The organism is uncultured Chitinophaga sp., assembly GCF_937898475.1.
GTDB lineage: Bacteria > Bacteroidota > Bacteroidia > Chitinophagales > Chitinophagaceae > Chitinophaga.
In genome coordinates this window covers 173,014-230,684 of sequence record NZ_CALEJS010000015.1, presented here as the reverse complement: position 1 = coordinate 230,684, position 57,671 = coordinate 173,014, and the positions used below count along the sequence as shown (strand labels likewise).

General features: G+C 50.9%; 15 protein-coding genes (2 of these 15 only partly in view). All 15 read right to left on the bottom strand.

All coding sequences use genetic code 11. From position 1 onward, the window contains the following. Tightly spaced (at most 38 nt apart), the 15 genes in view from Q0577_RS07865 to Q0577_RS07795 form a layout consistent with a single transcriptional unit that may run on beyond the window. Window positions 1-2,429 carry the 5' portion of a penicillin acylase family protein gene (locus Q0577_RS07865; protein ID WP_298734523.1) on the bottom strand. It extends 4 nt beyond the left edge of the window, so only the first 2,429 of its 2,433 coding nucleotides appear in the window; it begins with the start codon at window positions 2,427-2,429; its stop codon lies off the left edge, out of view. Between the two features lie 14 nt (window positions 2,430-2,443). Further along, a complete protein-coding gene (locus tag Q0577_RS07860) occupies window positions 2,444-3,163 on the bottom strand; it encodes an alpha/beta fold hydrolase (RefSeq protein ID WP_298734521.1) in 720 nt (239 codons plus the stop codon). Window positions 3,164-3,181: 18 nt separating this feature from the next. Continuing rightward, window positions 3,182-4,834 carry a cyclic peptide export ABC transporter gene (locus Q0577_RS07855; protein ID WP_298734519.1) on the bottom strand — a complete coding sequence of 551 codons (1,653 nt, stop codon included), beginning with the start codon at window positions 4,832-4,834 and terminating at the stop codon, window positions 3,182-3,184. A gap of 11 nt (window positions 4,835-4,845) precedes the next feature. Next, the gene (locus tag Q0577_RS07850) at window positions 4,846-6,033 is read right to left on the bottom strand and encodes a hypothetical protein (RefSeq protein ID WP_298734517.1); all 1,188 of its coding nucleotides are present in this window, start codon (window positions 6,031-6,033) and stop codon (window positions 4,846-4,848) included. Window positions 6,034-6,067: 34 nt separating this feature from the next. Further along, window positions 6,068-8,461, bottom strand: a complete 2,394-nt coding sequence (locus Q0577_RS07845) for a TonB-dependent receptor (protein ID WP_298734515.1) — start codon at window positions 8,459-8,461, stop codon at window positions 6,068-6,070. Window positions 8,462-8,499: 38 nt separating this feature from the next. Continuing rightward, a complete protein-coding gene (locus Q0577_RS07840; RefSeq protein ID WP_298734513.1) occupies window positions 8,500-12,153 on the bottom strand; it encodes a beta-ketoacyl synthase N-terminal-like domain-containing protein in 3,654 nt (1,217 codons plus the stop codon). A gap of 11 nt (window positions 12,154-12,164) precedes the next feature. Then, complete coding sequence (locus Q0577_RS07835) at window positions 12,165-16,388, bottom strand: MupA/Atu3671 family FMN-dependent luciferase-like monooxygenase (protein WP_298734511.1); 4,224 nt, start codon at window positions 16,386-16,388, stop codon at window positions 12,165-12,167. Between the two features lie 34 nt (window positions 16,389-16,422). Beyond that, window positions 16,423-27,519: a non-ribosomal peptide synthetase gene (locus tag Q0577_RS07830; RefSeq protein ID WP_298734509.1), complete on the bottom strand. Its 11,097-nt coding sequence runs from the start codon at window positions 27,517-27,519 to the stop codon at window positions 16,423-16,425. 6 nt (window positions 27,520-27,525) lie between these two features. Further along, window positions 27,526-31,764, bottom strand: a complete 4,239-nt coding sequence (locus tag Q0577_RS07825; RefSeq protein WP_298734507.1) for a type I polyketide synthase — start codon at window positions 31,762-31,764, stop codon at window positions 27,526-27,528. Between the two features lie 12 nt (window positions 31,765-31,776). Next, on the bottom strand, window positions 31,777-35,154 hold the full coding sequence (locus Q0577_RS07820) for an amino acid adenylation domain-containing protein (protein ID WP_298734505.1): 3,378 nt from the start codon (window positions 35,152-35,154) through the stop codon (window positions 31,777-31,779). Then, window positions 35,151-38,384: a type I polyketide synthase gene (locus Q0577_RS07815; RefSeq protein ID WP_298734503.1), complete on the bottom strand. Its 3,234-nt coding sequence runs from the start codon at window positions 38,382-38,384 to the stop codon at window positions 35,151-35,153. Before Q0577_RS07815 ends, Q0577_RS07820 begins: the two co-directional genes overlap by 4 nt. 16 nt (window positions 38,385-38,400) lie before the next feature. Next, on the bottom strand, window positions 38,401-43,866 hold the full coding sequence (locus Q0577_RS07810) for a MupA/Atu3671 family FMN-dependent luciferase-like monooxygenase (RefSeq protein WP_298734501.1): 5,466 nt from the start codon (window positions 43,864-43,866) through the stop codon (window positions 38,401-38,403). Continuing rightward, on the bottom strand, window positions 43,854-47,261 hold the full coding sequence (locus Q0577_RS07805) for an amino acid adenylation domain-containing protein (RefSeq protein ID WP_298734486.1): 3,408 nt from the start codon (window positions 47,259-47,261) through the stop codon (window positions 43,854-43,856). Before Q0577_RS07805 ends, Q0577_RS07810 begins: the two co-directional genes overlap by 13 nt. 3 nt (window positions 47,262-47,264) lie before the next feature. After that, entirely contained in the window at window positions 47,265-50,576 is a 3,312-nt protein-coding gene (locus Q0577_RS07800) for an amino acid adenylation domain-containing protein (RefSeq protein ID WP_298734484.1), read from the bottom strand. Beyond that, on the bottom strand, window positions 50,573-57,671 hold the 3' portion of the coding sequence (locus Q0577_RS07795) for a non-ribosomal peptide synthetase (protein WP_298734483.1). It continues 5,576 nt past the right edge of the window; the window shows 7,099 of its 12,675 coding nt (coding positions 5,577-12,675); the start codon falls outside the window, past its right edge; its stop codon occupies window positions 50,573-50,575. Before Q0577_RS07795 ends, Q0577_RS07800 begins: the two co-directional genes overlap by 4 nt.

Here is a 57,671-nt window from a genome sequence, read left to right as displayed (position 1 = left end):
CTGTTGTTTAGTTTCCATGCGCCGGATGCCTGTTGCTTTGCTTCCTTTAGCGACATAAAAAAGTTCAGTGTATAATATTTGCCTTTATTCCAGTCGTCCACAAAACTATCATAATAGCGGCTTCCCGGATTACCGGATTGCCCGCCGGGATAGATACCATACGCCCGCGGACGATCACCCAGCTCCACGATCATCCTCCAGGAAGGGCCCCAGTTAGCGGATATGGCATTCAGCGCCTCCTGCTGCCCCGCTACCGGAAGGCCCATTTTACTGAATGCACGCAGGTTGGTAAGATGCAACAGGTTCACCTTGTGGAAATCGCTCCATCGCTCCCTGCCCTCTTTGCGCGACTGTTCATTCTCTGCAAAAGCGGTAATAAAGGCATTTGTAATGATCTCGGCAGCATCTTCCCGTTGCGGGGTATGCTGCCGGTCAAAATAAGCGTTATGGGTATCCTGTTGTATCAGGTTCAGCAGCACCTCGTCTTCCGGCGATTTAATGAAGAAGCGATAGTTCCTGAGCTCATCCCAGGTATCATTCTTCACATTGCGCCACCACAGGTTATAGAGCCGCGCAATCTTGTTATCATAGTCGTAACTGCCGTTCCACTGTTTGAAAGCGGCCAGGGTTTGTTGCTGGGCCTTGCTAAGCGCGGCAGGTTTTACATTGGCCAGCAGCACCGGTAATGCCATAACGGTAAATGCATTGACATTATCCAGCTGCATGGCCTTCATCGCATCAACATCCACCTGTTGCTTTGCCGACAGCAATTGTTCTATACGGCTGGCCCGCGTTTCATTATAGTAACCATTGTAGTAGTAAGCATAGTTGCTATAGGTGGGACGCTGGTTGGCAGACTGCACATAATTGCATGCAGGGTTCAGCAATTGAGGCAAACTATCAGCCGGTACGTATTGTGTATACAGGTGTGCACTGGTAGTGCCATCCAGGATAAACTTTCCCTGGCCCGGCCATTTCAGCGGCATACTACCCTGGTGATGAATGGCGATGTTATTGTCTTTACCTGCAAAGGTGAAATTCTGCAGGGGACAATGATAATGCCAGATGGCGGCTTTATACTCCCGGTAATTCCGCGCCTTGTTCAATTGAATAAAAGTGAGGAATTCATTGGAGGGGCGATGCAGCTCCCACCGCAGCGCCATATCTGCCATATCCGGGTCTTTACCGGGAAAACTTTTGTTAAATACAATGGGACCATGCAGCGTGCTGTAAACCGTATCGTAAAAAACAGGCTGGCCTTTGCGTTGAATGGTTTCTCTTCTTACTTCAAGGGGCAACCATTTGCCATCCAGCTCATATTGCCGGTAGTCCGGGCTGATCTTCAGCTTATACCAGTCCTTTACATCATCGGCGCCATTGGTAATGCCCCAGGCAATATTTTCATTGAACCCGATGATGATGGCCGGTGTACCGGGTATGGTTACACCGTATACATTTACCCCGGGAGCGTTGAGCTGCATTTCCATCCATACATTCGGTAAGGATAAATTCAGGTGCGGATCATTTGCCAGTATGGGAAACCCGGAGGCAGTCATTTTACCTGAAACGGCCCAGCTGTTGCTTCCCAACCTGGGGTTCCAGGCACTTTCTGCAATAACGGAGTTGGCAGAGAGGAAAGCATAGTTCAGGTAGCCGGGTATTTTAGCATACTGTGCGGCCGCCGTTGCAGCCGGCCTGTCAGTATTCATCACCGGGTGAGCGTCCGGGTAATATTCCGGGAACAGCTGGTTAAAACGTTCTTCGCCCAGCGCAAGGATCATTTTAGACATAAAGAGATCTTCCTCATAGCCTGTCATCCTGCTGGCCATACTTTTCAGGATCAGCGTACTTTTCAGGTTGGTCCAGAGTTCGGGCTGATAGCCCAGCAATTTGTATTCCAGCGGCATGTTGCGGTAATCCAGCTGCTGTATGTAGGCATTCACGCCCCTGGTATAGGCATTCAATGCTGCACTGGTTTCTCGGTCTGCCATGATCAGTTTCAGCGAACGTTGTGCGGCGTCCATAATGCCCAGGCGGCGCTGGTTACGGTCGTAGTCCAGGAATTCTTTCTTTGCAAAGATCTCCGACAGCCGCCCGGCCGCTGCATAGCTGCCAAAATCCATCTGCCATAAACGGAAAAAAGCAGTGACATAGCCCTGCGCAAAATAAAGATCGGTGGTATGCTGCGCATAGATGTGCGGCACTTTCCGCTCATCGAAAAAAACCTGTACAGGGGCTTCCAGCTCCCGCGCGGGAATTGTCAGCTCCTTTGCCTGCAGCGGGCGGTCGTCTTCATTTTGTATCGCGCCTATAAACGGGTCCAGCAGTTTGCCCAGGGGCGGCAATATAAACAGCTGTTGTGATAATGCGCATACCAGGATGGCAAGCGCTGCGAGGGGAAACAAAAAACCAATATTGATCCGCTTCATAAGAATGTTGCTGATTATTGTTGGAGCAGGGCCTGTTCCTGCTCCTGCCTGTAAAATGTGCTGATGATCTCTGCCATGCGATCGGGGTGTTTAAGAATAAAAAAGTGATCGCCTGCCAGTACCTGTTTTCTGAAACGACGCCGTGTGAACCTTGACCAGTTATCGATCTGTGCCACATGATCTTCCTGGTCTCCCATCATTGCATAGAGCGGCGCCTGTACCGCCGGTTCCTTTGCCAGGTTGTTCCGCTCCGCGATCTCAAAATCGGCTCTCAGAATGGGCTCAAAAATGCTGAACAGTTCTTCATGATCAATCACTTCCTGTGTTAAGCCACCCAGCCGCTGCAGCTCAGCTATGAATGCGTCACGGGGCAGCAGGTAACGTATCTTTTTCTCCCGATCAACTATACCCGGACCCGCGTTGCCGCTTACAATAATACCGGTAGGGTACCTGCCTGACCGTTCCAGTAAATTGGTTACCCGCAGGGTAAGGTAGGCGCCCATGCTATGCCCGCAGATCAAAAAACGCGGGCCGCTGAGGCGCTCTATTACCTGCTGGTACAGGTCTTGCGCAGCGGCATCAAAATCCTTTAACAGCGGCTCCTTCATCCTGGATCCCCTGCCGGGCAATTCCAGGGGGATTGTCTCAAAACCAGGTAAGCGCTGCTCCAGGAAGCTGAAGGAGTAACGGTTTCCTCCGGCAAAGTGAATAAAAAATATCTGTGGCTGCTTCATAAACTATACTTGCTGTGCTTATTGAAAAACCTGTACACGCTCCGGGATCAGTTTACCATATTCCATCCTGAACAGCTTATCGGCACAATGATAATAGCGGTCATCATGGGTAATGGCGATGATGGTAATACCTGTTTGCCGGATCAACGGGATGATCTCTGTATAAAATTTTTTCCTGAAATGCGGGTCCTGGTCGGCTGCCCATTCATCTATCACCAGCAGCGGCTTCTCTTCCAGCAGGGCGGCAATCAGCGCCAGGCGCTTACGCTGCCCGGTAGACAGCGCGGTGGTAGAGAACACTCCTTTGTCATCTATGCTCACTTTATCTTCCAGCTCAAACAGCTGCAGGTAATAGCGCCACTTTTCCAGGTCAGGCTTGTCTATTCCCAGCAGTTCACTGAACAGGTAAAAATCACTGAACACTACCGCATAAAAGGCTTTGTATTGCGGATATAGATCCTGGCTGACCGGTATATCATTGACCCTGATCTCTCCGCCGGTAGGTATGCGCAGACCCAGCAGGGTATGTATGAAAGTGGTTTTACCACTGCCATTGCCTCCGTAGATAAAAATCACATCCCCTTTACGGATCTCCAGGTCAATGGGGCCTATACCAAAGGCCTGCGATGTTGCACCATATTCATACACCAGCTGGCTGATGGTGATCTGTTCCAGCGCATTTTTAAAAATCACCGGCGGGCCGGGTATGATCGCGCCAACCGGGCTGTCTTCCCTTTCCAGCTTGTCTTTCAGCTCCAGCAGGCGGCCTGCAGACACTCTTGCCCGCACCAATACGGGCAGCAACACCATGATAGTGTTGATAGCGCCCAGCAGGTACAACAAGGTGAATACAAAAGTGACGGTATACTTTACCTCTATTTTTAAAGCCGTGTTCAGGTAGATCAGGATAGCGGCGATCAATGTGTAGAAAAGTGTATACCCGGTTATCTGGTTATTGAGAAAGCCGATGTACGCTTTGGTATTGTTGTCAAATGCCTGCGTTGAAACGGGACGTACCTGGTGATCAAAGATATCCTTCCCTTTCCGGGGATCCATGAACAGTTCCTTGAACCCATCGAGGATAGCATTAAAGCTGGACTGGAAACTGGTTTCCAGCGCACGGGACCGCTGAAAGTTCTTTACATTCATACTGGCCCTCAAACGGTAGATGCCGATACCTGTAAGCGCTACTACCAGCGTGATGCCAAACAGCAGCAGCGATAAGGTAGCCAGGTAAGCAAAACATACCACCATGAGCACCGTAGCTGTAAAGAAATCAATGATGCTCTGCGATGCCTGTGTGAGCATGTTCACATCGCTTACAATAGCGGAATGCACTTCTGTTTTCCTGGCCGAAAGCTGCTGGTAACCGGACCTCAGTACCAGCGATACGATCTGCTTGCGGAGGTCCCAGAAAAGTGTCTGTGACAGCCGTATGATCGCTACAGACAATACTCTTCTGATCCAGATAAACAGCAGGATGATGGCCACAAATATCAGAAGGTACTCGTGGGTATTGGTAAAGTTGCCCGCAATGATCTGTCCCAGCACACTGGTTACCGTATTAATAAAAAGGAAACTGCATAATCCGGAAAGGATACCCAGGCCTATGTACTTCAGCAACCCCGCTTTGCCAGTCATCGGCAGGATTAATTTCAATATACGCTTCATGGAAATGCGGTTTATACAGCCTGCTCCTGGATTTTCATTGCGGCTTTCTCTCCCAGCTTCCGGTTTACAAACGCGGTCAGCATATCAGCCGTGTATTCACTGCAGGGCAGTCCGTCATTCGTTATCTTCTGTTCGTCATTCAGGTCATCCATCAGGAGCAATGTCTTCTTGCCATCCCTGTTCCTTAAGACCAGCACATTTACAAGCGGCGTATTTTCCCACCACAGGTAAACATGTTTTTCATCGGGCAGGTATTTACCCGTGTAGGTGATCAATACAGGTACGTCTTCCCTGCCTAATCCCTGGGCCACATAATGATTATAAATGCCGGAAGCGCAATGCATCAGGCCTGTACAGGGGCCAAACACCATCCGTGTGCAGGTGGAGGCCAGCAAACAAATATCTTCTCTCAGGGTGAGACTTTCAGAAAATATCAGCTTATCCATATACTCCTCTCCCAAAAACGCTTCGTAAAACTCCTGTTTGCCCATACTGGTTTCATCGTATATGAGCACTTTCACATTGTCCTGCTCCAGCAGCGCTGTGAGGAACTCCGCATACACCTCCATGTTCAGCAGCTTATCCCTGCGGGTGGTGCTGTCCAGTATGATATACAGCTGTTCATGCTCTTTCAGCCCTTTTTTCCTGAGCCATTCATCCGCCCATTGCTGTTCTTCCCTGGTAACAAAGAGGGCTGCGGGCGTACGGGACGCTTCAAAATGCCGGATCAGCTCCTGGCTCATGGGAAACACCGGAGTGGTTCCGCTATCAAATTTCAACATGAGGCGCGACATGGAGTACACACATACCTTGTACCGGGCATCCTGTATGGCGGCGCCATACCTGTCATGCAGATAAGCCAGCACCGCTTCTTCATGCAGTGATATTGCAATAATGAAATCATAAGCTTCAAATTCAATGTCCTGCCATTTCATGACCGTTACCGCATGCAGATGGGGATTATGCTTCAGCAGGGCAGCTGTCAGCTTAGCGGTACCTGCCGCGGTGAAATTGATCGTAATAGTGGCATTTGCCAGGAGCGTATGCACGTACTTCAATTTATCAAAGCGGATACACCAGTCACCTATATTGGTCAATGGCTCCTCATGGAGGATCAGTACACGCTTTACGCCGGCGATATCCAGGCCTGCATTATTTTCCAGTATCTTGTCTAAAGTTGGCTGATGATCCAGATTCATGCCTCAACAGTGTTTTAGGGTTATGAGCACTTTATTATTTAGCCCGGTTGTTTTCTGACTGGCCGGTCTGCCTGATCTTGTAATTGGTTTTCTTCAGGTTGCCAAAATTGTAAGTGGCAATGAACCTGAAGTAATTGGTATTGTAGGTACGGTCATAAAATACCGTTGTCTGCCCTACATCGTAAATACCGGAGGTGTTGGTCTTGTGAAAGATATCGTTGGCGGTAAAGCTCAGTTTCAACGCATTCTTAAAGAAGTCTTTCTCAATACCCAGTGTAACGGTAGACCTGTGCTTCTCATAACGTACGCCGTAATATTTGTCGCCCAGGTACCAGGCCAGCAGCTGCAGCTTAAACAGGTTGTCCACATTAAAAGTATTGCTGCTGTACAGGTATACGTATGGCTTGGAGTCTACCATGGCGTAGTTATACTTGTTATCGGTAGACTTACTGTAGCTTACCGATACGGTATTGAGGGAAGTCCACCACTTAATGCTGATCTGTCTTGACAGGGACGCAAAGAAGGTATTGTCCTTGTCCAGGTTGATCGCTTTCAGCACATAGGTATTGGCGCTGTCTCCCCTTAAAGCAGCTGCTGTAAATGGATTCAGTGTGTAGTTATATCCCACGCGGAAATCGTATTTTTTATAGTTCAGGCCAACCTCGAATGCATGTGTTTTCTCCGGCACCAGGAAAGGGTTGCCTTCAATGGTGGTAAAGGGATCCTGGTAGAATACAATCGGGTTCAGCGACTGGTATCTTGGCCGGGAGATCCTGGCTGCATATGAAAATCGCATTTTGACCTGCTGCATGGAAGTGTTCAGCAACAGGTTGGGAAATATATTGAAGTAGCTGTCTGAAATGGTCTGCCCTCCGCCTACACTGGTGTTCAGGTCATAGTTGGTCCACTCGCCCCTTGCACCCAGGCTATAGTTTACTTTTCCCAGCTTACCGTTATAGTTCACATAAGCGGCCGGTATTTTTTCAATGTATTCAAAGTTATTAGACAGGTCTTTATTGTAAATAAAATCCTCTCCTTTCTCCGAGATCAGGAAAGTGGTGGAGGCCCTGGTATTTACATAACCGAATTTAACGCCCAGATCCAGCTTGCTGCTGGCGGAAAACACTTTTGTATAATCTGCCTGCGAAGCGGAAATGTATATTTTGAGGCCGGCCAGGTTTTTCAGCAACCGGCCGTCGGCGGTACCGTCCTTTATACTTTTTTCATCTATAAAATCATCGTTGTCTCCATTGAAATAAGACAACTGGGTGCCCAGGAATAAGCCGGAGCCCAGGCTGTCAAGCGTGTTGTTATAGTTCAGGGTGCCGGTATGGTTCCAGCGCTCCTGGTTCACGGCAATATTGCTTGTATAATGACTGGTGCCGTCGTTGGTGGTAATGGCATTCCTGCTGTCCTGGCTGCCGCCCTGCTTCTCCACGTACCCGCTGTAGGCCAGTGAAATGTTACTGCGTTCATTAATATTGTACTGGGCGCCTAACCCAAAATTGGAGTAGTTGTTGAACTTACGTTTCCAGTCTGTTATCAGGTCAGAATTCATGTAGTCGGGGCCCTCGGGGCGTGTCCTGGTAGTATACAGGTATTCACGGCTCTTTCCTACCAGCAGGCCATAGTTACCTACCAGGGAGAACTTGCCTTTCATATAGCTCAGGTCCAGGAAGGTATTGGCATTGGTGCCTGCAAAATCAGAGGTGGTTACGTGCTGGCTTACGGTGCCGATAATGCCCTCCTGCATATTCACCTTTGTGATGATGTTGATCACTGCTTTGCCTTCCGCATCATATTTGGCAGAAGGATTGGAGATGATCTCGATCCGGGCGATCTGCGAGGTGGGGATGGCAGACATCTGCTCACGGGTGATCCGTTTGCCGTTCAGGTAGAAAATAGCTTCACCTTTTCCGAATACGGCTATCTGTCCGCCGTCGTCAATTACAACATTGGGCGACCTGCTCAGTATTTCATTTACGGAGTTGCTGCTGGCAAGTATTGTTTTGGCTACGTTCACTTCTATGTTACCGTTGGCGCTGTATCGTACCATCGGCACCTGGCTGGTGACCTGCACTTCGTTGAGCTGATACTTACCGCTTCCTACCAGGATGGTGCCGAGGTGGATGTTGGCCTGGCCATTATAAGTGACTTTTATAATGGTATCACGGAACTGCAGGGAGGTAAATTTAAGCAATACCTCCTTCCTGTTGATATTCGTAATTTCAAATGCTGTATTCAGGAAGCTGGTCCCTTTAATAAAACCGGAATCAGCAGCAGAGAGCACAATGACATTCCCGGTAAGCGGCTCATTCGCGGCGTTGGCTACCCGGCCGGAAATGGAGCTGATTTGCTGGGCATTCAACCTGGCTGCTGTAATACAAAACAGAAAAAGCATGGTGGTTGTAACGAGGGATCCTTTCATAGTTGTTTTGATTAGATAATAGTATGCTTATGCTACACTTAATGGTTTACCAAACTGTTGTTCGCATTTAAAAAGCCCGCTTTAACGCAGTAATGCACTACATTATTGAGGTACGCAAGGCGGTCATACGTAATGTCTGTCTTGATTTTTTCTAAGGTTAACCTGGTTGCCTCTGTCAGTATCTTATAGTTATTTTCACGGGTCCTTTTATCATAGGTGCCATACTTCATCAGGCTAACAGTATATTCCTCAGCACTTTCCTGCCATTTTTCAATGTATTCCAGGAAGTTGTCATGGTCTAATTTAGATAAATTAATTTGATTTTTTTCAAATACCTGTATTATTTCCTGCACTGTAAAGCTTCTCTCAGCGCTGAGATGGAAGGTGTTCAGCAGCTCATGCCGGTAGAAGGAAAGATCGCCGATGGTATTGGCCAGCAGGTCAACCGGTGTGATCTTCAGGTTCAGGTTATACTCCAGGAATTCATCAGAATAATACCCTGCTTTATACAGGCGATGCAGTTTCATGTACATGAGGTTCTTATTCATGTTGAAAGGCGCAAAGCCGTCATGGTAGCGTCCGCCGATATTGGAAATGCGGTAAGTATTTACGGCTATACTGCCGGAACGGTGCTTATTGATATACTCCTCTGCGAGCAGCTTGGTGCCTGAATGCACAAAATTGGCGGTCTGCTGCCCGAGGTTGAGATCTGTTTCATAGAACGCCTCAATGTGAGCGGGCATGGCCTGCCCGGTGATCCCGATCGTTGAAATATAGTTGAAATACTGTATGCCTGACTTGAGGGCCCAGTCAAACAGGTGCCGGGTACCTTTGTAATTAATATGTTCTTCCAGGTTGGGGCTACCTACAAAAGCGGGCGACCCCGCCGCATGATAAACGGTATTCACTTTTTCCAATGCGCTCAGCAGCTGCGGATCTTTAAACAGATCTTCATTATTAAGATCCCCCTTCACTACTTTGATCCGCTCCTGTTCTCCAAGGCCGAAGTTCCTGCTGTATATTTCCTGGAAACGGCGGAGCGCGTCATCATTGTCCTTCCCTCTTACCAGGCAAACGATATTTGCGCCGGTATCATTCAGGAGCTTTTTTACCAGGAATGAGCCCAGCAAACCGGTGGCGCCGGTAACCAGGATATCGCGGTGAGCTACCCGGCCGGGCACAGGACTGGCCTTAATGGCGTTCAGCAACTGTTGATAGCGTTCTTTTCTGGCGGCTGTATCCTCAACGGTTACCAGTACCGGTTTTTCTTTCACTTCCTCCTGTTGGGGGTTCAGTCTCTCATGCAGTACTGCACAGAGTTTTTCCAGCGTGGAAAAAGAATACATTTCTTCATAGGTGACCAGCTTGCCATTGAATTCCTTGTCCAGCATCGATAGCATATCCAGACCGGATATGGAATCGCCGCCCAGCAGGAAGAAATCATCAGCAGGGGCGATATCCGCGTCCATTTCCAATAGCTGCTTCCATATGGGCACTACCCGCTCCCTGATCGCTTCCAGGCTGATCACAGCCTGCGGCTGTGCTTTCCCGGCTTCCTTCTTCTCTGCCACCGTTTCAGTGACAGCGGTATTGGTCAGATGCTCCGGCCAGAACCGTTTTAGCTGGTACACCGGCAGTTGAATACCCGGCAGGGGAACCGGTACATTTGGCGCTTTTAAAGGTTCCCGGCCGGCTGCCAGTAAAGTTTTATAAAGCTGGTAACGCTCTTTTGCATTGAATGCACCGGCGACGGTGAGGATATGGGCGGCGTCAAAACGCATGTCATTACTGGTGGAGAAATCGATCAGTACTACTTTCTGCCGGGCAAACTGCCTGAAAAGATATTGTTCAAAATTGTGCCGGTTAAACGGGTGCTCATTCAAGCGGATAAGGCCTGGATCATTGATGATATCCACGGGGCGCAGCTTATTATTCAACAATGCCTGCAATACGCTTTCTCCCTGCCTGGCAATTACCTGCAGCTTATTGCCCAGCAGCGACAAGAGATATTTGTACAGTACATACTGAAATAAAACGCTCCTCACTTTATTGTCCTTTATCTGCCCGGGATGGTACGTCTCCCCGATCACATCATCCCAGCTCTTCCTAATGAGGCTGTTCTCCCGCAGCACCTGCTCCACCAGTGCTGGCGGGTAGCTAAGCAGATCAAGGTCCAGTAGCAGGAACGCTGTTTCTTCCCGGGGCTTTTCTGCTGTTTTACGCAGCTCCTCTAACAGTTCCTCCCTCGTGTTAAAAATGATCCCTTCGCTCAGCTTACCGGCATTATACAAACGGTTGATCTTCTGGCTGAACAGCCGGAGGCTGGCGGATGGATTTTCTTCCAGGAAGCGGATCAGCGTTTGTTTTTGCTGTTCCTGCCGCTCTGTGGTTGTTTCGCTGATCTGCAGGAAATATGGCTGCGCCGGTTCTGCGGGTTGCACATTTTTCTCCCGATGCGCAATGACCAGGTGTACATTGGTGCCTGTTAAGCCAAAACTGCTTACGCCTCCTACCCTCAGTCCTTTATTGTCTTCCCAGTATTCCGGTTCCCGCTGCACCCTGACAGCACTCCCCGCTTCGTCTATATGTTCATTGATGACATCAAAGTTTGCCTGCGGGGGGATAACGTGGTTATTTAAAGCAGCAACCACGCGTAACAGGCCCGCCATACCGCACATGGTATCCAGGTGCCCTACCTGCGCCTTCACGGAACTGATCTTACAGGTGGGTGCAGCAATACCTTTCTCTGCAAAGGCCTCATTGATCCCGGAGAACTCAATAGGATCTCCGAGGATGGTGCCCGTGCCATGCGCTTCAATAAACTTCACGTCTGCGGGTGCGATACGGGCATTGTCCCATGCTTTGAGGATCACCTCTTTCTGTGCTTCAATGCTGGGTGCAGTGAGGCTGGTGATCCTGGCGCCGCCATGGTTAACACCACGCCCCTCTATAGTTGCGTAGATGGGATCTCCATCCCTTTCCGCATCTTCCAGGCGTTTCAGTACCATGCACACCGCGCCTTCCCCGTTCATCATCCCGTCTGCATCCTTATCAAAGGGCCTGCACTCGCCTTTCCTGGAGATCACCACAAAAGTGGCGGCATTCTCTTTGGTGATGGTACCCAGTTTAACACCTCCGGTCAGCGCCATGTTGCACTCCCCGTGCTCCAGGCTGAGGCAGGCATTGTGTATGGCCATCAGCGAAGATGAGCAGGTGGTATTTACTGACATGATCGGGCCGCGGATGTCCAGGAACCGGGCAAGGCGGGTAGCTTCAATACCGGTGAGGGTATCGAAGAAATCGTACTGCCCGCTGATGTAGGCAGGATATTGCGAACGCGCCGGAGACAAAAATATCCCGGTCAGCGATGCCTGTATATCTTTTGCCGTATAGCCTGCATCATAGAAAGCCCTCATGGCATGCAGCAGGAAAAGCCGCTGCTCGGGAAATGTTTTCATCGCCTCCCGTTCCGTCTGATCAAAAAATTCGTTGTCATACAGGTCAATGCGATCCAGGAAGCCCGCCGCTGCAATGTCCACAGGGCCGTATCGCGCCTGTACATCCCGCAGTCTTCCCGGCGGCAGTGCGCCCACGTTGATATCTTTCCTGTTGAGGGACTGAGACAATGCCGCCCAGTCCCCGATGCCCGGCAGTTCAAATGAAATGCCTATGATAGCAATTGATTTATACATCTTTCACAGTTTTAGAACTTTAAAACCTCAACATTTTCTTCCACGCTTTCCGCCGCATCCCTTTCTTTGTTGATCACCCTGGCAATGCTCTCTATGGTAGTGTATTTAAACAGGTCAACTATGCTGATGGATACGCCCATGTCTTTCTTCAGGATACGCCTGAGCCGCACCACATTCAGTGAGTTGCCGCCTATATCAAAGAAGCTGTCTTTTACGCCCACCTGTTTCCTGTTCAGGATGGTTTTCCAGATCTCTGCCAGCTCTTCTTCCGTACGGTTCCTGGGCGCTACATAGTCCAGGTCGGGTTGTTCCTGGTCGTGCTCCAGTGCAGCGAGGGCTTTCCGGTTCACTTTACCGTTTGCGGTCAGCGGCATTTCATCTACCTGGATAAAGTAAGCGGGCACCATAATGGCGGGCAGTTTGGCAGACAAATAGGCGCGTAAGTCTGCCGGTTTCAGTTTTTCAGCCGCAACGATATACGCTGCCAGTTCTTTTTGTCCGAGGCCTGTTTCGCGGTCAATCACTACAGCGGCATCTATGCCCGGTATCTGCGCCAGCTGGTGTTCTATTTCGCCCAGTTCAATACGGTGGCCCCTGATCTTCACCTGGCTGTCTGTCCTTCCGAAGAATTCGATCGTGCCATCCGGCAGCCATCTTGCGAGGTCGCCGGTATTATAGATCTTTACCGCTTTATTGAAGGGCGCCTCAATAAATTTTGCAGCGGTTGCGGCTGCCTGCTGATGATATCCCATGGAAAGGCCTTTACCGCCAATGAATAACTGGCCTTTAACGCCGATGGGGCATAGCTGAAGATCTTTATTCAGTATGTAGATCTGTGTATTGGCGATAGGTTTTCCTATCACATTGCCTTTTTCTGTTTCCACCCTGGTGGAAGCAGACCATATGGTAGTCTCCGTAGGGCCGTACATGTTATACACCCGGGCCGTGGTGGTATCCAGTATCTTCTTTTTGAGTTTTTCCGGGAAATACTCCCCGCCAACGATCAGGTGCTTTAAGGATTGCAGGAACCTGGCTGAGTCATTGTCCTCCGTCAGGGCCCCCAGGTAAGAGGGGGTGATCTGCATGGCAGTGATGTGCTGATCCTGGTTAATGCCGCCTCCTTTGAATTCATCTTTCAGCTCATTCAGCATCGCCAGTCCTGCCATTACTTTATCATTTTCAATACCGAAGTCTATCAGGCAGCCTATTTCAGTAACGCCTGCCTGGTAGAGTCTGCGCAACATCCTGCCACAGCTCTCTTTGGTACCGAAGAGCGCAGACGTGTTCCAGTAACGTTCAAACACCATTTCCAGCAGGTCTTCCAGTTCGTTCTCTTCAATATTGCTGGCTTTACCGATACCTGCCAGGAGGTTTTTCAGCAGACCAATGCTGGAACGGAGATAGTTTTTGAAAGGCTCTTTCACTGTTCGCTTCACGGTCTCCATATCATCGCCGATATAAACATGCAGCATCAGGGTAACGCTGGCCTGCTGCACGTCATAACCGTTCAGCGTCAATTCTTCCTTATAGGCTTTGATGTTCTCTTCCAGTACGTTGATGTCCTGTCCCAGCATATGGGTAAGCAGGTTGGCCCCTATCCTGCCGGCGCTCCTGAAAGTATCTGCACTGCCTGCAGATGTGATCCAGATGGGAAGATCCTGCTGGATGGGCTTGGGAAAGATATTCAATTCAACTTCCTTCCCTGCGCCGTTGATGCGTTTTACGGGCTTGCCTTTCCAGAGCTGCTTCAGCTCCTGGATCTGCTGATACATCACTTCGCGGCGATTCTTGAAATGGTCTGGCTTGAACACGAAATCGTCTGCATGCCAGCCGGAAGCGATGGCGAGGGCCACGCGTCCTTTTGAAAGATTATCCACTACAGACCATTCTTCTGCCACCCTGATGGTATCATGCAGCGGAAGCACCACACTGCCTGCGTGGATGCGGATATTCTTTGTAGTAGCGGCTATGGCTGAAGCCAGCAGTGAGGGGTTGGGGAAGATGCCGCCAAACTCATGGAAGTGTCTTTCGGGCAACCAGAGTGCGCTGAAACCGTTCTCATCTCCGTACTTTGCTGAGTCCAGCAGCAGTTTGTATTTATCTTCCTCATTGAAGTTCTGGCTGGCAAAATAGAACAGGCTGAAATCCATTTTAGGATTGCCCTGCAGCCAGCGGTCAAAGCCATATAGTTCTGTATTATCTTTCTCGATGGTGATCTTAATGCCATTGCATAAGGTCCAGAACAGTTCCAGTATGGAGATATCAAATGAGATGGTGGTCAGCGCCAGCAGATGGTCTGAAGTACCCAGCTGCAGCGCATCATTCATGGCGTGTATGAAATTGGACAGGGCCGTGTGACCGATCTTTACGCCTTTAGGCTGGCCGGTGGAGCCCGAGGTATAGATCATGTAAGCCAGGCTGTCCGGAGCGGTGGATGACGGCTGGTAAGTAGCAGCGTACTGATCCTGCGTCTGGGTAAACTGCGCGATCATATCTGCGTTAACAATGATCCTGGCGTTACTGTCCCGCTCCATATAAGCGGTACGATGCTCCGGGTAGTTAGGATCAATGGGCACATAGGCGCCGCCTGATTTCCAGATGGCCAGGATGGCGATCACCACCCATTCACTGCGGGGTATCTTAAGACCTACCAGCTCATTCCTGTTTATCTTACCCTGCGTTTCCAGGTAATTGGCAAAACGGTTGGAAAGCGCATCCAGCTCACGGTAGGTATACACTTTACCCTTAACTGCCAATGCTTCCTTTTCCGGATGCTGCGCTGCCTGTTGCCGAAACAGGTCTATTGCCGACAGGGAGAGGTCAAAAGCTTTTTCCGTATCATTAAAGCCGTGCAGGAGCCTCTCTCTCTCAGCAGCAGGAATAACCTGGCTGGTGTTAACCTTCTGGTGGGGGTTTTCCAGGTAACAATCCAGCACGTTCATAAAATATTCCTGGAACTGTTCAAGGGTAATATCAGCTTTGAATGCACGGGTAGCCAGGTATTCCATGAGCATCTCCCCATTGCGTACATCGATGAAGTTCACATCCAGGTAAGTGTTGCTCATCTCATGGTTCCGGGTCTTTATCCCCTTCTTCTGCTGGAACTGGCTCTTGGCGCCTGTAAGTTCCCGGTAAACATTCTGAAAATCGATGTGGTTGAAGATGATATCAAAGAAGGGATTTTCGGCGCCGGCCCTTTGCCCGGTTATTTTGGTGATCTCCAGCAGTGTGGAGCGGTCTCTTACTTTCAGCTCCAGCATCTGCGCTTCTATATGCTGGAAATATTCTATCCAGCTAAGCTCTTTTACTTTGTCAAACTGCAGCCTTAAAGGCAGGGTGTTGAGGAAGCAGCCCAGCACCTTATCGCCGTCTTCAATAGCGGGGCGGTTATTGGATACAACCCCCATTACAAAATCATCCTCCAGCGCCAGCATGTTGAACACATAGGCAAAAGCGCCAAAGATCACGTTCTTATATGCCAGCCCGTCTTTTGCGGCCTGTTCTTTCATACGCAGGGATTTTTCCATCCCCAGACTTGCCCTGAGATGCCGGGAGTCTACCCGGTCTGTGTGAAACACATCCAGACGGTTAAAGTCCTTCAGCTTTTCTTTCCAGTAACTGATCGACACTTCGTTGTTCTTCTCCGCCAGCTCTTCTATCACCAGGTCTTTAAAGAAAGCTTTCAGGGGCGCCGGTTTGTAATTTTTATTATCCTTCAGCTGCGCGTAGGTGTTGAACAATTCGGTGTTCAGGGAGGCCAGGCTCCAGCCGTCCAGAATGGCATGGTGGAACTGGATGAGGTAGGCGCTGTTCTCTTCATTCAGGGCAAAGATGTTGATCCTCCACAAAGGGGGCGTTTTAAAGTCATAAACCTTAAAACGCTCCTTTACCATATAGTCATGAATGTATTGTTCCTGTTCGGCGATGGTATTCTTTGTGAGATCGGTAAACTGCACCCAGGGCTCCACTTCCTTATATACGATCTGCACCTCTTCGCTGAAATTATCCAGCTCAAAGCCGGTTCTCAGCACCGGGTGTTTTTCCATCATCAGTTTAACAGCATGTATAAAATCATCCTGCCGGTCTATAGGGGGCACAAAATATACAAATTGGTCGTGATACATGGCTGCCTCGGGGTTCATGATAGACAAGAGCACCATCCCTTTCTGAATATCATTCATGGGGAATACGTCGGCAATGTTACTTTTGTCAATCGTAGCAATTGTTTTTTCCATTTTTAATCTTTTTACTATTTGTGATTAACATTTTTTAGTTTCCCAATACCTCATCCATCAGCTTATCAAATGACATCCTGATATCTTCCCTGATCTCCTTTTTTTCTTCGAGTAAAACAGTGCTTTGCTGTACCTGTCCGCTCAATGCGGCAATGGTATTAAACTGGTATAACTGGCCAATGGTTAAGGCGGCATTGAACTGCCGGTTGATCCTGCTGATCAGCCGTATGGAGATGATGGAATCTCCGCCTATGCGGAAGAAATTATCATGGATACCTACCTTTTCAAGGCCCAGTACTTCCTGCCAGATAATGGCCAGGGAAGATTCCATTTCATTGCGGGGCGCTTCGTAGGCTTCAGCAGCCAAGCCCTCGCCCTGCGGCTCCGGTAAGGCACGGCGGTTCAGTTTCCCGCTGCTGGTCAGCGGAAAGCTTTCCAGCTCCATGATAATGCCGGGGATCATGTACTCCGGCAGCCGGGCGCTTAGGTAATTGTACAATGCCTCCCGGCTGTAACCCTCACGCGGCAGCACATAGGCCACCAGGTATTTGCGAAGGCCCTCTCCTTTTACCACCACGGCTGCCTGCTCTACCAGCCCATAGCTCAACAAACGGGTTTCTATCTCTCCCGGTTCTATGCGGTTGCCACGGATCTTTACCTGGTCGTCCATCCGCCCCATATAAGCTATCTCGCCATTGGGCAGCCATTTGGCCAGGTCGCCGGTACGATAGGCACGGCCACCGGTGGTAAACGGACTGGCAATAAATTTCTCCGCACTGAGTGCCGCCTGGTTCAGATAACCCCGTGCTACCTGTACACCTTCTATCAGCAGCTCGCCGGGCACACCGACCGGCTGCAGCTGCAGGTTACGATCTACTATATAGATGCGCGTATTGGCTACCGGTTTGCCGATGCTTACCCCTGAAACGTTCGTGTCTACCTCCGTAAGGTCTATGGCGGTAACATCTATGGCCGCCTCCGTAGGTCCGTACAGGTTATGCAGCCGCACCCAGGGCAGTTTCTCTTTAAAGGCGGCTACCAGTACGGGCGATAATGCTTCCCCGCTGCACACTACATGCTGCAGGCTGCGGCAGCTGGCGGCATCCAGCTCTTCCAGGAAAATGCCCAGCATAGACGGCACAAAATGCACAATGCTGACCTGCTCCCTGCTGATCAGTGATTGCAGGTAGGCAGGATCCTTATGCCCTTCCGGCGCGGCAAATACCAGCTTGCTGCCCGTGATGCCCGGCATCAGCAGCTCCCATACAGACACATCGAAGGTATAGGGTGTTTTCTGCAGGATCACTGCTTCCGGACCGATGTGCAGGTTATCCCGCATCCATAGCAGGCGGTTGTATAATCCTGCATGATCATTCAATACACCTTTGGGTTGACCGGTAGAGCCGGAGGTATAAATTGCATAGGCGCAGGCAGACAAGGGTACCTTGGCGTCTTCCAACACAGGTCCGGCTTCCTCTTGAAAAGCATCCAGGAAGGCGGCATCTATGCACACCTTATACTGGCTGTTCTCTCTTATATACTGCCACCGTTCTTCCGGGCAGGCGGTATCAATGGGCACATATGCCCCGCCTGCTTTGAGGATACCCAGTATGACCACCAGCATGGATATACTCCGTTCCAGCTGTATGCCTACCAGGTCGTTCAGTCCTACGTGGTAGCGGGTGCGTAAATAGTAAGCCAGCTGGCCGCTGCGCTCATCCAGTTCCCGGTAGCTCAGTTGCGCATCCTGGTAGCGTACGGCTACCTGGTCTGGCTGTTCGGCCACTCTTTCCCGAAAGAGATCCAGCACGGTGGTATCCGGGGCATAGGCAACAGTTGTGGCATTGAACACATCCAGGATCTGCGTACGTTCCGCTGCAGGCAGAAAGCTGATCTCCCCGGTTTTCCGGTCTGGAGCATCCAGGTAAGCTGACAACACATGATCAAGGCATTCCTGCATCTTTTCCAGGGTAATACCAGGGATGAGCGTTCGCCTGAGGTTATAGATCAGTTGCAGCCCCTTGCCGGAGAGGTTCACGTTCAGGTCAAGCGCAGTGTTCCTGGAAACATGATCGTTCACATTCAGACGGTCATCGCTGCCGCTTGTATTACCGTTATTACCTGCAGTGCTTATTTCATCATAGATGTGGAAGTCCACATAATTGTACATGATATCAAAGAAGGGAGACCCTCCTGTTGCGTTCTCATTTGTTACTTTCGATATTTCGTATAGTGTCAGGCGTTCTTTGCTTTTTAAGCGGGTCAGTTGTGCTTCCAGGTTTTTAAAGAAGGCGTCCCATGTCAGCTGGTGAACGTCTTCCAGCCGGTTCCGGGCAGGTATGGTATTTAAGAAACAGCCCAGCAGCTTGTCGCCGTCTTCCATCAGAGGCCTGTTGTTGGTGACCATGCCGATAATGAAATCATCCTCGTAGCCCAGCAGCTTAAGTACGTATACAAAAGCGCCATATATCACCGTCTTAACAGACAGGCCTGCGGTACGGCATTTTTCTTCCAGCTGGTATTTAAACCTGAAGTCGTAGTTTTTTGTAAGACTTTGCTCACATGGGTTGTTCTCAAAGAGTTGCAGGCGTTTGTAGTCTGCCAGCTCTTCCTGCCAGAACCGGATGGCGGCTGCATCCTGTTTTTCACAAAGCGCCGCTATTATGGCGTCCCTGTTGGTAAGCTGCAGTTTTTCCAGCGTAAGGGCGGCGGGATCTTTCTCCAGCTGCCGGTATATTTTAAACAGCTCTGTATTCAGGGAAGCAACACTCCATCCATCCAGTATGGCATGATGGAAACGGAACAAAAAGGCATCTTTATCCGGCGACAAGCTGAAGATATCTGCCCGCCACAATGGGCCCGTCATCACATTGAATGCCTGCTGACGGCAGGCAAGCATAAAATTGCTGATATGCTGTTCCTGCGCAGCTTTATCCAAATTGCTGATGTCCTGGTAACCGATTGTCACAGGTATTTCTTTGTCAACGATCTGAACTTCCTGGTCATAACTGGTAAGATCAAATCTTGTACGTAAGGTGGGATGCTTCCACGTTAATCGGGTGAAAGCCTCCCTGAATATATCAGGATTTACTTTCGGTATAGTGAATGTGAACTGATCGTGATAAACAGCCGCCTCCGGATTTAATGCAGACAGGATAACCATACCCTTCTGTATATCACTCATCGGGTAAATGTCTTCTATGGCGGCTGCATTGGGGATCATCCCGAGTACCTGCTCACGCAGGCGGTCTACGCTGCCGGTGATCTCCTGCTTTACGCTTTGCCAGATGGCAGCAGCGTCAAGATCATCCTTTAACAGTCCGCTCAATGCGGCAATGGTATTAAACTGGTATAACTGGCCAATGGTTAAGGCGGCATTGAACTGCCGGTTGATCCTGCTGATCAGCCGTATGGAGATGATGGAATCTCCGCCTATGCGGAAGAAATTATCATGGATACCTACCTTTTCAAGGCCCAGTACTTCCTGCCAGATAATGGCCAGGGAAGATTCCATTTCATTGCGGGGCGCTTCGTAGGCTTCAGCAGCCAAGCCCTCGCCCTGCGGCTCCGGTAAGGCACGGCGGTTCAGTTTCCCGCTGCTGGTCAGCGGAAAGCTTTCCAGCTCCATGATAATGCCGGGGATCATGTACTCCGGCAGCCGGGCGCTTAGGTAATTGTACAATGCCTCCCGGCTGTAACCCTCACGCGGCAGCACATAGGCCACCAGGTATTTGCGAAGGCCCTCTCCTTTTACCACCACGGCTGCCTGCTCTACCAGCCCATAGCTCAACAAACGGGTTTCTATCTCTCCCGGTTCTATGCGGTTGCCACGGATCTTTACCTGGTCGTCCATCCGCCCCATATAAGCTATCTCGCCATTGGGCAGCCATTTGGCCAGGTCGCCGGTACGATAGGCACGGCCACCGGTGGTAAACGGACTGGCAATAAATTTCTCCGCACTGAGTGCCGCCTGGTTCAGATAACCCCGTGCTACCTGTACACCTTCTATCAGCAGCTCGCCGGGCACACCGACCGGCTGCAGCTGCAGGTTACGATCTACTATATAGATGCGCGTATTGGCTACCGGTTTGCCGATGCTTACCCCTGAAACGTTCGTGTCTACCTCCGTAAGGTCTATGGCGGTAACATCTATGGCCGCCTCCGTAGGTCCGTACAGGTTATGCAGCCGCACCCAGGGCAGTTTCTCTTTAAAGGCGGCTACCAGTACGGGCGATAATGCTTCCCCGCTGCACACTACATGCTGCAGGCTGCGGCAGCTGGCGGCATCCAGCTCTTCCAGGAAAATGCCCAGCATAGACGGCACAAAATGCACAATGCTGACCTGCTCCCTGCTGATCAGTGATTGCAGGTAGGCAGGATCCTTATGCCCTTCCGGCGCGGCAAATACCAGCTTGCTGCCCGTGATGCCCGGCATCAGCAGCTCCCATACAGACACATCGAAGGTATAGGGTGTTTTCTGCAGGATCACTGCTTCCGGACCGATGTGCAGGTTATCCCGCATCCATAGCAGGCGGTTGTATAATCCTGCATGATCATTCAATACACCTTTGGGTTGACCGGTAGAGCCGGAGGTATAAATTGCATAGGCGCAGGCAGACAAGGGTACCTTGGCGTCTTCCAACACAGGTCCGGCTTCCTCTTGAAAAGCATCCAGGAAGGCGGCATCTATGCACACCTTATACTGGCTGTTCTCTCTTATATACTGCCACCGTTCTTCCGGGCAGGCGGTATCAATGGGCACATATGCCCCGCCTGCTTTGAGGATACCCAGTATGACCACCAGCATGGATATACTCCGTTCCAGCTGTATGCCTACCAGGTCGTTCAGTCCTACGTGGTAGCGGGTGCGTAAATAGTAAGCCAGCTGGCCGCTGCGCTCATCCAGTTCCCGGTAGCTCAGTTGCGCATCCTGGTAGCGTACGGCTACCTGGTCTGGCTGTTCGGCCACTCTTTCCCGGAACAGATCCAGCACGGTGGTATCCGGTGCATAGGCAACAGTTGTGGCATTGAACACATCCAGGATCTGCGTACGTTCTGCTGCAGGCAGAAAGCTGACCTGGTTCAGGGGTTTATTGCCTGATGTGGCAAATTGTTCAATTACATGATAGAAATGAATGGCCAGCGCTGCCATGGCATCTTCCTCATACCTGCCGGCGTTGAAGCGGATGTTTACCTGTAAAGCCCCGGAGGAGGGCAATACCAGGATGTCCAGGTCATAATTTGTTTGCTCAAACACCTCTACCTGCTGAATGCTCAGAGACGGTCCCTTGCCGTTTACTGTATCGGCATTTTCCTTTATCGCGTCTTTAACAGGGAAGTTCTCAAACACCATGATGTGATTGATGAGCGCTGCTCCCAGCTCACTCTGCGCCTGTACCTTTGCCAGGTTCAGGTAATGATGTGCATTGCTGTTGATGCCCGCATCCTGCACCTCCTTCAACAGGCTGAAGAGCGTATCATCCTGTTCATACCGGATCCTCACCGGGATGGTATTGATGAACAGGCCCACCATCTGCTCAATGCCCGGTATCGCAGCAGGACGGCCGGATACCACTGCCCCGAATACAACATCATTGGTATGATTATACTTAGACAGCAGGAATCCCCAGGCGGTTTGCAGGAATGTGCTTTGGGTTATGCCCAGCTCACTGCATAGCGCCTGTATACTGTCCAGTAATTTTCCTTCTACCTTCAGGGAATTAAGTCCCTCCCGGTAAACCTCACCGGGTTTACTTTTAACAAAAGGCAGGGTGGCTGCCTGCGTATATTCATCCAGGTAATTTTTCCAGTAGTCCAGGGAAGCCGCTGTGTCTACGTCCATTAACCAGCGGATATAATCTGCATAAGGCTTCGGTGCGGGCAAGGCAGGAGGCAGCTGCCTGGTAACGGCCTGCAGTATGCGGTTAAAATCCTGTATCAGGATGCTCATGCACCATCCATCCATCAGTATGTGATGATGGCTCCAGATAAACTCATAGTGCGTTTCATCCACCCTGAGTATCTTCAGGCGCATCAGCGAATCATCCGCCAGCTTAAAGCCCGCGTTCCTGTCAGCCGTTTTGTACTGCTTAATATAATCCGCTATATCATCTTCACCGGTTATAGCGGCGGGGATCTCCTCATAGAAAAACCGGGCCTGTACGCCAGTTCTTACCACCTGCAAAGGAAAGTCCTTTACCTTACCTGCAAACCCCGTTCTCAGCACAGCGTAGCGTTCCACCAGTCTCTCATAGGCAGTATGGATCAATGGTATACTAAGCTCCTTTGCCTGTATGCGGTAGGAGATCTGTTCTACGTACTGTGAACTGGCGCCGTCCCTGAGCCAGTGATAGTATATTCCCAGCTGCAAGGGAGACAGCTCATATACATCTTCGATATTATGTGCGGCATTCAGTACCGCCAGCTCCTGCATGCTGAGGTCGCGGTAGGTCAGGTCTGAAGGCGTTTTAAAACGGTGCGGCTCGCCGGATACGGTTTCAATCAGTGCTGCCAGGTGTTTTTTATAGGCTGCCTGCAAACGCGCAATGGTGTCTTCATCATAGACCGCAGCGGCATACATGATACCGATATACAAGCGGCCGCCAACAAAAGATCCGGATATGTTGAGCAACACCTCGTCGGTATTCTCCCGGGCAATGTTAGGACCTATTGCTTCCGTGGCATAACTGAAACCGGTGTCATTCCTGTCTGCAAACGTGGTATCAAAATCACCCAGGAAATTGAACAATACCGAAGGGGTATAATGCAGATGATGGTAGTCTTTGTTCAGGTATTTCAGCATGCCATAACCGATGCCTTTGTTGGGTATCTTCCGCAGATCTTCCTTTACCCTGATCAGGCTGTCCACAGCATTACCTGCAGACTCCACCTCCAGTATAAAGGGATACATGGTTGTGAACCAGCCCACTGTTCTGCTGATGTCTGCATTGTCAATAATCTCCTCTCTTCCATGGCCTTCCATCTTTACGACCACCTGCTGCTGGCCGAACACTTCACTGATGGCCAGCCCCAGGCCCGTCAGCAATACATCGTTCACTTCGGTATTGTATATGGTATGGAATTTTGTCTGCAGCAGCCGGGTGGTCTGTTCGTCCAGGGAGAAGGTAACTTTATCTTCCAGGAACAGGGGGCCGCTGTGCGGATGGTCTGTTCTGATGACGGGTACATCTTTTTCACAGATGCTGGTCCAGCAGGCCGCTTCCTTCAGAATTTTCCCGCTGTTGGCATATTCCTGCTGCAGGCTGGCCCATCGCTGGTAGGAGTCTGTTTTTGCAGGTAACACCGGCACATTGTTTTCCTGGTATTGCTGATACAAAGCCAGCAGGTCTTCTATCAGTATGCGCCACGAAATTCCATCTGTTACCAGGTGATGGATGATGATGGCCAGCCGTTCTCCGTCTGCCAGCCTGAAATGAGCTGCCTTTAGCAGGGGGCCGCATGAAAGATCAAAGGCGGCCTGCAGCTCTGTGGTCAGCCGTTTCATTTCTTCCAGGGGATCTGCAGCAGCGGAGAGGTCCCATGAGCTGATCAGCTCTCCCACTGCATCAGCAGCATTATTAAACTGCCGCCATACGCCATCCTGCAAGGTGAATACCATTCTCAGTGCATCGTGGTGGATAAGCAGTTCCTTCAGGCAGCGGTCCAGTAGCTGCAGGTCAATGGGCGCCTGACTTTTCAGCAGGATAGACTGGTTGAAATGTTGTAATACAGGGGTGTTCTCAAAGAAATAATGCTGGATGGGGGTTAAAGCAACAACGCCTGTTACGGGCGACTGATCGACCTGGTGCGTATTGATCACCAGCAGGGATGCCAGCGCTTCCAGCACCGGGGTTCTGAGAATATCCTCCACCTTCAGGGTATAACCGGCCTGTTTCAGGCGCGATACCATCTGGATGGACTTGATGGAATCGCCGCCCAGGTTATAGAAGTTTTCCTTTATGCTGATCGACCTCCTGTTCAGCACTGCCTCACATACTGCGATGAGGGCCTTTTCCTTTTCGTTACGGGGCGCAACAAAAGCTACCTTGTCAGCCAAAGCTGCTTTATCCAAAGCCAGCAACTGTTTCCGGTTGGCCTTACCGCTGGCGTTCAGCGGAATGCTGTCTACCTGCACAAAGTGGGCAGGCACCATATAATGCGGCACCTTATCAGCCAGGTAATTCCTGAGCGCTGATACCTCCTGCGCTTCCCTTGAAACAATAAATGCCACCAGGTCTTTCTGGCCGGGAACAGTTTCCCGTACCAGTACAACGGCGTCGTCTATACCTTCTTTTCTCCTGATGTGATATTCAATCTCGCCCAGCTCAATCCTGAATCCTCTTATTTTCACCTGGTCGTCTGCCCTGCCAAGGAAATGAATGTTGCCGTCTGGCAGCCATAACGCCACATCACCGGTATCATAAAGTAAATGGCCCGGCCGGAAAGGATGGGGAATGAATTTTTTCCGGGTCAGTGCTTCGTTGTTCACATATCCCCTGGCAAGGCCCGTACCAGCAATATATAAATGACCTTTAACGCCCACAGGTGACAGCTGCAGGTGTTGATCCAGCACATAGAGCTGCGTATTAAAAATAGGTTTGCCTATCGGGATGATGTGATCGTTACGTTGCTCCTTGCAATCGTAATAAGTGACGTCTATACTGGCTTCCGTGGGGCCGTATAAGTTCATCAATGATACCCGGGGCAAGGCTTCCAGCAACTCATCGCGATGGTCTTTTGACAGGGCTTCACCGCTGGTAAAGACCTGTTTCAGGCTGCGCAGCTGCTTTTTCTCTTCCGGGAACTCTTTCAGGTAACCGAGGAAAGACGATAGCATGGCGGGTACAAAATGCATGACCGTAACGCCTGCCGTCGCAATGCTTTGTACAATACTGGATGGCACCTTCTCTCCTTCCGGTTCCAGCAGATGAACGCTGGCGCCGTACATACTCCACCAGAGCAGTTCCCATACAGATACATCAAAAGAATAAGTTGTTTTCTGTAAGATCACATCAGCGCTCTTCAGCGGGTAGGCATGCTGCATCCATACCAGCCTGTTGACCAGTGACCGGTGCTCAATCATCACACCTTTGGGTGCGCCTGTAGACCCGGAGGTGTAGATCACATACACCAGGCTACCGGCATCATTCACCGGGACAGGGTCCGCGTTGGAATACCGGTGTGCCACCACGTTAAAGCGGGCCATAAATTCCTCGTCGATCGTGCATTTGCAGCCGGCGTCTGCCTTGATGTATGCTTTTCGGTCTGCCGGGTTGGCCGGGTCCAGCGGCACATAGGCGCCGCCGGCTTTCAGCACACCATATATAGCAATTATCAATGCAGGCGTTCTGCTCAGTTCAATACCTACCAGGTCATCCGCACCAATGGCGTATTGCTCCCGCAGGTAGTGCCCCAGCTGGTTGGCAGCCGCATTGAGCTGCGCATAAGTTAGCACACCTTGCGCAGATGAAACGGCAATGCTGCCGGGCGTGCGGCGCACCTGTGCTTCAAAGAGCTGGATGACTGTCTTATCATCCGGGTAAGGCCGGGCGGTATTATTAAACGCATGCAGCAACTGTTCCCGCTCTTCTGCCAACAGGAGGTCATATTTACTGAGCGGCAAATGAGGATTGTCTAATACCGCCTCCGTCAGTTTGCTGAAATGCCTGAGCAGCTGTGAGACGAAGGCTTCATCGTAAATATCCGCGTTATAGTTCACGATCAGCTGCAGCTGAGGACCAGCCTCCACTCCATTGATCTCTATATCGAATTTAGCATTCCGCTTTCCCCGGAACCGGATGGTTGCTGCCTGCTCTTCGCTCACGGTGGCCCTGCTGTTAGCGGTATCCGAACTCAGTAAGGTCAGCATCACATCGAACAGCGGGTTCCTGCTGTTATCCCGCTGCAATTGCAGGGATTCTACCAGCAGATCAAAGGGAAAGGACTGATGCGAGAAGGCCTCCAGTGCATTGGCCCTTACACCGGCATAAAGATCAGCAAAGGTCTTTGTGGGATCGATCCTGTTCCTGAGGGCAAGCGTATTGACATAAAAACCGATCTGGTCTTCCAGTCCTGCGTGATCACGACCAGCTACGGCGGTGCCCATCACGATCTCCTCCTGCTCTGTATAGCGGTATAACAGCGCATTCCACAAACTTAAAAGCGTGATGAACAAACTGCCTTCATGGGCCTGCGTAAATTGCTTCAGCCTGGCAGTGGTAGCTTTTGACAGCCAGGTTTCGAGCAGTTCTCCCCGGTTGGTTTTTACCGCCGGGCGTAGGGGCCTGCCCGGTATTTCCAGTAAAGGAATATCGTCTGCAAAGACAGCATGCCAGTAGTCTTTATCCTTATTGATCTTACCGGCTTCCAGCTGCGACAGCTGCCAGCAGGCATAATCCTTATACTGTATCTCCAGCGGGGGGATATTGGGCGAAACGCCTTTCCTGTACGCATGGTAGTATGACAGCACATCCCTGATCAGCACCCCGAGTGACCATCCATCACTGATGATGTGATGCATGATGTAATAGAAGCGGTAGCGGCCGGGCGCCAGTTTGATCAGGGACATCCTGAACAGGGGGCCATTGGCCAGGTCAAATGCTTTGAACCCGTCTGCTTCAATGTACATATCTGCTTCAGCAGCCGGTTGCTCCAGCATGCTGAAATCCAGGAACTGTATGTCTATATTCAGCGCATCCTCAGGCAATATCCATTGCCGTACTTCGCCATGCTGATCTTCGCGGAAGACCGTACGCAGTATCTCATGGCGATCAGCCACCGCGTGGATGGCCAGCCTGAAGTGCTCCATATTCAGCTCTTCAGACAGCTCTACCTGGTTGGGTATAATATATGCTTTGGACACTTCGGGGTACTGGCTGAGGATCCACAGGCGTTTCTGTGCAAATGATACCGGGTAACTTTCCTGCTGGGGAGCGGGATGGATCTCGGTAAAATCCTGTTGTGCGGCATACTTTTTCAGGTATGCCACCAGCGCTCCTTTATTTTCCTTTATCTTATTGATCAGCGGTTCGGCAATGCTTTCTCCTTCAAAATCTATCAGCAGATCGCCTTCATCCAGCGATAGGGTTATATCATGTTCATTCAATTCTGTCAGCAGCTGGCTAATATTCATAACAAACTATATTTTCAGGGTACGACGGTCTTTTTTATGCTGTTGAGATTTAAGCAGGGTAGCTATGTTTATTTCCTGCGCCAGTAATTTTACGGTGGGCTTTGCGTAAAAATCCTTGAGGTCCAGCTGCACATTATACTGCTTCTGGATCCGTTTAAGCAGGGTCATGGCCTTTAATGAATTACCGCCCAGCTCAAAGAAATTATCTGTTGCACCTATCCTGCCGGCGGCCAGGAAAGACTGCCATAATTCGCAAAGCTCCGATTCCAGTTTACCTTCCGGCGCCACATAGTGACGGTCTGTGATCACAGTATTGTTCTCCTGTGTATCAGCAGCAATTTCTTTCCGGGGGCCTTTCTTCAGCAACTCGTCAACAGGCTGGCAGGCAACCAGGGCATTGCTGACGCCCTGCTGTAAAGTCAGTTCAAACAGCTTTACCAGCTCCTGTTCATCCCCCTCTCCGGGATGTATATCATCCAGGCTTATTACATGCCAATTGGGAATTTCTTCAGCAGCCTGCGACACAAAGAGCCGGGTATAAGCATCCGCATAAATATGCTCTGTTACATGGTGCAGCACAGACGACAGCCTGAGCGGTATCCATACAAAATCGGGTTGCCGGTCTTTAAATACCGCGTAGAGATGTTGAATGGACTGCAGTTTCTGGTGCTGGATGCGGATCAGGTTATTCAGGTCAGAGAGATCAGACACTTCCTGCTCTGCAGGGATGAAGATCACGCCGGAGATCCTGCCATGTTCTTCTTCCAGTCGTACGGCCAGTTGCTGCAAAGCGTCCCTGTCTGCAGCGTCAGCCACCGTAATAACAAGCGCTTCATAACGCTCAGACAAATACCTGGATAAAATGCGGCCCGTATGGCTGTCACCATTCACTACCAGGTAAACGCCCTTATTTTTTATAACAGCTACCTGCCCGTTGTTATCTGTCCTGATCCTGTCAAAGAACCGGATCCACCGTTTATTGTTACGCCAGGCAATGGCGGCATCTGAAAAATTGTACCGGATATCCTGCAGCAGCGCAGCACTGCTTTTACCAGGCGTGTCCAGGTCTATGCTGCAGAAAAATGCAGCGGCATTATTCCTGATGATCATTTCAGCGGTTTCCTTCACCAGGTGGAGGGATACATCGGCTGTTTCATTACCGGTTATACTGGCTCCCAGCCTTGCAATAAAGGTGAACTTCTTCAGGTGCTGCGCCTGGTTCATGATCAGCTGGCGGCACAACAAGGTGACGGGAATACAGGGCGCCATCAGGTCATCTTCCGCAACCAGCTCCCAGTTATAGATAAGCTGGTCTATTGCAATATCCTGGTCATCCAGGCGCTTAAAGAGCTGTTCGTAATGTTCCTGTTCATAAGGGTCCAGTGTAAACAGATCTGCTGCTTCTTCAAACACGGCCCCTGGCCTGACTTCAATAACACGGCCTGTAGCTGCCAGTTGTGTAAACACATCAGACAATGCTGTATCTGCATCCCTAAATACCAGGTAAGTAGCTGGTGTTTCCTGCCTGGGTTGTGCAGAGAAAATGCTTTTCTTCCAGTTAACGAAGTACAGTGAATCCTCCGGCGCTCTCTTATGGGTGCTTAACACAGCGCCGCCTGCCATCATCCGGCGGAACGGATCAACTCTTACCGGCAGTTCTGTTGCATCAAAAACATACCCCGGGGCGGATACTTTGTAATATTGCCGATGGTTGTTGAAGGCGTCCCAGTCAATAGCAACGCCGTTCTTCCATAACCGGCCCAGCGCCTGTAGATACCAGGCGTGATCATTACTCGCTTCCTTGGGATGCCTTAATACATTTACGCTCAGGTTATCCTGCCGGAAAAGCGGGTGTTGTTTCAGGAAGGATGTCAGCACACCGCCTGAGCCAATTTCGATATAACTGGCAGGACCTCTTTCCAGCAGGTATTCCAGGCCCTTTACAAAGTTTACAGTGTGGCGCAGATGGCGTACCCAGTACTCGGGAGAAGTAGCCTCCAGGGCGGTAATTTCCTTTCCGCTCAGGTTGGAAACAAAAGGTATCTGCGGAGCATGCAGCGTTACCTGGTGTACTGCCATACGGTAATCATCCAATATGCCGTCAAACATGGAAGAGTGTGCGGCGATGGAGATCTTCAGCGCTGTGAAATTGATACCATCCCTTGTCAGGGCATCGGTCAGCAGGCGGATATCCTCTTTAGGACCTGAAAGCACACAGGAGTCCTCCATGTTAATGGCTGCGATGGACAGCTTACCGAGGTAAGGCTGCACATCTTTTTCTGACAGCTCTACACCTACCATTCCCCCTTCAGGAACAGTATCAGTAAGATCAGCCCGGGTAATGACCAGTTGCAGTGCATCGTCAAAAGAGAACACACCGCTGATGCAGGCGGCCACATATTCGCCCAGGCTATGCCCTATCATATAATCCGGCCGGATGCCGTTCTTCATCAACAGCTTCGCCATGGCATATTCCACCAGGAAAAGCGCAGGCAACATATAACGGATGGAGTTGATCAGCTCTTTGTCAACCTGTGCTGCATTGGTATAACCCAGTACCTGTCTGAAATCCCGGCCGGTTTTTTTCTTTAGCTTTTCAAAGCCTTCATCCATCAGTGCTTTGAAGCTGGCATCCGCCTGGTACAACTGCTCCGCCATTCTGAAATACTGGCTTCCTCCGCCGGAGAACATGAATACAACGTGACCAGGCTGATGTTCCCTGCCATTGTCCGGTAAACCGGCAAATGTTTTTTGCTGTTCATCATATACCAGGAAACTGCGGTATTTAAAATGTTTTCTGCCGGTTTGCAATGTATAGGCAAGGCCGGAAAGATCAGGAGACTTTTGCGCTTCTACAAAGCCCCTGAGCTGCTGCCCGTAGTTATTTAAAGCAGCAGGCGTTCTGGCAGAAAACACCAGCAGGCGGTGCGTTTGCTCCGGAGGCAATAACTCCCGCTCGGGCGCTTCCTCCAGGATGGCATGTGCATTTGTACCGCCGATACCGAAACTGCTGACGCCCGCTCTCAGCGGCTGCCCGTCCTTTCGCTCCCACTGCTGTAATTCGTTATTTACATAAAAAGGCCCTGCTTCGAAATTGATGTCGGGATTAGGCGTACTGAAATTAATAGAGGGCGGCAGGGTTTTATGCTGCAGCGACAATGCCGTTTTTATCAGCCCCGCTACACCGGCTACCGCATCCAGGTGGCCCAGGTTGGATTTTACAGAACCAATGGCACAGCGGTGCGTTGTATTATAGCCAAACGCTTTGTTCAGGGCTTCAATCTCCACCGCATCACCGATCCGGGTACCGGTGCCATGTGCTTCAATATAGGTGATGGAAGCTGGCTCCACACCGGCCACTTTGTGGGCCAGGCTGATACATTCTGCCTGACCGTTTACGCTGGGCGCAGTATATCCCACTTTACGTTTGCCGTCGTTATTCACCGCAGTTGACCTGATCACGGCATAGATGTGATCTTTATCCTGTATGGCGTCTTCTATTCTTTTCAATACCACGATGCCGATGCCTTCACCAAACAAGGTACCCGTAGCATCTTTGTCAAAGGCCCTGCAATGTCCATCCCTGGAAGCGATCATCCCTTCTTCAAACCAGTAACCCTTCTCTTTGGTGGTAATGAGGGTAGCACCGCCTGCCAGCGCCATGGAGCATTCCTTCATCAGGAGGCTTCTGCAGGCAAAGTGTACGGCAGACAAGGAGCTGGAGCAGGCCGTATCAGTGAAAAAGCCCGGGCCCCTCAGATCCAGGTTATAGGCTACCAGGGTGCTGATAAATGATTTATCGGCCAGGCGCCTGCTCATAAAGGAGCCTACTTCATTATTGGGGTTAAGCAAGGCGTGTGCCCGCCAGTTGAGGTTGTCTGATGCAGCTAAATACAATCCTATCTTACCTTTATATGCTTCGGGGTTACAGCCCGCATCCTCCAGGGCTAACCAAACCTGCTCATGCATCAGTCTTATCTGTGGGTCCATCAGCGCCGCCTCTCCTTTGGTATAGCCAAAAAAAGCATAGTCAAAACGTTCCGGGTGGCTGATCGTTGAGCTGACCGGGATGTAGTTGGGATCGTTGATCAGTTTTTCATCCACGCCCAGTTCCCTTAGCTCCTCTGGCTTATATGAGCACACCAGTTCCTTTCCTGCCACCAGGTTATCCCAGAATATCCTGATATTCTCAGATTGCGGAAACCTCCCGGATAATCCTATTATGGCAATGTCTTTTTTATTCATCTCGAAAATCAATTAAAATGAATCAATCATGTCATCCATATCTGCTGCAACGAAGGCATCATCTACCGCTGTTGTTTCCTTCTGACTTTCCTCAAACAGGGCAACCAGCGCTTTAATGGTAGTATACTGGAACAGCAGTACGGGCTTTATATCCACGTTGAACGTCTTCCTGATCTCCTGCAGGATCCTGATCAGCTTTATGGAATTGGCGCCCAGGTCAAAGAAGTTATCATTGATACCTATTTCAGCGGGGGATCTTCCCAGCTCTTTTGCGAATATGGCCGTCAGCAGCTGCTCCTTCTCATTGCGCGGGGCTACATATGCTATACTGGTTTTTAAGGTGCTGCTAACCGGATCAGGCAGGGCTTTTTCATCTACCTTTCCGTTGGCGCTGAGTGGCAACGCTTCCAGCTGGATAAAGTAAGCGGGGATCTCAAAGTCCGGCAGTTTAGTGGCCAGATAGCTGCGTAAAGTGGTGGCATCTTCCTGCTCATCAGATACCACATAGGCTACCAATTCGGGTTCCTGGTCATTACGCCTGCTCACTGTCACCACCGCTTCCCTGATAGCGGGCTTCAACAGCAGTTGCGCGCTTACTTCACCCAATTCAATCCTGTGGCCGCGGATCTTTACCTGGCCATCGCGACGGCCTATGTATGTGATGCTGCCGTCGCTGTTCCATTTTGCGATGTCGCCCGTTCTGTAGACCCGGCCACCCGGTTTAAAGGGATCTGCAATAAACTTCTCACTGCTTAACGCAGGCTTGTTCAGGTAACCCCTGGCCACCTGTATCCCGCCTATCAGCAGCTCTCCCGGTATGCCAACCGGCTGCAGCGCCATGGCTGCATTTACAATGTATATACTGGTATTGGCAACAGGGTATCCTATGCTAACGCCCTGCGTATCGATGGCTGCATCTGTGAGATCAACAGCGGTAACATCAATGGCAGCCTCCGTTGGCCCGTAAAGGTTATGTATACGGCTGCCCTGCTGCTGCCTGCATGCTTTCACCACCTTAGCAGGCAATGCTTCACCACTGCAAACAATGTGCTGCAGGCTGCTGCAGGCGCCCTGTTCCAGGCTGCTTAAAAATATATTCAGCATGGAAGGCACGAAATGAATGATGCTCACCTTTTCTGCTTCCACCAGGCTTTGCAGGTAGAACGGATCTTTATGTCCGTCAGGAACCGCAAATACAACCGTTGCCCCGGAGATCAGCGGCAGGAACAACTCCCATACCGATACATCAAACGTATAGGGCGTTTTCTGCAGGAATACGTCACCAGGTGTTACCTGCAGGTATTCCTTCATCCATACCAGGCGGTTATATAAGCCGTCATGCTGGTTTAATACCCCTTTAGGCGTTCCGGTAGAGCCGGAGGTATAAATACAGTAAGCAATATCGTTCCCGGATGGTGTGACCAGCAGCGGTGCAGTATCATATTGATCCTGCAGGGTAAAGAAGCGGGACAGTTCTTCTTCATTCACCAATACCCTTGGTTGCGCATCTTCCAGGATATATGCCACCCGCTCAGCAGGATAATCGACACCGATCGGCATATAGGCAGCGCCTGATTTCAGGATGGCGATGATAACGGGCAGCATACGCTCACTTCTTTCCAGCTGTATGCCAACCAGGTCATTGTTGGCGATGGAGTAATGCTCCACCAGGTAAGCGGCCAGCTGGCCGGATATGCGGTCCAGCTCCGCATAGGTATATGACCGGTCACGGAACTTCAGCGCCACCTGCTCCGGCCGCTCTTTCACCTGCTCAGCAAAGAGATCCAGGATGGTTTGCTGCTGCGGATAGGCGCGGGCCGTCTGGTTGAAATCTGACAACACCTGCTGCAGTTCATTCCCCGCCAGGATATCCGCTTTGAGCACCGCTGCCTGTGGAGCGTGTACCAGTGCGCCCAGCAGGTTTTCAAAATGGCTGGCCATTCTTTGTATGGTGGACAGCTCAAAAATATCTGTATTATATTCCCAGCTCAGGGATAAACCATGACTGTTTTCGTCTGCATGCAGGGAAAGATCATACTGGGCAAAGGGCCTGGATTGCTCCATTGGCCTTAAAGACAGACCAGGTAGCTTTACAGCCGCTTTCTCATTGTTCTGCAACACGAACATCACCTGGAAAAGCGCACTGTAGGCGGCATTCCGCTCCGGCTGCAGTTCAGACACCAGCATATCGAACGGCATTTGCTGATGGGCATAAGCGTCAAACAACATTTGCCTGGTCTGGCGAATCAGCTCAATAAAACTTCCTGTTACGGATACCTGGCTTCTTAATACGAGCATATTGACAAAGAAGCCGATCAACCCGGCTACTTCCGGTTGCTCGCGATTGGCAATGGGCGTACCCACCACTATATCGTTCTCATTGCTGTAGCGGGCCAGTAACACCGTGAATACGGCATATAAACCGGCGAAGAGCGTAGCCCCTTCTTTATCGCAGATGGCCTTCAGCTGATGTAATGTATCCGCATCGATCTTTGAATAGATGGTATTACCTGCGAAGGTTTGTATAACGGGACGGGGGCGGTCCAGCGGCAGGCTGTGCACCGGTGGTAAATTACTCAGCTGTGCTGACCAGTAGCTTTTGAGCTCCTCCAGCACCTCGCCTTTCAGCCACTCCTGCTGCCATTGGGCATAGTCGGCATACTGGATCGTCAGCTCCGGTAAGGGGTTCTCCTGCCCCTGGCAATAGGCGGTATACAGTGCGCAGAACTCTTTTATCAACACCCCGATAGACCAGCCATCAGTGGCAATATGATGCATTGTTACCAGCAGCACAAAAGCCGTTGCGCCCGTCTTCACCAGGCGAACCCTTAACAGTACATCCTGCTGCAGGTTGAAACCTGCTTTTGATTCCGCTGCCTGCAGCTGTTGAATACCCGCCGCCTGCGCTGTTGCATCCAGCTCAGACAGATCGTCCTGTTGTATGGTGAAATGTGCCGCCGGCTGCACCAGCTGCTGAACGTCCCCGCTTTCGCTTAAGGTATAGCTGGTCCGTAATATTTCATGGCGTTCAACAATGGTATGGAATGTGCGCTGAAGAACGTCTATATCCAGTGTACCTTCCAGCAGCAGGGCATTGGAAATATTGTAATGTGCGCTGCCTTCGATCTGGTCCAGTATCCACAGGCGTTGTTGTCCGTAGGACAATGCCCCGGGAGCATTACTACTTCTGCGTTGTATAGCCGGCCGTTTCTGCCGGGAGCTGTTGGTTTGCCGGAGCAGCTCCTTTATTTCCTCCTTATGCTCCTTCAGGCGGTTGAGCAGATCGCTGTCTATCCCGCCTTCGGGTAACTGACATAAAAGTTTACCATCTTTCACAGACAGTTTTACATGATTATGTACCAGTTCTTCCAGTAATACGGCTACCGTCATAGTTCCAAATAATTATCTGCATTACTGTTCTCAATAGCGATATTGCCAACCAGCTCCATCATTTTCTTCTTAGACTCTACCAGGGCGGCTAATTCCTGTATGGTTAAGCATTCTGATAGTTCCTTAAATGATAGGGGCATGTCAAATTCATCAGACAGGCGCGTCATCAGTTTGGTGGCCAGCAATGAATTACCTCCTACTTCAAAGTAATTATCCAGCGCACCTACGGGGTAGTATCCCAGGATGTCTCCCCAATGCGCGGCTATCCTTTGTGCTGTAGCTGTTGCCGGTGCTACAAAAGCACTGCTCACAGTCCTCGTTTTATGGGTATCCTTTGCATCCGGCAGATCATCTTCCCGGCTGTTCAGCGAGGTATCATCATAGAGGGCTTCGATCCTGTTGTAGATGTTATCCGCCCCGGCCGGGAAGAGCGCTCTGATATCATCCAGGTATTGCGTGTGCAGATCACTCAGCCTGCCCAGCACTTCCTCAGAGAGCTGTTGTTTACTATCAAGTGGCAGTTCCACAAAAGTTCTCAGGCTGCCACAGGAATAGCGCTCATTTGTATGGTGGTATGAATGCTTTATTTCGCTGAATGTCTTGTGCTGTACATGGAGACTGGGCTTCCAGAAATAATTCTTTGAAAATACATACCCGGGCAGCGAAACCCGCCTGCCGTCATGCACTGCCGGCCATTCAAACGTTACACCCTCTGCATACAACCGGGCTTTGGCCTGGCAGAATTTAGTGATAGCATCGGCCGCGGTGGCAGTTTTGGGCAGCAGGTTCACCGTACCGGCCTGCTGTTTGAAGATGGCCCTGATGAAAGAGGACAGGCCATTACCCGGACCCACTTCAATAAAAGTGGGATTGGAAGTATATTCAGCTGCCTGCTGCGCCGCGTCCAGGAATTGAACGGGGTGGATGATCTGATCCAGCCAGTATTGTTTAGTGCAGAACAACTCAGCACTTACCAGGCCACCGGTATACGTTGAAAAGATCGGGGCGTTAAATGGTTTGAATTCAACTTCAGACAGGATCTTTTCATATGCAGCCAGCGCATTGTTCATCATGGGCGTGTGGTAGGCATGGGATACTTTCAGTTTAATGTATTCAATCTTGTTGGCGGACAGTAGTATACATTGCTGCTGGATATCTTCTATAGTGCCCCCTACTACTATACTATCGGGTGCATTGACCGCACAAACAGATATGTTGTTCAACAGCAGGGGACTTAATTCTTCCTGGGTTGTGCGAACCAGGGCCATGGCGCCACTGGGCATCATTCCCATCAGGCGGCCGCGATGGTAAACCAGTTTCAATGCATCGTCCAATGTAAGGCAGTCAACAATACAGGCGACTACATATTCACCGAGGCTGTGCCCTATCAGTGCAGCAGGTTTAACACCCCACCTCTGTAAGGCATTTGCAAGGCAATATTCCACCACGAACAAGGCTACCTGCGTATATTCTGTACGATCCAGCAAACTGCTGTCTTCACCAAAAAGGATCGTTTTAAGATCAAAGGAGTATGCAGACTGCAGGAAAGAAAAGCAATGATCCATGTCTTCCCTGAAGGCGTCATACCTATCATACAGCGCCTTTGCCATGCCAGGATACTGGCTGCCCTGCCCGGGAAACAGGAACACCGTTTCAGACGCGGTGCCGGCTCCTTCAAAGCTGCGCTCTTCCTGTTCGCCCAGCAGCCGGGCCACCAGCTCGTCCTTATTGCTGCATACAAGGCTGTAACGGTAAGACATTTCTTTTCTTCCGTATATGGTAGTGAATTCAATATCTTCCAGTCGGATACCCGGTGTGGAGCGGATGTGCTCCGCCAGTTGCTTTTTCTGTAAGTGCAGGTTCCTCGGGTTCATGGCAGACAATGCCACCACCCGCGGCTGCTCCGGCAGTTCGACCCGTGCAAGCGCCGGGGCTTGTTCTATCACCAGGTGCACATTTGTTCCGCCTACGCCCAGTGAGCTCACTCCTGCCCTGCGGATGTTAAAATGCTCCGGCCATGCCTGGTGTGACTGGCTCACATAAAACGGTGATGTTTCCAACTGCAGCACCGGGTTGGGTGCAGAGAAATTAATACTGGGTACAAAGGCAGCATTATAAACACAGAGCACGGCCTTGATGAATGACGCGATACCCGCAGCCGCATCCAGGTGTCCGATGTTACTTTTCACGGAACCGATGGCGCAATATTGCTGCCTGTCTGTATATGCACGAAATGCTTCCGTCAGGGCCGTTACTTCTATCGGATCGCCGATCAGGGTACCCGTGCCGTGGGCTTCTATCATCCCGATGCTTGTGGGATCAACGTCTGCCACCGCAAGAGCTTCGAGGATCACATCGCGCTGTGTGTTCACACTGGGGGTGGTATATCCCTGCTTATTGGCGCCGTCGTTATTTACCGCAGTGCCTTTGATCAGGGCGTAGATATGATCTTTATCATTCAGCGCGTCTACCGCCCTTTTCAGGATAACAGCGCCAACACCGTATCCGTCCACCGTACCGCTGGCATCCTTGTCAAATGGGCGGCAAAGACCATCTTTCGAATAAATAGACTCCGGTACGTGTATATACCCGATCTTGTTATCTGTGCTATAAGACACACCACCGGCCAAAGCCATTTCGCATTCCCGGTTCAGGAGGCTCTGGCAGGCCAGGTGGATGGCCAGCAAAGAGGTGGAACAGGCTGTCTGGACACTCATGGCGGGACCGGTGAGGTTCAGTTTATAAGAGATCCAGGTGGCCAGGAAATCTTTCTCATTCAGTATCCTGTACAGCAAAGGATCTACATGCGCTGTTGGAGAGTTGGAGTTCAGTACATTTAACAGGTAGTGATTGGTAGACATACCGCAGAAGTTACCCACTGCTACATCCAGGCGGCTCACATCATAGCCGGCGTCTTCTATTGCATGCCAGCTGGTCTGCAGCAGCAGGCGGATCTGAGGATCCATATGCATTACTTCGGTATTGGATAAACCAAAAAAGTCTGCATCAAAATACCGGGCATCGCTCAGCCGGGAGGAAGCATTTACGAAGCGCTTGTGCTGCAGTATCTCCTGCGGGATCCCGGAGGCCTGTATCCTTTCCTCATCTGCCTTTTCAATACTGTTTACCCCATTCACCAGGTTCTGCCAGTACTCAGCAATGTTATTTGCTTTGGGAAAGCGGCCAGCCATCCCAATTACCGCAATATCGTTTTCAGAGATTCGTTCCATTTCTTTCCGGTTTGGATTAAATAGTACTGTTGCCACGGGCGCTCCTTCTCAGGGCGCCTTTGTTCACCGCTTTCTTCACGGTATTGTTTGTATCGCTTTCCCGGCTGCCAGCCTGTCCTATCAGCTTTGCCTGCTGCTGTATTGTGGGATTACGGAACAATTCAATTAATGAGAAATCAACATTAAATGCCGCCTTCAGCTTCTCATGCAGGCGTACGATCGCAATGGAATTGCCTCCCGCTTCAAAAATGCTGATGTGATAGGGAATGCTTTCCTTTTTCAATACCTCACACCAGATCTGGTAGATCTCCAGTTCCGTTTTATTGGTGATCTTCACCACCTCCTGCGTGGCAGGCTGCTGCGGTTTGAACGCCTTGAGCTGCTGCAGATTCACTTTCCCGTTTTCCATTAACGGGATAGCGGGCACGAAGGTGATATCCCTGGGGTTCATATAATCCGGCAGGGTATGTTTCAGGAAATCCCGGATGGTCCTTTCATTTACCTGTGCCCTGAACTGTTCCGTACCTGTGCGGGGCGGCTGCTTTCCATGATGCGGATGTACTGCGTAGAGCATGTAGGTATTTTCCTCACCGGGCATAGTAGCGTCGCCCATCACCAGCTCATCCACATTCACTTCGTATCCCTTATCCTGCAAAAGGTTCCGGATAATGTTCAGGTTATTGTCGCCATCCACTTCTACTGCCAGTTGATGTATCAGGGGCCAGTGCTCCGGACGGATACCTTCCAGTACCAGGCACTCGCTTTTCTCTACGTCCAGCTTCAACAGGTCGATAGCGGACAGGTTTAATTCATCTATCACGTCAGAGATGGTAGTGAGCTGGCACGCTACTTCCTTTGACAGGTACAGTGAAGAAAGATATTGCCCGATCTCATCTGATAAACCGGCCGAGCTTTCTACCTGTTCGTAAAAGGTTTTTACCACTTCCCGATGCTCTGCTGATAAATGACTGGTATTATTCTGCAGGCCTTTCTTATCATGCTCCATGTATTTGCCAACGGCGTCCAGTATGGTTTCACTGTCTGCAAACCTGCCAGACATACCCGCCATTTCAGGATAGTAGTAGAATGTTGCGCGCTCTTTTTTATTGGATACGCCGTAATTGATCACGCAGCCATTAATCTGGCGGTGCTCGAAATTCTTCTTCAGGGCGGAAAAGATCTGCGGGATAGGTTCAAAAGCGATCACAGTGGCGCTGGGTTGCCGCTGGCTCACATCAATACTGAAAGTGCCGATATTGGCGCCTACATCCAGCACCAGGCCGTTCTCCGGCACCGAAATACCATGCCTGAAGTAGATACCGCGTTCAATCACCTCCCGGTATAACATGGCGAGCTGCCTGTCTGACTGGTGATAGATCAGGCTACCATCCACGAAGTGAAAAGCTTTTGCTTCTTCTTCCGGGGCCACTTCCTGGTATTCGCCGTACACCAGTTCTTCTTTTACCACATAGGCAGCAAGGAAAGTGGCATCTTCTTCCTTCACCGCCACTACCTTACAGTTCTTCACGCCGGGCAGGCGGGAGATCGTTCTCTCTATTTCATCGGGTTCCACCCGGTAACCATTTACTTTTACCTGGTTGTCTTTTCTGCCGATGTACGCTAAAGTGCCGCCGGCATTCAGCTTCATCAGGTCGCCCGTACGGTAAAACCTGCGGCTGGCAGTATAGGGATGATCGGTCTCTATAAACGACCGCTCCGTAAGCTCACGGTTATTGTAATATCCCCTGGCTACCCCCAGTCCGCCGATGTATAACTCTCCCACCACACCTATTGGCACCTGTTGGCCAAACTCGTTCAGCAACAGCAGATCTGTATTGATAACCGGCCCGCCGATGTAAATATCATCCGGCTTTACCTCCCGCCATGCAGACCAGACGGTTGTTTCCGTAGGGCCGTACATGTTATATAGGCGGGCATTGGTAATAGTGGCCAGGCGCTTAACCAGTTCGTGGTTCAGGGCCTCACCCCCAATGAACCAGTATTGCAGGGAAGACAGATCATGGTGCTCCGCCTGGCTGTACACATCAGCTATAAGTTTTGACTGCGAGGGCGTCATCTGGATGTGAGTGAGCTGGTATTCATGGATCAGGTCCAGTTCTGTTTTCTGGTTGTCGATGTGCAGGAACTGCAGCAGATCAACATGGGAGTTATACAAATCTTTTGCTTTCACAATATGCTCCAATCCCGCCAGCACCTTATCATTTTCCACGCCGAAGTCAACCAGGCAGGCTACTTCGGTAACACCCATCTGCCGGATGCTGTGCAACATTTTCTGGCAGGATGCAGGGGAGCCGATCAGGGTATTATCCCTGCTGAACTTCTTATATGCCAGTTCAATCAGCTCTTCCCGCTGGGTGTTTACATCCAGTCCCAGTTCCCGGGCAAGGGGTTCCATCAGCTGGATGGAAGAACCCAGGTAATCCTTGAATGGCTGTTCGCTGACACCCAGCGCCACCTGCTCGGAGGGATCCATATAGGTATGCAGCATCAGGGTAACCTGCCTGTCTTCGATGCTGAAACCGTTTTCCTGCAATGCCTCGTGATAGATGGCGATATTGGCCGCCAGCTTCTCCAGGGACTGTCCCAGCATATGCGTAAGGATGTTGGCCCCGATAGACCCTGCATACCGGAATGTTTCAGGGCTTCCGGCGGCAGTGATCCACAGGGGCAGTTCTTTTTGTATGGGAACAGGCCTGATGTTAATGCTGAAGTCCTTATCCACACCGTTCTTGCGTATTACAGGGTTTCCGGCCCAAAGTTCCTTTAATTCGGTTATTTTCTCCCTCATCTCCTGGTGACGGTTACGATAACTATCGCTGGCCAATACGAAATCATTGGGGTGCCAGCCGGAAGCAATGCTCAGGCCTATCCTGCCATTGCTGAGATTATCGATGATGGACCATTCTTCCGCCACCCTGACGGGATCGTGCAAAGGCAGCACCACACTGCCTGCACGTATGCTGAGCCGTTGGGTAACAGCAGCCAGTGCCCCACCCAGTACAGACGGACTTGCAAATGCACCGCCAAACTCACCGAAGTGACGTTCCGGCGTCCATATGGCTTTGAAGTCATGCCTGTCTGCAAATTTTGCGGTTTCCAGCAGCAGGTCATATTTATTACCTTCCTGCTTGTCTGCACCAAAGAACAAAACGCTGAAATCCATTTTCCTGGCAGGCTGCAGGCGATCTGCCGGCAGCAGCTTAAAAGGATTGGTTTGCTGCAGCACGACGGTATGGCCCCTGGAGATGGTCCAGATCAGTTCCAGGACGGAAATATCGAAATTGATACTCGTCTGGGCTAACCACCGCTGTGTTGCATCACTGCCAAAGGAGAGGTCCAGCGCTTTGAGCAGGTTGCTTAAATTTCCCTGTGTTACCTCAATGCCTTTTGGCTTTCCAGTGGTACCGGAAGTAAAGATGATATATGCTGCATGGCTGTCTTCGTATATGGATGGTATTGCTGCAGCTGTTTCGGGGAAACCGGCCTTATCCAGGTAAACAAACTGCGCTGCTGTTTCAACTTTTAAATATTGTTCCTTCAGCGGTTCCAGTGTCACAATACACTTAGGCTGCGCATCTGCTATGATCTGGCCGATCCTGTCAGAAGAGTATACAGGATCTAATGGAATATAGGCTGCACCCAGTTTAAAGCAGGCAAAGATGCTGGCTACCAGTTCGGGGCTACGCAGCAGATAAAGCCCAACACTGTCACCGCGCTGCACACCGCGGGCTGATAATAAACGTGCAATGGATGCCACCTGCTCTCCCAGTTGCTGATAGCTGCAGGGAACATCATTGCAGATGATCGCCGTTGCCGCAGGTATGCGCTGCAACTGCTGATCAAAGCCGCCGATGGCGCTTATTGCCTTACCATCCAATGGCAGCGTCTGACCTTTCAGGTGCTGATAGATATTGGCCGCTTCTTTTTCGCCAACCATGCCGATGTTAAAGACATTTTCGTCGGGATCAGCCAGCAGCCCTGCCAGTAACGACCCGAAATGATCTGCCATACGGACGATAGTATCCTTTTCAAAGAGGTCTACATTGTATTCCCATGATAGCAGCAGGCCATCTGCTTTCTCGGTAATGTTCAGGCTAAGATCATATTTGGCGCTGCTGCCGGGCAGGTAATTGGCGGGTTCCATCACCAGCTCAGGCAAAGAGAATGTTGCCGGCTGATTGTTATGCAGCGCCAGCATCACCTGGAATAAAGGATTATGACTGAGCGTACGCTTCACGTTTAATTCCTCTACCAGTTTTTCAAAAGGCATCTGCTGATGCTGATAGGCGGCCTCCAGCATCTGTTTACTTTGCCTTAACAGGGCTCTGAAACCAGGCCTTTCAGAAAGGTTGCTTCTTAACACCAGCAGGTTCATGAAAAAGCCTACCAGGTTGGCTGTTTCCGCCTGTTCGCGGTTGGCGATAGGGCAGCCTACCACAATATCCGTTTCATTGCTGTACCTGGCCAGTAATGTGCTGAAAGCCGCATGAATGCCCATAAACAGGGAGGCAGATTCTGCCTGGCACAGCTCATACAAAGCATTGAGCAGCGCTTTAGGGAGGTAGGAATTGTAAGTATCACCTTTAAAGCTTTGCATAACAGGCCTCGGCTTATCCAGCGGCAGGTTATGGAGCAAAGGCAAACCGGCCAGCTGCTGCTTCCAGTAAGTGGTGTGTTCTTCCAGCACTTTTCCCTTCAGCCATTGCCGTTGCCACCAGGCATAATCTGAATACTGTATGCTTAACCCGGGTAAGGGATTGGGTTCCCCTTTGACGTAGCTGGTATATAGCGCATTGATCTCGTTCACCAGTATCCCGGCAGACCATCCATCTGAAGCGATGTGATGCATATTTGCGATCAGGACATGCTCTTCTGCGCTGATCTTCAGCAGGCGTACTTTCAGCAGGAGATCTTTGGTCAGATCAAAGATGCGGCGGGTTTCTTCGCGGATGATGCGGCCAAGCTGCAGTTCAGCGCTTTCCAGCGAAGGGTCCAGCACTTCTACTGTTATTTGATACTGGCTGATATTTTGTACCTGCTGTACAGGCTCACCGGATGCATCCACCAGGAAAATACTACGCAGGCTTTCATGCCTTTGCAGAATGGTTAAAAAAGTCCGGTCCAGCGCATCATAGTTCACCTTGCCTTTCAGCTTAAAGGCGGAGGTGAGGTTATAATGATTGCTGCCTTCATTGATTTTATCCAGCAGCCACAGGCTTTGCTGGGAAAATGACAGAGGCCTGGGCACAGCAGCGCTTACCCGCTGCACCCTGGGCACTTCACGGGTTTGCTGTTCGATCAATGCGATGATCGCCGCCTTATGCGCTTTCAGGAACAGCCTGTCTTCATCACTTACAAGGCTCAGATCTCCCTTTACCAGGAGTTTATCCCCGGCCGCTTCAAAGGCGATACCCGCCTGGATTAATTTCGTCAGTTGCTGTTTTATGATCAGATCTCCCATATTTCAGAATTTTTCTCGTTCAGTATTGTGTTTTCGGGATTTGCCAGGATGCCGCGCCTGAACACTATTTCTTCTTCTACCGCCTGCGCCAGTTCCTGTATATGCTGCGCTGCAAATACCGCTTTCATTTGCAGCTTGATATCAAAGACGCTGTTGATCCGGTACAGCATGCGGGTAATGTGCAGGGAATGTCCGCCCAGCTCAAAAAAGTTGTCGGTAATACCGATGTTGCCGCGCTTCAGGATCTCTTCCCAGATCAGCACCAGTTGTTTTTCCACTGTTGTTGCGGGGGGTACATAGGCATTGGAAGACAACAGGTGATTACCTATTGCAGGCAGCCTGCTCTTATCTGTTTTGCCGTTGGAGTTTAAGGGCAACGCATCTACCTCCACCAGGTAAGCAGGCACCATATAATCCGGCAGGGCTTTGGCCAGGCGTTTTCTCAGGGCCTGCCTGTCAATGGTGGCGATGCTTACCACATAGGCGGCCAGTACAGATTCGCCGTGCTGCTTCACCACATCCACATAGGCCTGGCTGATGCCTTCCTGGGACAACAGTACGTGCTTTATTTCCGAGAGCTCTATCCTGTAGCCTCTCAGCTTTACCTGGTCATCATTACGGCCCAGGTAAACCAGGTTCCCGGTATAGTCAAGACAGGCGAGATCGCCGGTCTTATAAAGGCGCTCCTGCTGATGGTATACAAAGCGTTCTGCTGTCAGTTCGGGCAAATTCAGGTAGCCGGCTGCCAGGTGCTCACCGCCAACATACACCTCCCCGGTTACCATTGGCGGCACCGGCTGCAGGTGTTTGTCAAGGAGGCAGATATGTGTATTGGGCAGCGGCTTACCGATAGGTACATAGCTAAGCAGCTCCTGTGCTCCGCTGCTCATGGTATAGCTGGTCACCACATGTGTTTCGGAAGGACCATAGTGGTTATGTAATTTAACGTGGGGCAGCTGCCGCAGGAACGCTTCCAGGTTCCTGTTGAGGGTAAGCTGCTCGCCGGAAGAAAGTATGTGCTGTATCTTGTTGTCCGCAATGAATGCCGGCGTCAGCGCATCAAAGAAGCTGCTGAGGGCTGAGAAAGGGAAAGACAGGATTGCTATTGCATGTTCAACAATGTAAGCGGACAGTAATGCAAAATCTGCTTTTAAATGCTCCGGTGTAATAAACAATGTACCTCCGCTGCATAGTGTGAACCAGCAATCCTGTACAGACACATCGAAGCTGAAAGAATTGTATTGCAACAGGCGCAGGCCGCTGTCTATCCCCGAATGATGTATGTTCCACTGGATCAGGTTATTCAGCATACGATGCGTTTGCACAACACCTTTAGGCTTACCGGTAGAGCCAGAAGTATAGATAACAAAGGACGGATCATCCGGAACATTGACCGGTCCGGGATTGGCCGCCGTCCAGGCAGCGCCTTCAAAAGTGTCCAGGTATAGTACATTGTAAGCGGCAGCTGTTCCGGGCGGCAGCAATGCCGTTGTGGATACAATTAATTGTATTCCTGCATCCTCCAGTATGTACTTAATCCGGTCTTCCTGGTATTTATGATCAATGGGCACATAACAGGCGCCTGATTTCATAATGCCCGTCATAGCCACCACATTCAGGTGCGAACGACCCAGCAGCACACCTACCTTTGCCTGAGGCAATACCTTGTATTGTTGTCTTAAGCAATGGGCCAGCTGGTTGGCCTGTTCGTTGACCGCACGATAGGTATAAGTCTGTTCTTCAAACTGCAGGGCGATCTGCTCCGGCGTTTTCAACACCTGCTCTTCAAAATACCTGATCACACCTTCTTTGCGATAAGCACTGGCATCTATGGCAGACCGGATCACGCTTTCTGCTGCAGACAGGTAATTGATAGCAGACAAAGGCGTAGATGGTGATGCCAGTATCCTGTTGAGCAGCAGCTTAAAATGCTCCATAAACTGGCGGATCAATGTTGCCTCATAGAGATCGGTATTATACTCTACCCTGAAAGTCAACAGGTCGTTCAGCTCTTCTACATAGATCAGCATGTCAAATTTGCTGCTGCCACCGGTGTCTGCAACAATGCGGTCAATATCTTCCGGGGCAACCGTTCTTTCCGCCGCCTGATCACTGTTGCTCACTACCAGCATTACATCAAAGAGCGGATTACGGGATGTGTCCTTTTTAATCCGCAGGTCTTTTACCAGCTGCTCAAAAGGATATTGCTGGTTGGCATGAGCATCCAGCACGGTCTTCCATACTTTACGGAAAAAGTCATCGAAGCTGTCTCCTGCTTCCAGCGTATTTCTCAAGGCCAGTGTATTGGTATAAAATCCTACCTGGTCTTTCAGGCTGATATGCTCACGGGCTGCAAAGGGGCTGCCGATAATAATATCGTCGGCGCCGGTGTAACGGCTCAGTATAACATGCAGTGCGCTTAATACCACCATGAAAAGGGAACCATTGTTATTCCGCGCGTATGTTTTCAGCTGAGCGCTTACATCAGGGCCAATAAATGTTTTGAGGGTAGCCCCGTTATATGTTTTAACCGGTGGCCGCGTCTGCCTGGTTGGGAAATCCAGTACGGGCAGTTCACCGCTTAACTGGCTTAGCCAGTAGGCCTGTTGCTGCAACAGCGCCCGCTCCCTGAGCTGCTGCTGATACCAGGCCGCGTAGTCTTTATACTGTATTTCCAGGGGCGGCAGGTCGGGAGACTGATCTGCTTTAATAGCGTTATAAGCTGCCAGGATCTCCTTCTTTAAAACAGGTATTGACCATGCATCGCAGATAATGTGATGCATGTTACAGTAAAACACATAATGATCAGGGGCTGCCTGCAGGATGGCCGCCCTGATGAGCGGGCCCTCTTCCAGGCTGAATAAAAGCGAATGATCCTGTATAATGTAATTACGTATAGCTTCCAGGGGCGCTGTATCATTACTGTAGTCCAGGCAGGGTACCTCAAAGCGCATATCAGCCCTGGGAAGGATGTACTGCCGCAGCTCATGCTGATCATCCAGCCTGAACACGGTACGCAGGATCTCATGCCGGTCAACCACATAGTTCACCGCGGCCTGCAGGCAGGCTGTATCGTATTCGCCGTGAAGAACAAGCTGGAATGGAATATGATAGGCAATAGAAGCGGCGGCTGATTGCGATTCCAGCCAGAGCCTGAGCTGAGCGTTAGACACGGCATAGGAAGCAGCCACCGCCACCCGGGGAATGTCTTTGAAACTATGTGTCCGGGTAATGGAAGACAGGTATGCTATCACTTCCTGCTTATGTTGCTTCAGCAGGGCAATGGTATCTGCATCAACACCGTCCTTCAGCATCAATACTTCGAGTTGGTCTCCGGCCAGCTTAACGGCTATTCCTTTTTCGCGTAATCCTTTAACGAATGCAACTATTTCCATAACTCAGATAATTATTTTTTCAATTGCAGGGCTGGTGTTGTTACTCTCCAGCCAGGCGGCATTTGCTATATGATCTGCCAGGTTCCTGATAGTAGGCTGTCTGAACAAAGCCTGTACATTGATGGAGATACCATACTCGCGGTGGATCACCGACAAGAGTGAGATCGCCTTCAGGCTATGGCCGCCCAGCTCAAAAAAATTGTCGGTCACCCCTATTCTCTCCTTACCCAGGATCTCCTGCCATACCTGCACCAGGCGCTCTTCCACGGGGTTAGCCGGCGCTATGTATTCCTTTGCTGCCGCATTGCCGGCAGCGTGATGTGGCAATACTTTCCTGTTCAGCTTTCCATTGGGCAGTAAAGGCAATGCATCCAGACGGATGATGTTCGCCGGCTGCATATAATGCGGAAGCTTGCCGTTCAGCCATGAACGGAGCGCGGTTACATCCAGTGCCGAAGGACCAACCACATATGCTACCAGCATCTTATCATCATTGGCATCTTTCCCGGCAGTGACCACTGCCGCAGATACACCTGTGTAATCCTCCAGCACCCTGGCAATCTCGCCTGGTTCTATACGGTAACCGCGGATCTTCACCTGGTCGTCTTTCCTGCCCAGGAAGGCTATGTTGCCGTCAGGCAGCCATTTGCCAAGATCCCCTGTTTTATAGAGGCGCTCACCTGCCATGAACGGATGTGGAATAAACTTCGCGGCGGTTAATTCCGGCTGGTATAAATAGCCGCGCGCAAGGCCCGATCCGGAGATACAGATCTCCCCTGCCACGCCCGCTGGCTGCAGCTGGTGATGATCGTTCAGAATATAGATGCGGGTATTGGAGACAGGCCTGCCTATCAATATCTTCTCATCATTACCCAGCCGGAAAACAGTACTATAGGTTGTATCCTCGGAGGGTCCGTACAGGTTCCTTACGGCTATCCGTTCGCAATCCAGCTGGCGGATAATGGATAAGGGGATCGGTTCGCCAGCCATGTTCAACACATTCACCCGGCTGAGATCCGCACCTGAATCGAGCAGGCTGCTGATCACACTTGGTACGGTGTTGATCAATAACGGCAACGGGCTGTTCAGGTATTGCGGTATGGATAATGCATCGGGCAAAAGCCGCAGCTGTTTACCGCTGACCAGCGTATAGAAGATCTCGAAGACAGAGAGGTCAAAACAAATGGACGTAACACCCATCACCACTTCGTAGTCAGACTGGCCGAATTCGCGTTTGCACCAGTCCATAAATGCAGCAAGATTGCCCTGGGTGATCATAACGCCTTTGGGACGGCCGGTAGAGCCGGATGTATAAATGATATATGCGAGGCTACCGGGTTGTATGGCGACTGAAGGATCTGCTGTACTACAGGCAGCAGCCTTAGCCAGGAAACGCTGCAGTTCCTTATCATCCAGCACCACTTTACACCTGCTGTCTGCCACGATATAGTCTATCCGCTCCTGCGGATAACCGGGATCTATGGGTACATAGGCTGCACCGGATTTCAGCACGCCCAGTAAGGAAACCACCAGGTATTCATTCCGCTCCTGCCTGATCCCTACCAGGTCATCCGGCGTAACGGCATAGGTTTGTTGCAGGTAATGCGCCAGGCGGTTCGCCATCTCATTCAATTCGCGGTAGCTGAAGGTTTTCTCATCCACCAAAAGCGCAGTGTGATCCGGCGTACGTAACACCTGTTCTTCAAACAGTGTTATTGCCGTTCTATCCGGTGCATAGGGCACAGCGGTATCATTGAAGGTTTCCAGTAACAGCGTTTGCTCTGCCGCATCCAGGTAAGACAGCGTGGCAATGGGTTGCTGCGGGGCGGCAACGATGGCAGACAACAACTGTTCAAAGTGAGTCAGCAGTTGTGTTATTGCGGCCTCGTGATATATATCGGTATTGTAGTTAAGATGCAGTGCCAGCTGATCGCCGGTTTCTACAAAACTGAACTGCAGGTCAAACTTCGCCGTCTGGGGCAACTCATCGCAGGCCCTGATCTGCAGGCCGTGCAATCCTTTCTCTACCAGTGCGCTGCTGGACTGGTGCTGTAACACCAGCATTACATCAAACAATACACTGCGGCTCAGGTCGCGCTGCAGGTCAAGTTCTTCCACCAGGGCGTCAAAGGGATAAGACTGGTGCTCGTAAGCATCCAGGGTAACCTGTTTTATACGGGACAATAATTGCTGAAAACTGTCTGTTCCGCTGAACTGCGTTCTGAGTGCCAGTGTGTTCACATAAAACCCGATCTGGTCTTCCAGGTCGCTGTGTTCACGGCCCGCTACCGGGCTGCCGATAATGATATCTTCCTGCCCTGTATAGCGGTATAACAGCACTTTCACGGCGGCCAGCAGGCCCATGAACAGGGTGCTGTCAGACGACTGGCATAAGGCTCTTAAACCGCTGGTGATGGCAGCTTCCAGCTGCCTGTGTATGCTGGCGCCATTGTGGGACTTTACCAGTGGACGCGGTTTATCGGCCGGGAGTTCCAGCACCGGTAGTTCTCCGCTGAACTGTTGCAGCCAGTACGCTTTATGCCGTTGCGCGTCTGCAGACTTTAACTGCTCCTGCTGCCATACCGCATAATCTTTGTAGTGTATGCGTAAGGGCGACAGCGGGCTGTAACGGTTCTGTACATAAGCCTGGTACAGTTGCAGCAGTTCTTTGATCAGCACTTCCATAGACCAGCCATCACTGATGATGTGGTGCATGACATAACTGAAAAACCATTTGCCAAGGCCTGTCTGGTAAAGATCTGCCTTTAACAGGGGACCGGTAGCGAGATCGAATGACTGCGACAGGTTGCTTTGTATCACTTCCCGCAGGCGGTCCTGGTCTTTCGTGGTAAAGTCGTGGTAACCGATCCTGAAACCCAGTGCTGCCGCGGGTAAAATGTATTGACGGACAGCGCCGTCTGCACTAGTGCGGAATACGGTGCGCAGGCTTTCATGCCGTTCTATCAGGGCATCAAATGCAGCGGAGAGCGCGCCCATGTCCAGCATGCCGTCAAACTCAAATACAGCGGGAATGTTATAGGCCAGGCTGCCATTTTCAAACTGGCTCAATACCCAGAGGCGGCGCTGGGAAGATGACAGCACATATGCTTCGCTGACCGGCGCAGGGGCGATTTCAACAACCGCCCGGTTACCGGATAAGTATTCAATTATTTCATCCTTGTGGGCCTTTATCCTGGAGATAACGGCATCCAATGCGATACCGTTGGGGGCATCTATTTTCAGTTTGCCATCCTCCAGGAAGATATTTATCTGCTGATCGGCCAATTCAAGGATCAGCTTAACGATGTTGTTCATATTTCAACAAGGATTCTGTCTTCTTTACTATTGTTCTTTGGGCGTTCCAGCCAGATACCTGCCCTGATCAGCTCTCCCACTGTTTCAATAGTGGGGTTCATAAACACGTCCTTTATTTTTACACTTACGCCAAATTCTTTCTGTACCTGGCTGATAAGGTGCGTAGCCTTGAGGCTGTGTCCACCTAATTCGAAAAAGTTATCCCGCACACCTATCTGTTCACGTCCCAGGATCTGTTGCCATATCTGCACCAGTTGTACCTCTACGGGGTTGCGGGGCGCTACATAGGCAGTGCTGGCGGTTTGGGCGTCAGCACCCGGAAGGGGTAATGCTTTCCGGTTCAGCTTACCATTGGGTAATAAAGGCAGGGCTTCCAGCTGTATATAATGCGCTGGCAGCATATAATGCGGAAGCCGGGAAGCGAGCCAGCTGCGCAAGTGGGCACTATCCAGCGTAAGGGCGCTCACCAGGTATGCCACCAGCATATTATCTCCGCTGCTGTCCTTGACGGCGATCACTACGGCGCCGGATATATCCTGGTGGGCCTGCAGCGCGTGGGCTATTTCGCCCGGCTCTATGCGGTGGCCACGGATCTTCACCTGGTCATCTTTCCTGCCCAGGAACACCATGTTGCCATCTGCCCGCCACTTGCCAATATCGCCGGTACGGTACATCAGCTGGCCAGGCTGAAAAGGATCGGGAACGAAACGCGCTGCAGTGAGTGCAGGCTGATGTAAATATCCACGGGCCAGGCTGTTGCCTGCAATGCAGATCTCTCCTGCTACGCCGGTGGGCTGCAGCTGATCATGGTCATTTAAAATATAGACCCGGCTATTGCGGAGGGGTTGCCCGATAGGCACTTTCTGCTGATCTGCCTGTCCGCTTTCTGCCTTGTAAAGCGTAGCAGATATCGTTGCTTCCGTGGGGCCGTACTTATTGTAGAAAGCCGTGCTTTCCGATACCCTTTGCTGTAAGGACGGCGGACATTCCTCTCCTGCAGACACCACCCGTTTCAGACTGCCTGCTTTTGCAAAGTCTATATGCTGTAATAAAGCAGGTACGGTGTGCAGGTGCGTAATGCCGTTATCTGCGATATAATCCGTCAGTCCTGCCGTATCCGTTGCCAGCTGGCGGTTAGGTATATAAAGGCAGGCGCCGTGCAATATGCTGAGCATGATCTGTTCTACGGCAGCGTCAAATGCAAAGTTGGAGATCTGCAGAATGCGTTCCCGGTTGTCAATACCATATTCGCTGCCAATAGCTGCGATATAGTTGTATAAAGCGCCGTGCGATATCATTACGCCCTTGGGATGACCGGTAGAGCCGGATGTGTAGATCACATAGGCAAGATCTGTTGTAGTAGCGACAGGCTCTAACGCTTCATCAGCAAAAGCCTTGGGCCGGTACTTCTGGAGTTCCCTATCATCGAGGATCAGCCTGCAGCGGCTGTCGGTTACTATATAGTTGATCCGCTCTACGGGATAGCCGGGATCTATCGGAACAAATGCAGCGCCGGCTTTCAGTACGGCCAGCAGGGATATGATCATCCATTCACTGCGCTCCAGCTGTATGGCTACCAGGTCATCGGCTGTCAGCCGGTAAGTTTGCTGCAGGTACCTGGCAAGCTGGTTGGATGCCTTGTCCAGTTCGCGGTACGTAAGGCGCGTCTGCTCAAATACCAGGGCAATGTGATCCGGAGTTTGCGCTGCCGTTTGCTCAAATGCTGCAATGATCGTAGTATCAGTGGCCGGGGCAAGGGCTTTATTGAATTGTAAAATAGTTTGTTGTTCTGCTGCACTTAAGCAGGGTATTGTTGCAATAGGTCTTACGGGATCAGCGATGATAGCAGACAACAACTGGCTCAGGTGGTTCAGCAGCTGCGTAGCGATTTCCTTATGGTAAATATCGGTGTTATAGTGCAGCCTTACACTGAGCCCTTCTGCTGTTGCTATGAAATTAAACTGCAGATCAAACTTGCTTTGCTCCCGTGTACTTTCAAGCGCTTTCACCTGCAGGCCGTTCAATGCTTTATCCAGGAGCGAAGCGCCGGATCCGTGCTGCAATACCAGCATTACATCAAACAGGGCGCTGCGGCTCGTATCTCTTTGCAAATGCAGTTCATCTACCAGGGCATCAAAGGGATAGGACTGATGTTCATAGGCATCCAGGGTGACCTGTTTAATGCGCGCCAACAATTGCAGATAGGTATCTGTTCCGCTGAACTGCGTTCTTAATGCCAGTGTGTTTACATAAAAACCGATCTGGTCTTCCAGGTCGCTGTGCCCGCGACCTGCTACCGGGCTGCCGATGATGATATCTTCCTGTCCCGTATAACGGTATAATAAAACTTTAACCGCTGCCAAAAGCGTCATGAACAGCGTGCTGCCGGACGATTGGCACAGGGCATTCAAGCCGTCTGCAATACCCGCTTCCAGTTGTTTATGCATGCTGGCGCCATGGTAGGTCTTTACCGCTGGGCGGGGTTTTTCGGCAGGAAGCTCCAGTACCGGCAGCCCGTCACTGAACTGCTGCAGCCAGTACTCCTTGTGTTGCCGGGCATTATCAGATTGCAGCTGTTCCTGCTGCCAGGCAGCGTAATCTTTATAGTGAATACGTAAAGGCGGCAAGGGATCCGGTTGTCCCTGCACATATGCCTGGTATAGTTGCAGCAGTTCCCTGATCAATACTTCCATGGACCAGCCATCGCTGATGATGTGGTGCATGACGTAAGTGAACAGCCATTTGCCGGGACCTGTTGGGTAAAGGTCTGCCCTTAACAAGGGGCCGGTGCCCAGGTTAAATGGCTGGGAAAGGTTGATCTGCAGCTCCTGGCCCTGATCGTGATAGTTGATCTTAAAGCCGGTCTCTGTTGCAGGTAAAATGTACTGCCTGATTTCTCCATCTGTTGTTTCACGAAAGACTGTGCGAAGTATTTCATGCCGTTGGATCAGTGTTTCGAATGACCTGGACAATGCGGCGGCATCCAGCGTGCCTTCAAATTCAAACAGGCCGGGCATATTGTAAGCCACGCTGCCTTCTTCAAACTGGCTTAACACCCAGAGGCGGCGTTGCGCGGAAGACAAGACATAAGATTCCTGCTCCCCTAGCGCCGGAATGGCCGTGAATACGCTTTGCTGTGATACGGCCACCAGCTTTGCCTGGTCTTCCAGTACGGGATGATTGAAAAGGTCTTTCAGCGCTATCTTTACATGGAATACCCTGGATAGCTGGCTGGCTAAACGGGTAGCTTTCAGACTGTGGCCCCCCCGCTCAAAGAAGTGATCTTTCACGCCTATCTCCGCTTTTCCAAGAATATCCTGCCAGATCTGCACCAATCGGGCTTCCAGCTCATTCCGGGGCGCAATGTATTCCCTTCCTGCTGCCTCGGGGGCAGGCAATGCTTTTTTATTCAGCTTACCATTGGGTAATAAAGGCAATGCTTCCAGCCGGATGAAGTGCGCCGGCTGCATATAATGCGGCAGCTTCGCAGCGAGCCAGCTGCGCAGATCTGCTGCATGCAGGTTGGCTTCACCTGCGAAATAGGCTGCCAGTACATAATCTCCGCTACTGTCTTTAATGGCAACAACAGTGGCAGACGATATACCCGGGTAATCCTGCAGCAGCTGGCTGATCTCGCCCGGCTCAACGCGATAGCCGCGTATTTTCACCTGGTCATCTTTCCTTCCCAGGAAAACAAGGTTGCCGTCTGGCAGCCACTTACCAAGATCGCCTGTTTTATAGAGGCGTTCACCGGCTATAAAGGGGTGAGGAACAAACTTAGCTGCCGTCAGCTCCGTTTGATTTAAATAACCGCGTGCCAGGCCGGATCCGGAAATGCAGATCTCTCCTGCTATGCCTAACGGCTGCAGCTGATGATGATCGTTCAGGATATATACCTGCGTATTGGAGATCGGGCGGCCGATCAATATGTTGTCATCGTTCTTTAAACGGTAGCAGGTGCTGTAGGTAGTATCTTCAGAAGGCCCGTAGAGGTTCCTTACTTCCATCCGTTCACAGTCCAGCTGCCGCAGCGTTGCCTGCGCAACCGGCTCACCGGCCATATTCAGTACATGTACCCGGCTCAGGTTGGCGCCGGTGGCAAGCAGGCTGTTAACTACGCTGGGAACCGTGTTTAAGAGCAGGGGCGCCGGGCTGTCCAGGTATTGCGGTATGGACAATGCGTCTGTCAGTAACCGCAGCTGTTTGCCGCTTACCAGGGTGTAGCAGATCTCGAAGACAGACAGATCAAAACAAATGGACGTAACGCCCAGCACAATCTCGTAGGAGGAGGCGCCGAACTCCCGCTTACACCAATCCATGAAAGCGGAAACATTACCATGCGTGATCATCACGCCTTTTGGACGGCCGGTAGAACCGGAGGTATAGATTACATAGGCAAGATCTTCCGGCATGATGGGCAGTCCCGGATTAGACTGGCTGTACTTTTCTGCCTGTAAAAGGAATTTATGCAGCGCTCTTTCATCCAGCAATACTTTGCAGCTGCTGTCTTCCAGGATATAGTCAATGCGGTCCTGCGGGTAGGCAGGATCAATGGGCACATAAGCGGCGCCTGATTTCAGTACGCCCAGCAGGGAGATCACCAGCCACTCGTTGCGATCCAGCCGGATGGCAACACGGTCCTCCTTTCCTACCTGGTACGTAGCGCTCAGGTAATGTGCCAGCTGGTTTGACAGTCCGTTCAGTTGCTGATAACTGAATGACCGGCCTTCAAATAACAATGCAGTATGATCGGGGCTGCGCAGCACCTGCGCTTCCAAAAGATCCACAACGGTGCCGGATGCATCATAGGGCACGGCTGTTGCGTTGAAGGTATCCAGTAACAGCGTTTGTGCTGCTGCATCCAGGTAAGACAGCGTGGCAATGGGTTGCTGCGGCGCGGCAATGATAGCGGCCAGCAATTGCTCCAGGTGATGTGACAACCGTGTTATAGTGCTGTTGTGGAAAATATCCGTATTGTAATTGATATACAGCTGCAGCTGCTCCCCGGATACTACAAATGTAAATTGCAGATCAAACTTGCTGCCCTGCTGCAGGCCTTTGTGCGCCCTTACTTTCAGGCCGCTGAACCCTTCTTCCACCAGTGCCGCGCTGGATGCATGCTGCAATACCAGCATCACGTCAAAGAGCGCGCTGTGGCTCAGATCCCGCTGCAGTTGCAGCTCATCTACCAGCGCGTCAAAGGGATAGGACTGGTGCTCATAGGCATGAAGACTTACCTGCTTTACACGGGATAACAACTGCTCATAAGTATCCGTTCCGCTGAACTGCGTTCTTAGTGCCAGTGTGTTCACATAAAAACCGATCTGCTCTTCCAGGTCGCTGTGATCACGGCCGGCTACCGGGCTGCCGACGATGATGTCTTCCTGGCCCGTATAACGGTATAATAAAACTTTAACCGCGGCCAGAAGCCCCATGAACAAAGTGCTGCCTGATGATTCGCAGAGCTGTTGCAAGCCGTTTATAACAGCTGTATCCAGCTGTTTATATATCGTGTCGCCATGATAGGTTTTTACAGCCGGGCGGGGTTTGTCGGCAGGCAGTTCAAGCACCGGTACTTCACCGCTGAACTGTTCAAGCCAGTATTGCCTGTGTTGCCGGAAATCAACAGACAGCAGTTGTTCCTGCTGCCAGGCAGCGTAGTCTTTGTAATGGATGCGCAAAGGCGCCAATAATACAGATTGCCCCTGCGCATAGGCATGGTACAATTGCAGCAGTTCTTTGATCAATACTTCCATCGACCAGCCATCGCTGATAATGTGGTGCATGGCATATGCCAACAGCCATTGATCGGTGCCCGTTTGGTAAAGGTCTGCCCGCAACAGGGGGCCCTGGCCCAGGTTGAACGGTTGATACAGGTTTGTTTGTACTGTCCGCGCATCAGGATGATAGCGTACCTCAAAGCCGGTAGCGGATACAGGCAGTATGTATTGCCTGATCTCACCATCCGGCGTTTCGCGGAAGACCGTGCGAAGGCTTTCATGCCGTTCAATAAGCGTATCAAATGATTTTGCCAGCGCCGTTCTGTCCAGGGGGCCTTCCAGCTCAAATATGCCCGGCATGTTATAGGCTACACTGCCTTCTTCAAACTGGCTTAATACCCAGAGGCGGCGCTGCGAAGATGACAGTGCATAGGATGCCTGCTGCCGTACCGCCGGTATGGCAGCATACATCTCCTGCTGTGATGCGGCGATCAGCCTGGCCTGCTCTTCCGGTGTAGTATGACTGAACAGATCTTTTAAAGCGATCTTTACATCAAATGTTTTAGACAGCCGGCTGGCCAGGCGGGTGGCTTTCAGGCTATGACCACCCAGTTCAAAGAAATTGTCTTTTACGCCTACCTGGTCTTTAGCCAGTATTTCCTGCCAAATGTGAACCAGCTGCGCTTCAAGGCTGTTACGCGGCGCAATGTATTCCCTTGCTGCGGTTTGCGGTGCAGGTAATGCCCGCTTGTCCAGTTTACCGTTGGGTAAAAGCGGCAGCGCCTCCAGCTGTATGATATGAGCCGGCTGCATATATTGCGGCAGTCTGGCCCTCAGCCAGCTGCGCAGATCATCTGTATGAAGTGTGGATGCGCTGACAACGTAAGCCACCAGCATACTTTCTCCACTGTTATCTTTCACAACGGTGCTTACTGCTGAAGATACGCCGGGATATTCCTGCAGCGTCTGGCTGATCTCTCCCAGCTCAATACGGTGACCGCGTATTTTCACCTGGTCATCCTTCCTTCCCAGGAACAGGATGTTGCCGTCTTCCTGCCATTTACCCACATCCCCGGTACGGTAAATACGCTGTCCGGGATGATAAGGATCTGCAACAAATTTCTCTGCTGTTAACGCGGGCTGATGCAAATAGCCATCTGCCAGGCTGTGGCCACCAATACAGATCTCCCCGGGTACGCCTACCGGCTGTAAGGCGCCCTGTTCATTGAGAATATATACCCGGCTGTTGTTGAGCGGCCGGCCAATAGGAATGGTGCCGCTATGAAGATCTCTGCCTGCCGCCTTGTACAAGGTAGCGGAAATAGTTGCTTCCGTAGGCCCGTACTTGTTATAGAAATCGATCTGCGCTCCTACC

Coding starts and splice junctions, on each gene's coding strand:
- Q0577_RS07845 (WP_298734515.1), bottom strand. CDS start 8,461: ATGAAAGGATCCCTCGTTACAACCACCATGCTTTTTCTGTTTTGTATT.
- Q0577_RS07850 (WP_298734517.1), bottom strand. CDS start 6,033: ATGAATCTGGATCATCAGCCAACTTTAGACAAGATACTGGAAAATAAT.
- Q0577_RS07800 (WP_298734484.1), bottom strand. CDS start 50,576: ATGAACAACATCGTTAAGCTGATCCTTGAATTGGCCGATCAGCAGATA.
- Q0577_RS07820 (WP_298734505.1), bottom strand. CDS start 35,154: ATGACGGTAGCCGTATTACTGGAAGAACTGGTACATAATCATGTAAAA.
- Q0577_RS07830 (WP_298734509.1), bottom strand. CDS start 27,519: ATGAATATTAGCCAGCTGCTGACAGAATTGAATGAACATGATATAACC.
- Q0577_RS07810 (WP_298734501.1), bottom strand. CDS start 43,866: ATGGGAGATCTGATCATAAAACAGCAACTGACGAAATTAATCCAGGCG.
- Q0577_RS07835 (WP_298734511.1), bottom strand. CDS start 16,388: ATGGAAAAAACAATTGCTACGATTGACAAAAGTAACATTGCCGACGTA.
- Q0577_RS07855 (WP_298734519.1), bottom strand. CDS start 4,834: ATGAAGCGTATATTGAAATTAATCCTGCCGATGACTGGCAAAGCGGGG.
- Q0577_RS07815 (WP_298734503.1), bottom strand. CDS start 38,384: ATGGAACGAATCTCTGAAAACGATATTGCGGTAATTGGGATGGCTGGC.
- Q0577_RS07825 (WP_298734507.1), bottom strand. CDS start 31,764: ATGAATAAAAAAGACATTGCCATAATAGGATTATCCGGGAGGTTTCCG.
- Q0577_RS07860 (WP_298734521.1), bottom strand. CDS start 3,163: ATGAAGCAGCCACAGATATTTTTTATTCACTTTGCCGGAGGAAACCGT.
- Q0577_RS07840 (WP_298734513.1), bottom strand. CDS start 12,153: ATGTATAAATCAATTGCTATCATAGGCATTTCATTTGAACTGCCGGGC.
- Q0577_RS07805 (WP_298734486.1), bottom strand. CDS start 47,261: ATGGAAATAGTTGCATTCGTTAAAGGATTACGCGAAAAAGGAATAGCC.